Source organism: Gemmatimonas sp., assembly GCF_046594945.1.
Lineage (GTDB): Bacteria > Gemmatimonadota > Gemmatimonadetes > Gemmatimonadales > Gemmatimonadaceae > Gemmatimonas.
The window spans coordinates 1-45,051 of sequence record NZ_JBKJRB010000082.1 but is presented as its reverse complement, the minus strand read 5'-3'; the positions used below and the strand labels follow the sequence as shown (position 1 = coordinate 45,051).

Here is a 45,051-nt window from a genome sequence, read left to right as displayed (position 1 = left end):
GCTAACGCCGAGCGGCTAACGCCGAGCGGCTAACGCCGAGCGGCTAACGCCGAGCGGCTAACGCCACACCCTACCTAGCCGTATGGTCCACTGAGACTACGTACACCACACATACTTTTTCGTCGGCTCGCATTCAGGACCGGCATGTTGACGGAGCACACACGCTATGACGGCCAGACGCCCTCTCATCGCATTTGCAGTTTTTGGCCTGCTGGCGGGAGCGTCCTCGCTTGCGTCTGCCCAGAGCGGTATGGCAGGCATGGACCACCGCATGCACCGAATGGGGCCTGAGATCGTGATCCCCAAGGGAGCGCGGTACACCAAGGCCGACGTCGAATTCATGCAGGGGATGATCGCCCATCACGCGCAGGCCATCGTGATGTCGAAGCTGGCCGAAGCGAACGGCGCAAATCCGCAGGTGCTCAAGCTCTCGCGGAAGATCGATCAGTCGCAGGTGCCGGAGATTCACATCATGCAGGATTGGCTTCGCCGGTATGGCCAGTTCGCGCCGGACACCGCCTCGTGGCACGACATGCGAATGGACGGCATGCTGTCGGACGAAGAAATCAAGGAGCTCAGCACGTCACAAGGCGTCGCCTTCGATCGAGCGTTCCTCGTCGGCATGATCAAGCACCACGCGGGCGCGATCAAGATGGTCGACGATCTCTTCAAGTCGCCGGGCTCCGGTCAGGAAGTGGATGCCAACGTGTTCGCCAATGACGTCGTGACGGCGCAGACCGCGGAAATCGGTATCATGCGTCGCCTGCTCGCCCAGCTCCCTCCGAAGTAATTCCGAAGTAACTCAGAAGTACCGCGCCCGCCGAGGGCGTTCCCCGTGCCTTTCCTACCACTGGAGTATGTCCTGATGCGCGTGATGCGTGGCTTGATCCTGCTATTGGCAACTGCCGTCGTACCGACTCTCGCGTCGGCGCAGACGTACCCGACCAAAACAGATCCCCGGAACAATCTCAAACCCGGGCGGCTCGACGCGGGCGTGGCGGCGAGCAACATGAAGCTCCTCTCGTTCTCACCGAAGCCAGCCCAGTTCGACACGGCCCGCGGCCTCACGTTCGTCAACTCCGACTTGGCCTTCGGTACCCATTTCGTCTACCAGGCCAACTTCGCCGGCTTCACGATCTGGGATATCACCGATCCGGCTAAACCGAGCATTACCTCCGTCGTCCAGTGCATCACGTCGCAAGGTGACCCGTCGATTTACGGAAACCTGCTCTTCATTTCCGCCGAGGGCGCGGGCAACCGCAATGATTGCGGCAGCGGCGGCGTGCAGGACCCGAAGGATCACATGGCTGGCGTGCGCATCTTCGACGTGAGCAATCCGAAGGCGCCCAAGCTCGTGAAGAACGTGCAGACGTGCAAAGGCTCGCACACGCATACCATTGTGCCCAGCCCCACCGATCCCAACATCATTTATCTCTACGTCTCGGGGCAGCAGGCGGCCCGACCGGAGACCGAACTCGCCGGATGCAAGAACGGCACGGATGCGGCCGACCCGACGAACTCGCTGTTTCAGCTCGACATCATCAAGGTGGCGCTGAATCGTCCGGAGCAGGCTCGCGTGATTCCAGGCGCGCGCATCTTCACGGGCCTCGAAGAAGGCGGGGAGTGCAAGCAGTTCTGCGCGCCCGCCGACGCCCGCCGCGCAGCGGGCGGTCGCGCGCGCCCCGCGGCCGATCCGGCCATGCCCACCGGCCCGCGCAATTGCCACGACGTGACGGCGTACCCGGCGCTCCACTTGCTGGCCGCCTCCTGCTCGACGCACTCCATCGTGGTGGACATCTCGAACCCTGAGAAGCCGGTGCGCCTCGACGCGCTGACCGACACGAACAACTTCCAAGGGCGGCATACGGCGGCGTTCAGTAACGACGGCAAGAAGCTGATCCAGACCGACGAATGGGGCGGCGGCACGGGCCCGATGTGCCAGGCGTCCAGCATGATCGAGCTGGGTGGCAACACCATTATCTCACTCGACGCGAAGAAGAAGCAGGCGCAGCACGCGTACTTCAAGCTGCCGTCGGCGCAGGCCGCCGAAGAGAACTGTGTGTCGCACAACGGCGGCATCATTCCCGTGCCAGGTCGCGATCTGTACGTGCAGGGCTGGTACCAGGGTGGCGTGAACGTCATGGACTTCACCGACCAGGACAAGGCGTTTGAAATCGCCTACTTCGATCGTGGGCCGATCGATCCGCCGAAGCCGGTGGACGTGCCCTCAGCCGCGGCGGCCGCGCAGGCGGCGGGCGTACGCGGTGGCGGTAACACCATTGGCGGGTCGTGGGGAGCGTACTACTGGAACGGCTTGATCTTCTCGTCCGAACTCGACCGCGGCATGGACATCTACGAGCTCACCCCGAGCGCACAGTTGTCGGCCAACGAGATCGCGGCGGCGAAGCTGGTAACCTTTACGGAGTACAATCCGCAGAGCCAGCCGAAGATGACGTGGCCGCCGGCCTTCGTGGTCGTGCGCTCGTACGTCGACCAGCTGGTGCGCGGCAACGGTCTCGCGCTTGATCGCACCTCGGCGATTTTCGCCGCCCTCGACGCGGCTGAGATGAAATCCGGCCCAGCGCGCGCGGCCGCACTGAAGGCGCTTGCGTTGCAGGTCGATGGTGATGTGAAGAGCGCCAAGGATGGTGCTCGCGTGCGCACGATGGCGGGCGAAATCAGACGGTTGGCGACGGCGTCGAAGTAATAGCGCGCCCGCGGGGGCGCCGCTGACCCCGCGGGGCACCGCAGCGCACGCGGACGTGGTGCGTGGGCACGTGTTCCGCAGCAGAGCGAGTATTCGGGGCGTATATAAGCGGTATCCGCTGCACGCTCGGTCTGTTTTCTCGCCTTTCGACGCGCCCGCCTCCTCCCGTGTCCAAGTCTCGCGGCAATAATCTGGTCGCCCTCGGTTCGGCGGCCGTACTGATCATCTACACCGCCGGCTTCGCCAAGACGAAGCCGGCGGCCGATCGCATGGCGGCGGACAGCGCCGAGCGCCGTCCGCGCAGTGCATCGCGGGCGGGGGCGGTCGGGGCGCGTACGGCGGCGGGTGAGTCGGGAGCGGCCACGGTATCGGCCATGACGGCGTCGTCGGTGACGGAGTTGCCGGCCGCCGTCGTGGCGCCGGCGACGAGTGGGGCCACTGAATCGGCGGCGTTGGCAACGAAAACCGCGGCCACGACTGCATCGATAACTGCAGCGACATCGGCGGCGTCGGCGGTAATGCCTGTGGTGGTGAATTCGTCCACTGTGACGCAGGCAACTGCGAGTCCGGTCGCGATCGCGGAAGCTGCGCCGCCGCCAGTCACGGCGAGTGTGTCCGTGCCCGCACCGGCGGCGGCTTCCTTAGCGCCGGTCGCGACACCGAGCGTGACGCCTCCGAGTGTAGGTGTGAAGGCGGAGCCAGCGCCGACTGCTGCCGCGCCTTCGGCGCCTGTGTCGACGCCGGCGCCCGCCGCGGCACCGTCGGCACCGCCGGTTCCCGCACCCGCCGCCAAACCCGCCGGAAAAACGTCGTACAAAGACGGTGTATATCTCGGTCGCGGCACGTCGAGACATGGCGACATTGAAGCGATGGTCGAGGTGCGCGACGGACGTATTGCGAACGCGGTGATTTCGCAGTGCCTCACGCGCTATTCCTGCTCGTGGATCGCCGTGCTTCTGCCGCAGGTGGTGGCGCGTCAATCGGCCGAAGTGGACTACGTGTCGGGCGCTACGGTAAGCTCCGACGCGTTCTACTACGCGGTTACACAGGCGCTCGCCCAGGCGAAGTGAGTCGCGCGGCGCTCAATGAACTCGGCGTGAGCGCGCCAATCTCCTCGCGCCCTCGCATGGGCACGGTCGTGACGATCGAAGTGGTGGGACACGATCGCAGTCAGCGCGCCCGACGCGCCCGCGATCTCGCCATCGAGCGTGCGTTCGCGTGGTTCGATCGCGTGGAGTCGGTCTGTTCACGCTTTGACGCCAGCAGTGAGTTACGACGACTGTGTGCCACACCGGGCGTTGATGTCGTGGTGTCGCCGATGCTGTTCGAAGCGGTGCGGTTCGCGATCGCGGTGGCTGAGGAAACGCACGGGGCGTTCGACCCCACCGTCGGCGCGCGCATGGAAGCCCGCGGGTTCAATCGGGACTACCGAGACGGCAGCGTCGTGACAACGGCAGTGAACGCCGAGTTGCCGGTGTCGTTCCGGCATGTGCTGTTGAACGAATCGGCCCGAACGATTCGCGTGGAGCGTCCGTTGTTGCTCGACTTGGGCGCTGTGGCCAAGGGGCTTGCGATCGACATGGCGGCGCAGGAGCTGCGGCCGCTCGTGAATTTCGCGATCGACGCGGGCGGTGACTTGTATCTGGCCGGGCACAATGCCGATAGCGCGCCGTGGACGGTGGGCATTCGCGATCCGCGCGACGCGCAGGCGTTGCTCACGCGCGTGTCGCTCAGTGACGCTGCACTCTGTACGTCGGGAGATTATGAACGTCGCGTGTTGGAAAGCGATTCACACGGCACAACCGGCGACGATTCACGTGAACATCACGTGCTCGACCCGACCACCGGCCGCTCACCGCGCGACGTGATCAGCGTGTCGGTGATCGCGCCCACGGCAATGGTGGCCGATGCACTCGGCACCGCCGCCTTCGTGCTCGGGTGCGACGAGGGTGTCGCGCTCCTCGAACATCATGGACTTCGCGCGTGCGTCGTAGACGCGCAGCTGGTCCGTCACACAACGCAGGATTGGATCGATGTCTGAGGTTGTCGCAACGATGTCGCCGATGCCGTTCACGTCGCTTACGAAGTTCTTCAAGACACCGAAGGGCCTGCTGGTGATCGCGCTCGCGTTGTTGATTCCGCTGGCGGCCACGGCCAGCGGGTTCGCCGTCGTTGCGCCGGGCGTTGCTGCCGCCGCCGTCGCCGCGATGTTGATCGATGCACCGATCCTGCGCTATCGCGACAAGGCATGGTCGTTCCCGAGCGGCGCGTTGCTCACGGGCCTGTTGGTGGCGATGGTCCTCAGCCCATTTGGCTCATGGAAGATCGCCGCCATGACCGCCGCCATCGGGGTGCTCAGCAAATACGTGGCACGCGGCCGTTCGGCCAACGTGTTCAACCCGGCCGCGCTGGCGCTCGTGATCAGCTACTTCGCCTTCGACACTGGGCAGAGCTGGTGGGGGGCGCTCCCCGAGTTGCCGATCGTGGCCCTGGCCGCGCTGTTCATCACAGGCGTTTTCATCACCGATCGCGTGAACAAGATGCCGGCGGTGCTGGCGTTTCTTGGCGTGCACTTTCTGTTGTTCACGCTCACGGCCTTCGTGGGGGATCCAGCGCGCGTGGCCGAGCTGTACCGGGAACCCGACCTGCACGCGGCGCTGTTCTTCGCGTTCTTCATGGTGACGGATCCGCCTACCTCACCGCCCAAGGCGCGCGATCAGATCGTGTTCGGCGTGATCACGGCAGTGGTGTCGTATCTGGTGTTCGAGCTGGTGGGTGCGGTGTACTTCCTGTTGGCGGGCCTGCTGGTCGCCAATGGGTGGGAAGCGTGGCGGCGACATCGGGTGCGGGCACGGCGAACTGCGAAGTAGGGGGTGGGGAGTATGGGGTCAGGAGCGCGCCCTACTCCCGACTCCCTACTGCCGACTCCCGACTCCCTACTGCCTACACAGCGGCGCCGGCCCGAGCACCGCGTCCGCCCGCATCGGCACCACCGTGAACTGCTGCACACGCGCCGGTTCGGTCGGCGCCAGCGTGATGCCCACGCTCAGTGCACCGTTGGCACACTGCATGCGCCACACGCCGCGCAGCGCGTTTTCGGCCCACAGCTGCCCCACCGCCTTGCAGTTGCCACCCACCGCGTTCGACATCTTTTCGATGGCAGCGGCGCGGCGCGGACCGGACTCGTCGAGAAACAGATTCATGGCGGCGATGCTATCGGCCAGCGGTTGCTTCCACTCCTGCACCAAACGCGTGGCCTGTTCCTGCATGGCGAGCAGCACCGGTGTCGGCTGCGGCTCGCGCGGCTTGAGGCCACCACTTCGGGCGAGAATTTCGAACGACTGGTCGATCACGCCCGTCCAGCCCGTGTACGTGAGATTGCCAAGGGCGACGATGCCGACACCGTACTCGGGGAGCCAGCGCATCTGTGAGCCGAAGCCTGGCAAGCCACCTGAGTGCGACACGATATGCGCGAACAGACAGTTCGATGCCGATCGGAGTCCGTACGCATAACCGCCAGCGTTCAGGGACAGCACACCGGCCGCGTTGCGCGCGGCCGTGGCTCCGCCAAAGCGCGCGATCTGTTGCATCTCACGCAGCGATGACCGCTTGAGCACCCGCGACTCGGCGCCATCGCGTGCCGGCCACGCGTCGAGCATGAGCGCGACCCAACGACTCAGATCTGCACTCGATGTAAGCATGCCGCCCATCGCACCGAACGAGCCGTCGGGCAGCGCGGCTTCCTCGAGCCATGCGCCGTCCTGTAACCGATAGCCGTGCGCGAGGCGGTCGGCGGGCACGTCGCGCGCTTCCATCGTGGTGGAGGTCATGCCGAGCGGGCGCAGCACGCGCTGCTGGATATAGCGCGCGTAGGGCATGCCGCTCACGTTCTGCACAATGCGGCCAAGAATCGCAAAACCGAAGTTCGAGTACTCGTACGCCGTGCCCGGTGCCGTCGAGAACGGGATCCCGGCTTTGATCATCGCCGAGAGCTGCGCATCGGTGGCGGCCAGTTGCTGATCGCCCCACGGATTGTCTTCGGGGAATCCGGCGGAGTGTGACATCAGATGCCGGATCGTGATGCGCGGCGCATCGCTCGTGGCGTAGCGCATCGCCTTGAGCTCCGGCACATACCGCTCGGCCGGATCCTCGAGCGACAGTTTCCCGGCGTCACGCAGCTGCAAAATAGCGAGCGAGGTGAAGCTCTTCGTCATCGAGGCAATACGGAACACCGAGCTGGTATCGACCGCACTCTTGCTTGGCACCTCGCGCAGTCCCAGGGCTGCGACATGGAGCAGCTTGCCGTCGACAATCACGCCGTACGCGATGCCCGGTACGCGCGAGTTCGTTGCGAAGGTGCGCATCACGCTGTCGATCTGCGGTAGCGCGGCGCGGAGCTTCGTGACGCGAGCGGGATCGGAGAAGCGCGCCGGCGGAGCGATGCTGGATTGCGCGGCGACATTCGCCACGGCGGTCGCGGAGAGCAACGCGGTGACGACAGCACGCACGACGAGGGACGGCGAAGAGCGGCGCATCAGGATTCCGGCTGCAGGTGAGTACGACTGCGGTAACGGGGAGTCTAGTGCTCCGTGCGGGGCGGGGTAATGCATCCCAGCGACAGGCCGTGCGTTGTTCCAGACGTGACCCCTTGCCATCTCCCCACCGCTGCTCGGCACACTATGGCCATGCCCGCGCTCATGCCCCGTATCTGGACTGCCGCCGAAGTACAGGCGCTACCAGACAATCCGACCAACCGGTACGAATGCGTGGACGGGGAGCTTCTAGTGAGCCCTTCGCCCCGTCTCATTCACCAATCGGCTCTCACGGCGCTCTGGAGCATACTGGAGCAGCTCGTTCGTTCCGGCGGACTAGGCGCCGCGTTCGTCGCGCCGTCGGAGTGGGTTCTGGATCGCAAGACCTTGCTGCAGCCTGACCTTTACGTGGTGCCGCTGGTCGACGGTCGTCGCCCGCGTACCGATGAGGAACGCGGCCACCCGTTGCTGTTCATCGAGATCCTGTCGCCGAGCACCGCTCGCTTCGATCGCGTCATTAAGCGCGGCCGCTACCAGCGCGCGAACATCGAGTACTGGATTGTGGACCTCGACTCGCGCCTGATCGAGCGGTGGCTGCCGGGAGACGAGCGTCCAAGCATCCACGCCGAGCGATTGGAGTGGCAACCCGCGAATGCCGATGCGCCCTTCATGATTGAGCTGGAGCCGTTCTTCACCGAGGTACTTGGCCCCGCCTGACGCGTCGGTGCGTTCAAGGGGGCCGCGTCCTTGAACGCTCCTCAGGATCCCGGCTGCAGGTTCAGGACGACTTCAAGGCTTCGAGATTCGGATTCAGCGTGATCGTGCCGGCTGGGGTTCAACTGCCCCAACGGCGTGACATACGGCGTATCCGTACGCTGATCGAAAGGTTGGTCAACTTCCGCTCTCGCTTCTGCAACGCAGCGATCTGGCGTGCGAAGATCTGTCTCGCCCGCTCCGTATACCATGCATCCATCGTGCGCTTTACCGCTGACACCGACTCCACGCGCTCAACACGTACAACGATGCCACCTGCGGTAACGCGAACGCTCGGTGCTCCCGCTTGAACGCGAAGGACATACTGCCGACCGAGATACAAGTGCGTTTCACCCGAGACATAGCGGCGCGGCGCGGGCAGCGGATGTAGTTCCCCGAATGTCCGCAGCTGCTTGGCAATCCACGAGCGCTTGGCGCCAACGCGTCGCTCGATCTCCTCGAGCGATTTGTGCTTGGGGGCCCTCTCCGCGACGCGCAGGTTCGGATGCACCGTGATCGTCAGGTCACGACGGGCTTGGACCGTCAATTCATACTGAATACGGTGCTTCCCCCATGTGAGCCCCTTACGCAACATAGTCTCGGTCACTTCGCCTCATGCCGCGCTGCCAAGCGGAGAGACTCTTCCATCAGCGCGTCAATCTCATCGATCGGCAGTGACAGGTCGTACCGCTTCTTTAGCTCGAATAGTAGATCCTCAACCTCGGTGCGCATCCGGTTCTGCACATCAGTGTTCTCAGTCCAATTGACGACCCGTAACTCATCAATCGCTTCATCGATGGAAACGGCGGCCTCCTCGCTCATCGCTTTCACGAGTTCGGGATCGGTCGAATATCGCGCGGCTCAGGTATTCGGCATCGCTCAGTCGCTGCGCACGCCACTCGGCGATCGCCTGCTCCAAGAGTTCGGAGAACCGGCGATAGAAGGCGGGGTCGTCCATGCGCTCGCGAATGGTCTTCGCGGTGCGGCTGGCAATGGTGTCAGCCTTCGACGCCGTACCATTTATCAATTGCACTTCCTTCGCGAACGCTTCCCGGTCGAAGATGTCAACGAGGCCCGTGATCCGCTCAACGTCGCCGGTGCCAACGTGCCGGTCGATCAGTCGTTGGATCTTCGGCTCATACACGCCGAAGTCGATCGACTCCGCATATCGACGTCGCACCGACTGCCGAAGGGCGAGGAAGTACTGCCGATCCCGCCTGTACTCGTCGATCTTCTCGGTGGCGGTGTTCTCGAGAAAGTGCAGGCTACCGAGCGCCACGTCTGAGGTGCGGGAGTAGGCGCTGAGGCACTCATAGAAATCCTGGCGAATGGCCTCGTCGGCGAGCAGGCGCTCGTACGCCTCCTGATCGCGCTTGTTGCCCACGGTCTTGAACACCCCGCGCAAGTCAGCGCTTCGTTGGGGGAGCTTTCGTACCTCTGCCGACACGTCGGTGATCGTACCGTTTGGGTCGCCAGGCGAAAATCCCGCCATCGATCCGTACAGATCCAGCACCTCGCTCAGTCTGTGCAGCACGCCTGCGTAGTCGACGACGTATCCAAAGTCCTTGCCGGGATACGCACGGTTCACACGGGCGATCGCCTTCTTGTGTTTCGGCGGCATGATTTTGTGCTTTATGTCGATTCGCTTTTCGTTTTCCATTCTCAGTGAGATCGATGCTTCTCGAAGCTTCGTGAGATGTGTTGGCGGACCTCGTGTCTGAACGCCTCTTGTATCGGAGCGACGCAAGCCGATTCGTTCCGCAATTGGTTGGCCCGCATGGCTTTGCGGTATTCGTCCCCGCTTCCGAGCTGGTGCCTCTCTTGGGCCGTCCGGACCTTCGTCCGCGAGTGGGCGCGGTCGAGACGCTCGGCACCGACGTCGTCAGAAAAATCAGGTAACCTTTCAATTAGCCGCTATCTAACCTTGCAATCAGCCGCGCAGCAGAGTTGCGATTAGCCGCATGCCAGACCCGGCCGCTTATCTCTGATTCGCCGAAGCTCGGCTGCTCGAAGCCCTCGCCGACTCGCCGGCCGTGCTCGTGCATGGCCCGCGACAATCGGGCAAGACCACCCTCGCCCGAACAGTGGGGAACCGGCTGGGCTACGCGTACCTCACGTGTGACGACGACACGGTCCGTGAGGCGGCGCGGTCGGACCCGGCGGGCTTCGTGGCGGATCTCCCGGCGCACGCGATTCTCGACGAAGTCCAACGGGTCCCTGAACTCTTCACCACACTCAAGTCGGCGATCGATCGCGACCGCGCGCCGGGCCGCTTCATTCTCACGAGCTCGGCAAATGTGCTGCTCCTACCCCGGCTGTCGGATTCGCTGGCCGGACGCATGGACGTCCTGCGATTGCATCCCCTCGCCCAAGCGGAGATCGAGCGGAAGGAGCCACGGTTTCTCGAGCGGCTGTTCACGGGAGAGTTCCGGGCGCCACCGAAGCAGCGGCTCGCGTTTGGCCTGCTCGACCGCGTCGTGGCTGGTGGATATCCCGCCGCACTCGCGCGATCGACCGCGCGGCGTCGGGCGACCTGGTACCTGAACTATCTACACGCGCTGGTGCAGCGTGATGTGCGCGATATGTCGCGCATCAGTTCACTCGACGTGCCGCCGCGGCTGCTGGCCGTAGCCGCCGCACACACCGCGCAGTTGCTGAACGTGGCGGGACTCTCCGCGCCGTTTCAGCTCTCACGGCCAACCATCAATGACTACATCACGCTGCTCGAGCGGGTCTTCCTGCTCGACCGATTGCCGCCGTGGCATTCCAACCGCCTGAGCCGACTCGTGAAGACGCCGAAGCTGCACGTCGGGGACACCGGACTGGCGTGCGCGCTGCTGGAGATGGACGCCGATGCGCTGCGGGCCGACCGCAGTACGCTCGGGCATCTGCTGGAAACATTCGTCTATCAAGAATTGCGACGTCAGGGAAGCTGGTCCGACGCACCGTTGACGTTCTTTCACTTCCGCGACCGGGATGGTGTCGAGGTGGACATGGTCATCGAGCGCGGTGCGCGCGAACTGGCTGGCGTCGAGGTGAAGGCGGCCGCGACCGTCACCGCCGCCGACTTCGGCGGGCTGCGGAAGCTCCAAGAGGTCACGGGAACGCGTTTTTGCTGCGGCGTCGTACTGTACGACGGAGAGACGACCGCGTCATTCGGCGACGGCATGTATGCCGTCCCGATACGCAGCCTCTGGGAAACAACGTGACCGGCTCCTTCGAACCCGTCGTCGAAGACGCCGCGAGAGCGCGCATCAGGATCCCGGCCGAAGGTTCAGGACGACTTCGAGGCCAAGGAGACGAAGCAGTTGTGCGGTGTCGATAAAAATCATGCTGGAGCCGTCGGGCGACATTGTCCAGTTGCGGACATAGCCACGGTTGTAGATCGTGCGCTCGCCGCCGAGCGTCGGTTTCCCGTCAGGCCCCGTGGAGAACGACAGCCCGACAAATGCGCCTTTGCCATTGTAGAAGTGCAGCGTGCGCCCATCGCCGCTCCACACCGGAAGTCGTCCACCGCTACCCGACACCGCCGTGCGCGAGGTTGGCGTGGGAAACGGGCTCACGAACACCTGGTCCACGCCCGAGACGTTCGCCGTATACGCGAGCCAGCGTCCGTCGGGTGATATGGCTGGCGACTCCTCACGCGCCGTCGTGTTGGCATAGGGTTGCACCGGACCACCAACGCTGCGCCGAAACACGCCGATGTCGATACTCGAGGAGCGGGGCGTAGCGGTTCCGGACACCGCGATCCAGTCGCCGTTCATCGAGATCTCTGCCACCCCAGACCAATTCGTGATCGGCGGCAACACTACGGCGCTGCCACTGCCGTCTGAAGCCCGCACCGAGAATGTTGTCGGCTCGCGCGAGAGATACACAATGCTGTCGTCGCGCGCGGTGAAGGCCGGCAGGCGCCCGTAGTCGTCTCCCGAAACCGTCTGCGCGACGCCCCGGGCGAGGTCCTGCGTAACGATCGTCCAATTCTGGAAGCCGGTCCGCAATGGCATCACGATTCGCTGTCCATCGCTTGAGAACGCGGCGCTCCCCACGACGACCGAGCCGTTGCTCGCGATGCGAATGGGCGTATTGACGCCGCTGCGCCGGATGGTGACACTGGTGTTCTGGGTCCACCCTCCTCCAAAGCCACTGGTCCGCTGGGCAAGCACCAACGTGCCGTTCGGCGCGACCGCATACTCGGCGTGTGCGAGAATGGGTGAGCGCAGCACGTTACCGTCGGCAATCTTGACCGCCGGCCCCGTGGTATCGCCTTTCACCGGGTCGAAAGGGAAGGCTAATAGCGCGCCTTCGCGGTTCACCAGCAGCCGTTTCCACGCCGGAACGTAGGTCGGCGTCGCGCCGAGCATCAGTTGCCGTGGTGTCGTGGAACCGGTCGGGAGCCAGTACACCGCGGGCACACGCCCCAGCGCGGCATAAGCGAAGAGTATACCGTGTCCGCCCTCCACGGCCGATGGGCCAATCGGCTGTCGCTCGAGGGAGTCGGCATTCAAAACGGTTGAGAGCTGCGAGGTCTGCAGGTCCGCGCCGTGAATGGTGGTGCCGACGGTCACGAGCACGCGCTCGTTCGAGAGCCACGTGGTGCCACTCACAAAGCCGGTGGGCAACTGCGCGATCTGCACCGCCGCCCCTCCGCGTAATGGCATACGAAAGAGCCGCTGGTTGGCCACGAACAGCAACTGCTGTCCGTCCGGCGAAATCGACAGTGAGGTCGCGCCTTCAGTGCCCGGGAGCACCGTCGACGAGAGCGAGCCAAGCTCGCGTATCAGCAGTCGCTGCGGCGGCGCACCCGCTGTCGAATCTATGGGAACTGTTCGAGCTTGATAAACCAGCGAACGGCCGTCCGGCGACAGCACCATCATCTGCCCGCAGCACACCGCCTGCAGTTCGAGCGAATCCGGCGCCGTGACGAGGAATCGCACTGGCTTCTCGGTAGCGCGCGATGCGATGGCGCTGCCGGCAACACTCTTCGCGCCGATCACACCGAGCAGCGCACCGGCGGCGAGTCCGCCGACCCACGGCAACGCGCGCCGGACCGCTGAGGGGCGACTCGTGCCCTTCGCCGCCAGACGCGCGCCACTCACTGAACGTATCGTACCGGTGCCGTCGCTGAGCGCCGACGCGAAACGCTCGGCACTGGGATGTCGGTCGGCCGGCAACTTCTCGAGCGCCGTGGAGACCGCATCCCATACGTGGTCGGGCACGCTCTTGCGTAGATCGGTGAGCGGCACCGGCTCACTCGCCAACACCTTGGCCACGATCGCTTGCATCGTCGGGCCGGTGAACGGCGGCTCGCCTGCCAGCATCTCGTATGTCACCACGCCGAGCGCGAATATATCCGCGCGCGCATCGACTGTTCGCTCACCCATTGCCTGCTCGGGCGCCATGTACTGCGGCGTGCCGAGCGAGAGTCCGGTTTGCGTCATCCGCTGACCGCCGGCTTCCGTGACGGCCAGCGCAATGCCGAAGTCGGCAACCATGGGCCGACCGTCGTGCAGCAGAATATTCTCCGGCTTCACATCGCGGTGCACGACGCCACGCTTGTGCGCGTAGTCGAGCGCGCTGGCCACGTCCTGTGCAATGCGAACGGCGTCGGCCACGGGCAACTGCCGTTCGCGGTCAATGCGCGCCCGGAGCGTTTCCCCTTCCACGAAGGGCATGACATAAAACACCAGTCCGTTGGCGCTTCCTGAGTCGAAGAGCGGCAGGATGTGCGGGTGCTGCAGCCCGGCCGTGAGTTCGATTTCCTTGAGAAACCGCTCGGTGCCCAGCACGGCCGACAGTTCCGGGTGCAACACCTTGATCGCTACCTGCCGATGGTGCCGCTCGTCTTGGGCCAGATACACGGTGGCCATGCCGCCGGCCCCGAGCTCGCGCTCGAGGCGGTAGCGACCGGCCAGCGCGGTTTCGAGGCGCGCGTGGACGTCGGATGAATTCACGAAGTCGGAGCTGGGGGTATCACCACCCCAAAGTACGGTTCCGTGCCGAGAATGCGCGAGTGTGCGCTACTTGCCCTGCGTCTTCTCCCAGAGCGCCGGGTACTGCTTCTTGAGCGCGTCGATCTTGGGGAGGTCGTTGTACACGATGTACGGCTGGTCGGTGTGGCTGTACAGGTAATTCTGATGATACGACTCGGCGTCGTAAAACTTCGGCAGCGACGCGACCTGCGTCACGATCGGACGTGAAAACGTCTTGGCCTGCGCGAGCTGCGCGATCACGGTCGTGGCGCTCTTCTGCTGCTCGGCGTTGGTAAAAAAGATGGCCGAACGGTACTGCGTGCCCACGTCGGGCCCCTGACGGTTGAGCTCCGTGGGGTTGTGGGCCACGGTGAAGAACACGGCCAGCAGCGTTTCGTACGATACGACGGCCGGGTCGAAGGTCACCTTTACCACTTCCGCGTGTCCGGTGCGGCCACTGCTGACTGATTCGTAGTCGGGGTTCACCACCGTACCACCGGCATAGCCAGACACCACCGTCTTCACGCCCTTCACGTGCTCGAACACCGCTTCCACGCCCCAGAAGCAGCCACCGGCGAAGACGGCGGTCTGTAACGCAGTGGCGTGTGCGTTCGGAGTAAACGACAGGGTGGCAACGAGTGCCGCCGCGATGACTGAGCGAAACATTTCACGTCTCCTGAGTGGAAAACCTGCCCGGACGCCGGCAACGGGATGCAGCACATAGCCGGAATCGGGGCGGGAAGTTCCCGCTGCGTCGAGGATTGCCGCCGCCGTCTGCCGCCGCGCGAACCACCCACGATAATGGGGGCGCCGACAAAGTCGGTGTAGAACGGTGGGGACTGTCTCGAGGCGATCCACACGGGATTCGCTTCACGGAGCTACCGTACCGAGCATGAAGCTCCCCGCGAAACTCGTCCGCCATTTCCCGGCAGTAATTCAGGAGCGGGGAGAGGCATACGTGGCCGCTGGTTCAGTGAAGATCACGAGCACCACCGGCTACCGCGTCCTGGCGCTGGCGCACGGGACGGCCACCTACGCCCTCGACCTCTCAGCGCGACCCGGACAGCTGTCGCTTGCCTGCACGTGCCCGTATGCCGCTGAGCAGGGCTGTTGCAAGCACTTGTGGGCGCTGCTGCGGGTGACAAACAGCAGCGGGAAGTTGTCCAGGCTGCTCGATATTGTGGGCGCAGCCGGCAAGTACCGTTTCGCCGTATCGGCTGCACCGGACGACGGGGACGACGACGAAGACGGGTCGTCCGACGACGATTTGTACGATTACTTCGACGATGACGAACTCGACGACGAGTTGGACGATGCGTTGATCGACCTGCTGGTTGGCGACGCGCCAGCTAGTGTCGTGCCCCGCGGCGCCGCCGGGCGCCAGCCGAAGCCGCGTTGGCCAGGGCCACCCCCGCCGGCGTGGGTAGACATCGTGCAGCAGTCGTTGTGGCAGATGCAGGCCATGAAGGCGTCTCAGCCACCCGTCGCGCGCACGGAGGTTTGGCCCGCCGACCGTCGCCTCGTGTACATCATCGATCTCGACGCCTCCGCCCATGTATCGGGTCTCAAGATCGAGCTCGGTACCGAGAAGCGCGATCGCCACGGTGTGTGGAGCACCGCCAAGCGGTTCCAATATTCGCATGGCGTTTGGCTCAATGCGCCCGACGCCGTCGACCGCCAGATCGCCGAGATGCTGCTGGGCTCTGCCGACTTGCGCGGAGTGACCGGCTTGCCGACCGGTGGTTTCTTCGTGCGTCCGCGGGCCTTCGCCACGACGCTCCGGCTGATGTGCGAAACGGGTCGTGTCCGCACGCGAAGCGCGAGAGCCGAGTTGCACGATCGCCCGCTGCACTGGGACGATGGTGCGCCGTGGCGGTTTCGTCTGCGCATCACACGGTCGTCGGATGGCGATCACCAACTGTCGGGCCTGTTCTATCGGGGGGATGACGAGCACGACGTTTCGGCGCCGCAGTGGGTGCATTCTGCCGGCGTGATGCTGACGGCGGATGCGGTCGCCGCTTTCGATCATGAGGGAGCGTTCCCGCTGGTAGCGGCGTTGCGCACTGCTGTGACGCTGCCCCTTGGTCAAGATCCGTCGGATTTCCTGGAGCAGGTGCACCGACTGCCGCACATCCCGACGCTGGAGCTTCCGCCAGGCGAGGCGCTGAGTAGTAGCGACATGGTCCCCACGCCGTGCCTGACGATCACCAGTGGCACTCCGTCGTGGCGCGCGACGCTGCCACAGCTCGCGCTCCGCTTCCGCTATGGCGCTGTCACGGTCGATGCCGCAGAGACGGTGTCCGCCGTCTTTGATCGGACGGCACGGCTGGTGTACCGCCGTCAGGAAAACGCGGAGCTACAGGCGCGCGAGCGATTGCGGGCGCTCGGTGTGCGCGCCGAGTGGAACTACACCGCCAAGGCCAATAGCCTCGTGGTCTCGACGTCGAACCTCACGCCGATGGTGCGCGCGCTGGTTACGGAAGGGTGGGAGGTAAGTGCGAACGGCATCGCCTATCGCCAAGCGGGGCAAATTCGCGCCGCCGTGCGATCGGGTGTGGATTGGTTCGACCTGTCAGGGACGGTGTCCTACGGTGACATCGACGTGTCGCTGGCCGCCGTGCTCGATGCGCAGCAGAAGCACGATGGCCTGGTACCGCTGGCCGATGGCGCGATGGGATTGGTGCCGGCCGAGGCGCTGGAGCGCATGGGCGTACTGCTTGGCGCCGGGACACGTATCGATGGTGCGATTCGCTATCGACGATCGCAATTGGCGCTGCTGGATGTGCTGTTGGATGCGCTGCCCGATGTAGATGTCGATGCTGCGCTGCACCGTGCACGTGGCGAGCTGGCGGCGTTCCGGAGTATCGCCGCCGCCGATGCGACGGATGGTTTTGTCGGTACGCTGCGGCACTATCAGCGCGAGGGGTTGGGTTGGTTCGACTTCCTCCGGCGCTTCGAGCTCGGTGGCTGCCTGGCCGATGAGATGGGCCTTGGCAAGACGGTCCAGGTATTGGCGCTGCTCGAGGCGCGTCGTGCCGAAAAGGCGGGACTCTCGTTGCTGGTGGTGCCGCGTTCGCTGGTGTTCAACTGGCTGCGTGAAGCGGCGCGTTTTGCCCCGTCGCTGCGCATGCTCGACTACAGCGGAACAACTCGTATGGCCGACGCGCTCGACGCCGGCGATGTCGACGTGGTCATCACCACCTACGGCACGTTGCGTCGTGACGTGGCCACACTCGGCGAACGCGAGTTCGACTACCTCGTGCTCGACGAAGCACAAGCGATCAAGAATGCCGGCACCGTTACCGCGAAGGCCTGTCGACTGGTGCGCGCGCGTCATCGTCTGGCGTTGAGTGGAACACCGATCGAAAACCGCATCGAGGAGCTGTGGAGTCTCTTCGAGTTCCTCAACCCCGGCATGCTCGGCGCGTCCACACGCTTCAGCGTTGCCGCCCGCGCCGCGTCGGCGGGCGTCGCCGAGCCCGGGAGCGCGAGCGTGCTGTCACGCGCGTTGCGACCGGTGATCCTGCGGCGCACCAAGGCGATGGTAGCACCGGAACTGCCGGCGCGCATCGAGCAGACGCTGGAAGTGGAGCTGGAACCCAGACAGCGTGCATTCTACGACAAGTTGCGCCGCCAGTTTCAGGCCAGTGTGCGCGATCGGGTGGAACGCGACGGGATGCAGAAGTCGCGCATGCACATTCTCGAGGCATTGCTGCGTTTGCGGCAAGCGGCGTGTCATCCGGCGTTGGCAGACAAGTCACGTGGCACGTGGCCGTCGGCCAAGCTGGACGCGCTGCTCCCCGCCTTGCAGGAAGTCGCGGCCGATGGTCAGAAAGCACTCGTGTTCTCGCAGTTCACGTCGTTTCTGACACTTGTGAAGGCACGGCTCGATGCGGCGGGCATCGTGTACGAATACCTGGATGGCCGCACCAGGGATCGTCAGGCGCGGGTCGATCGATTCCAGTCGGACGGGAGTTGCCCGGTGTTTCTCATCAGTCTCAAGGCCGGTGGACACGGGCTCAATCTCACGGCGGCCCAGTATGTGTTTCTGCTCGATCCGTGGTGGAATCCGGCGGTCGAAGCGCAGGCGATCGACCGGGCGCATCGCATCGGTCAATCGCGGCGAGTGATGGCTACGCGTCTGGTGGCGAGCGATACCATCGAGTCGAAGATCCTGCAGTTGCAGCAGTCGAAGCGACAGTTGGCCGACGCGATCCTGTCTGAAGATCCCGGGGCGCTGGGCTCGATTGGACGCGAGGAGCTGGACCTGTTGCTGAGTTGACGGCGACGACGTCCGCGACGGCAGCAGCTCGCTCTCTCCGCTCTCTGGGGAGATCCTTGGCTACGACGCCTTTGGCTTGCCCACATGCGGGCTGTCCTGATCGACTCGTCGGCATTGTTGGCGATGCTCTTCGGCGAACCCGACGCGACGCCCATGGTTAGAGCGCTCGAACGGACGACGGAGCGCTATGTGTCGGCGCCGACGTTGACGAAGGCCGGCCTGGTGGTGTTCGCGCCACTTGGAGCAAGCGGCGAACTGGCGTTTTTAGCGTAGCGCCTCCCCATTCGGGTCGCGGTCGATGAACTACGTTGTGCGGCCGTCGAGTTGAGCGCGCCGCATGCTACGCTATGTGAGCAATGTCATCCCCGCGCGCTTGTCGAACGTGACGGTCTTGTCGCAGCCGGCGGCTTCCGCGCAACGGTGAATCAGGCAATCGGCGAAGTCGGCGCGGCTCGACTCGAAATGCCTGAGTGCCTGCCACACCACCTCAGCGTTCTGCACGACCAGCTGACGGATACTCAAAATGCGCCTGACGATCTCCGCGACCTCGGCTCGAGACGCGCCATAGCTACTTTCGCTTACCCAGACGACTTCGGCGAGCACGACCAACCCGACAAAGCCGGGATTGTCTGCGGTGCAATGTGTTTCGATCAACGCGGTCGCACGAGCCGCCTGCGCTTGGTCATCCTGCGCCAGATACCGGACCAGCACGTTGGAATCGAGACCGATCACCGACTGCCGCCTCGTGCACGGATCGCGGCATTCATCTCGCTGATGCCGACCGGTTTTGCCGGTTTGCGCAGCAGCCCTTTCAGCACGCGTACGTCTTCGCTGGCCGGCTTGATGGCGAAACCACCATCCACTTCGACGAACTCCACCCGATCTCCCGACTCGAGTCCAAGTCGCCGCCGGACATCGGCCGGAATGGTGATCTGTCCTTTGGACGTGACGGTCGCAGTGCTCATGGATCCTCCATTGCCTTACACTAAAGTAAGGAGCCACCCCTTCGCAAGGTTGCGAGCGGCCAGCGAACGCCCTATCCTGCGTCGATGACGCCCGCTCCCGCCGTCGGCCGACAGCTGTCGTTTCACGCCAGTTTGGAAAACTGGGCCGAAGGCATGGACTATTGCGCCGTTCTGGTGCCGGCGGAGATCACCGACGCGTTGGCAACGAAGGGCCCGGTGTTGGTCATGGCGCAGGTGAACGACTCCGAGCCTTTTCAGGTGAGTCTGTTTCCGGTGGGGGGAGGTCAGCATTACATCCGCATCAAGGCCAAGGTTCGCCAGGAGACGAACACCAAGACCGGCGATCGGGTCCGCGTCCGATTTACCGTGCTTGATCGTGCACAGGTGACGATCCCCGACGACCTGAGGACCGCGCTGCATGCCGAGGGCATGACGGACGACTTCAAGGCGCTGCCGCCCGGCAGACAAAACTTCATCGTCCGACGGATCGACGAGGCGGTCAAGCCGGAAACGCGCGAAAAGAGAGTACAAGAGGCAGTCGACGCCGCGCACGAACGCCGTGAAAGGCGACTCGACTCGCCTGCGTAGTCAGCTCGTCGCAGTGCGGTCGGCGGCGTCCTGCCGACGCTGCGCTTCATGCCAATCCACGATCGGCGCCACCTCCCGATCCTCGAGGGCGAGACTAGACAGCGCGCGCTCGATCACCGGGGCGCCGACCTCCGGGGGTAACGCGTAACCGAACGCCAGCTCCGCGCGTCGACACAGACGCTCCTCGCGCGGCAGTTCCGCTTCCGTGCGGTACACACCCATGGCGTGCACCCGCGCATGCACGCCCTCGTGCAGAATCGACGATGCGACCGGTGCGGCACTGATGTCGCGACGCGAAAGAAACGTGAGTTCGGTGATGATCACATTCTCCCCCGGCATAAAGGCACCGCGGCAGGCGAACCGTTCCACGCGGATGCCGCGAATATCACGCCGCAGATGAGTGAGCCGCCACGGCTGATACGTGCCGATGAGCGCCAGTGCTTCGTCGAGGCGCGCCAGCACATCGGCGGTGGCAATGTCGGCGCGAGTATTGATCACCTCGACCGGCACGCCGTGCAGCGTGGTGCGTACGGACTCCGGTGCACGCGTACCATCGGTGGTAGCAACCTGTGGTTGAAACATCGCGGCGAGTCGCTCGAGAAATCCGGACATGATGACAGAGTGCGAGGGTAGTGCGATCGAGGGTCAACGCGAAACAGCAACAGCAACAGCAACAGCAAGATCACGGAGATCACGGATCAACGGATAGGGCACGGGAAAGCTGAACCGCGACAAGCCTCGAGTGGAGCATCCGGATTTCGGGTGGGTGAATTCCGTCGTCGCCCACCGAGCCGAGCCGAACTGAACCTCCACCAGCCTCGCCGCGGATGCACGCGGACCCGACGCGGATTGGGGCCGCGCGAGACGACGGAAGTGGGCGTGTGGGGGGTCTCGGGTGGGTCGGTGATCCGCGTGGCGTCCACGTCAATCCGCGACAAGGCGGTTCAGCGGCGTGGCAGCCGAGATTTACCCACACAAACCCCAAAGAACCCTCTATTTTTCGCTGTTCTTCGCGTGAACGCTGTTGCTGTTGCCGTTGTTGTTGTTGTTGTTGTTTCCGTTGCCGTTGCCGTTGCTGTTTCCGTTGCCGTTGCCGTTGCCGTTGCTCTCGCTCTTGCCATCACAGCTACGCGTCCGGCGGTTCCCGGTGATACTGCTCGATCCGCAGCACTTCCTCGCTCGAGCCGAACACAAAGCCGATCCGCTGATGCGGCCCGGTGGGAAGCACCTCCATGGCACGATTGTAGCCGGTGCTGGCCATGCCACCGGCCTGCTCGATCAGGAAGGCGATCGGGTTCGCTTCGTACAGCAGGCGCAGCCGACCGTGCCGAGTGTGATCCTTACTGTCGCGTGGATACAAGAACACCCCACCGCGCATGAGAATGCGGTGCGTTTCGGCCACCAGCGACGCAATCCAGCGCATGTTGAAGTCGAAGCCACGTGGGCCCGCTATGCCGGCCAGGCACTCGTCGACATATCGCTTTACAGCCGGCTCCCAGAAGCGGCTGTTCGACGCGTTGATCGCGAACTCGCGCGCCGACGGGCCGACCCGGAGATTGGCGTGGCTGAGCACCCATTCGCTGAGCGACGGATCGAGCGTGAAGGCATGCGTGCCGCGGCCGAGCGTGAGCACCAGCATCGTGCTCGGCCCGTACAGCGCGTAACCGGCGCAGACCTGGGCCGTGCCGGGCTGGAGAAAGTCGTTGACCTTGGCGTGGACGCCGGCGTTGGGCGCGCGCAGTACCGAGAAGATGCTGCCCACTGACATGTTGACGTCGATGTTCGACGATCCATCCAGCGGATCGAAAAGCAGCAGATACTTGCCGCGCGGATAGTGCGACGGAATGGCGTACGGCTGCTCGAGTTCCTCCGACACCATACCGGCGAGATGCCCGCCCCATTCCGTGGCGCGAAGAAAGATCTCGTTGCTGGCGAGATCGAGCGGCGTCTGCTCCTCACCGTGCACGTTGTGCGAGCCGGCGCCCCCCCTCTCCCCCTGCAACGCGCCATGCGCGACGCGCCGTGCGATCGCTTTGCAGGCGAGCGCGATGTCCGTCACCAACGAATCGAAGTCGCCGGTGGCGTCGGGTGCGCGACGGCGCTCCTCGATCAGAAACTGGGCAAGCGTGGCGCGTCCGGCAGTGGGCATGCGTTTCGGATCTCCTTTAAAGGGTGCAGCCCTTATCTTACATCGGCCACCGTGGCCTGCGCATTCGGTTAACCGGGCCCTATCGTCCCCACTCATGATCCTTACCCTGCTACTGCTCACGCTCGGCCGGCCAGCGGCTCTCGCTGACACGTCGCATTGTGCGGCCGCCGCGCGCTTCTTGCGCAACGAGCGGCACATGCTGGCCGAGGTCGAGGTCGACACCATCGACGATTGGCGCTCGAAGAAGCGAATTGCCGGATGCCGGATTACCGCCGCCGGCGGCACGGCGCTGGGTGTCAACAAGGAAGCGGTGTACTTCTACGAGTTGCTGCGCGCCGCGAAGTGGGTCCGCACGCCGGAGCCGCGAGACTCTCCGAACGAGGGGTCACTGCGCTTTCGCTGGGAGCAGGCGGACTGTTTGTTCAATATCAACGCCGAGGCACTGCTGGGAACCGACGCTGAGCAACGGGTGAACGACCAGCTGCAGCTGCCCACCGGGCAGACGCGTTATCAGATCTTCGTGATGTGCATGTCCGCCATGCCAGCGGCGCCGCGGTAGCGGGGTTGCAGACGTCGATCCGGCGACGCTCACCCGTCCGCCCGCCACTCCACCGCACCTGAGTGCGTCACCGCACCTTGGCTTGCCGGGCCTACCAATCGGACATACTTCTCCAGCACACCGCCCAGCCTCGGCGGGGGCACCACCGGCAGCGCGGCCAGGCGTGACGACAGCTCCGCGTCGCTGAGCTCAACTGATATGCGGCGCGCCTCAGGGCGCCCATCGATCGAAATGATATCTCCGTCACGCACCAGGGCGATCGGGCCTCTGTCGGCCGCTTCCGGCCCCGCATGGCCTATGCAGAGGCCGCGGGTGGCACCGCTGAAGCGGCCGTCGGTGAGCAGGGCGACGTCAGCGCCCATACCCTGCCCGTAGATCAACGCCGTGATGCCCAACATTTCGCGCATGCCCGGACCGCCGCGCGGACCCTCATTGCGGATCACGATCACATCGCCGCGCGCGTAGCGCCGGTCGCGTACCGCCGCCTGCGCCTGCTCCTCACACTCAAACACCCGCGCCGGGCCTCGATGCACGAGGGTGGTCAGTCCCGCGGTTTTGAGCAGGGCGCCATCGGGGCAGAGGTTGCCGGTGAGCATGGTCACGCCACCATCGGCCGAACGGGCGTTCTGCACCGTACGCACCACTTCGCCGTCGGGAAGCGCCGCGCTATCGAGTTCCTGTGCCAGCGTGCGGCCAGTGTAGGTCAGGCAGTGGCCGACCAGTACGCCCGCCTCGAGCAGCGCGCGCATCACCACACCGGCGCCGCCCACGTGGTACAGGTCGCGCGCCAGGAAGCGGCCGCCCGGTTGCAGGTCGGCGATCAGCGGCGTGCGTGCAAACACGGCGGCCACGTCGTCAAGGTGAAAGCGAATCCCAGCTTCGTGGGCGATCGCCGGCAGATGCAGCGCCGCGTTGGTGGAGCCGCCCGTCGCCGACACCACCGCGCACGCGTTCTCGAGCGACTCGCGGGTGACGATGTCGCGCGGCAGCGGACCGTCGCCCATCACCGCTTGCATGAGCGCGACACCGGCCCGTCGCATGAGGGGGGCGCGCTCGCTGTACACGGCGGGAATCATGCTCGAGCCGATCGGCGCGAGCCCCAGCGCCTCCGACACCATGCCCATCGTGTTCGCCGTGAACTGTCCCGCGCACGCTCCGGCCGTGGGCAGGCACGAATGCGTAATCTCCTCCAAGTCGGCCGGTGTCGCTTCGTTCGCGAGTACCTTCCCGATCATCTCGTACGTCTCGCCGATGTGGGTATCGCGCCCGCGGAAATGCCCCGGCAGCGCCGCGCCGCCATGCACGAATACGCCGGGCACGTTGCAGCGCACCATGCCCATCATGAGTCCGGGGAGATTCTTGTCGCAACCGCCAATGGCGAAGATGCCGTCCCACTGATGGCCGCGCGTCGAGGCTTCCACACTGTCGGCAATGATCTCGCGCGAGACGAGCGAAAAGCGCATCCCGCGGTGTGCGATCGACAGGCCATCGGACACCGATGCCACCGGACACTCGTGCGGCATGCCGCCGGCCGCATAGATGCCCGTCTTGGCGTGTAACGCCTGATCGCGCAGCAGCATGTTGCACGGGCTCATCTCGCCGCCCGTGTGAAACACGCCGATATGCGGGCGCGCGATTTCGTCGTCGTCCTGACCGAGCGCGTGCAAAAAGGCGCGGGTGGGTGCGCGCAGCATGCCGTCGTGGATGTTCGCCGAGCGGAAGCGCTTCGTCATGAGAGGCCGCCGAACGCGCTACCGGCGTCAGATCGCTCGAGAAAGAGGGTGATGATCCGCGACACGTCAGGATCGGCCCCGATGCTCGCGGTGCGGCTGGCTTCCCGCAGGACCTCCGACGCGCGCGTGGCCATGGGCGAGTAGGCCCCGCACTCACCGGCGAGGCGCACCACTTGGTCGATGTCCTTGCGGAACGTGCCCAGCCCACCGATGCGTGGCGAGTCGACGCCGGCCGCCATGCGTGGTCCAAATATCTGCAACGGCAGCGAGTCGGCGAACCCGCCGGCCAGTGCAGCGGGAAGCCGTGTGGCGTCGAGGCCGGACTTCTTCGCAAACGCCAGCATCTCGGCGACGACCACCACATTGCACGCCACGATCAGCTGATTACAGCTCTTCGCGAGCTGACCGGCGCCGTGGCCGCCCATGTGCGTGACGCGCTGTGACAGCGCGTCGAACACCGGTGCGGCGCGCGCGAGGTCGTCGACGGCGCCACCAGCGAACACGATGAGACGGCCGGCGCGCGCCAGCGGCAGTCCGCCCGATACCGGGGCATCGATCCATCGCGCGCCGCAGGCCCTGGCGAGTGTCTCGGCCATCTCGCGCGTCGTGTCTGGTGCAATACTCGACAAATCGATGACCAGCTGACCGGTGCGCAGCACGGCGTCGAGGCCCTGTTCGCCAAACACGACGTCGTGCACCGCGGCGGTATTGGTGAGGCACAAGCACACGATATCGCACGACGCCGCCAGTGCGCGCGGCGACTCGGAGAGCGTGGCGCCGTGCTCCACGAGCGGTCTCGCCTTTTCGAGCGTGCGATTCCATACTGTCACCGACAACCCGCACTCCAGCAGCCGCTGCACCATCGGCGTGCCGATGAGCCCCGTGCCGATGAAGCCGATACGCGGTCGCGCGGCCGCGTCGAGCGCTGACCCGTCAAGCATAGAGGTGCAGTCCGTTGTCCATGCGAATCACTTCGCCGGTCATGCCGGGGGCGCCGGCCACCAAAAAGTACGCGAGCTCGGCCACTTCGTTCACCTCGAGCAACCTCGGCAATGCTTGCGTGACGAGATACTTCGCTTCCACCGCCTTCAGCTGCTCGCCGTCGAGCACGCGGCTGGGTAGGCCACCAGTCACGTAGCCGGGCGCGATCGCGTTCACGCGAATATGCGGCGCGAGCGCACGGGCCAGCGACAGCGTGAGCGTACTCACGGCCCCCTTCGAGGCGGCATAGGCCACGCTCGAGCCGAGTCCGGCGGTGCCGGCGATACTGGAGAGGTTCACCACCGCGCCACGACCCGACTCGCGCAGCAGTTCGCGACAGGCGCGGATCATGCGAAAGGTGCCGATGAGATTCACGTCGTACGTACGGGCAAACTCGCTCTCGTGCAGCGCGTCGAGGTCGGCGTGCGGAATGAATCGGGTGGTGCCGGCGCAGTTCACCAGCGCATCGATGCGCCCGAAGCACTTGCGCATGCTGGCCGCAGCGGCGTGGCAGCTCTCGTCGCTCGTGACGTTGAGCAGCACTACCTCGGCCCGTGCCCCCAGACCCATGCAGTCGGCCGCCACCACGTCGGCGGCAGCACGGCTGTCGTCGTCGAGCGAACAGATGCCGACGTTCCAGCCGTGGCCGGCGAACGTGCGGGCGCAGGCGGCGCCGATACCGGTGGCCGCACCGGTGATGAGGCAGACGGGTCTTGCGGGGGAGGTCATAGGGGAGAGCTTACCGGTGGGGAGGGGAATCGTCCACTCACCCGGCCGGCAAAATCTTGGGGGGTCGTTCATGCGGCGTACGTTTCGTTCGGGACTGCAAGCGGGATGTGTCGGCGCCATCGCCATGGCAACCATGTCGGCCTTCACGCAGCCACCACGTCCTGCGTCATACTTGTACGTCTGGACGGGGGATGCCGACACCACCAGCTCCGATTTTCTGGCGGTGATCGACGTCCGTCGAGGATCGGCCACCTACGCGCAAGTGATCTCTACGGTGCCAGTTGGCGCGAAGGGCACCGGGCCGCACCACACCGAACATCAAGTGGAGCGCGACGGTATCCTGTTTGCCAACGGCTTCGGCGCGGGGCGCACCTTCCGTTTCGACGTGAATCAGGCGGCGTCACCCAAGTTGCTCGGCTCGTTCACCACCGTCGGCGACTACAGCTTCCCGCATTCGTTCGTACAACTGGCCGGCGGGCATCGGCTGGGCACCTTTCAGGGACACGGCCGCTCGAACACTCCACCGGGCGGTTTGGTGGAGCTTGATCGGCAAGGACGGCTGGTGCGTGCCTCGAGTGCCCGCTCGTCGGGGTTCGACACGCTCGATATGCGCCCGTACAGTCTGGCGGTGTTGCCGGCCATCGATCGCGTGGTGTCCACCAGCACCGACATGCTGGCCGATCATGGGGCGCATCTGCAGATCTGGCGGCTCTCCGATCTCGCGTTGCTGCACACGATTCCGCTGCCGAAAACCAACGGTGGCGACGGGCACCCGCACGAGGGCGCGCCAACCGGGAAGTACAACGAGCAGCACCATCTTTTCCCTGGTGAACCGCGCCCGCTGGTCGACGGGAAGACGGTGCTGCTGGCCACGTTCACCTGTGGCTTCTACCGGGTGAGTGCGATCGACTCGCCGGCGCCTCAGATTGATTTCGTGAAGGCGTTCGGAGGCTTGGACTGTGCCGTGCCGGTGCTGGTGGGCACTCGGTGGGTGCAGACGATTCCCGACGAGCATGCGGTGGTCACGCTCGACGTGAGTGACGCGATGCATCCGCGTGAACTCGCGCGCGTCACTTTCGACAGCACCTTCCGTCCGCACTGGATGGCCTATGACGCCCCGTCGGGGCGGCTGGTCGTGAACGATGGCGACAAGCAGTTGCAGTTGGTGACCATGAACGCCACCACTGGTGCGTTGGCCATCGACTCGGCGTTCCGAGATCGCGGTGCGACGCAACCCGGCGTGCGATTTGACCGTGCCACGTGGCCGCACGGTGCGACGGGACCGGCGCGCGCCCACGGCAGCGTGTTCTCCCGAGGGCGATAGTGCGTGCGAATCCGCACCTGCGGCATGGATAGGCGACGGCCAACGGCGCCGCTTGCCCGACGTGGAGCAGGGGACCGGACCGCGGGTGATCCTGCCGTTACGTCGGCGGCGTCACACTCAGAAACGCATCAGCCGGCGTCAGTAGGACGCCCGGCATGAAGCCAAGCACCAGGAGCAGGACCAGCAGCGTGACCGCGACGACACGTTCGCGGGTGAGCAGATCGGGTGCGATTGACAGGGTGCCGCGACCGAGGAACGTCTTCGCATAGCCGGTGAGGGTGGAGACGGCGAGGAACGCGCTGGCGAGAATGATCGCGACGGTGCTGAACGGACTCACCATCCAGAGCGTGTGCAGCAGCAGGTCGTCGGCCACGAAGCCGGCCATACCCGGCAAGCCTACGCCGGCGCCCCCGAACAACGCGAAAGCGGCCGCCAACACCGGAAACGCCACCACGCGTCCACCGGGGCCGCTGAATGACACGGGACCGACGCGCGATTCGAGGGCGCTGGTCATGATGCCGATGCCGCCAAGGGCGAGCCCCATCGTCACTGTGACGAGCAGTGCGGCGGCAAATCCGCCGTAACTAGCGGTGCCGAGGGCGGCGAGGACCATGCCACCGTGCATGGTGGTGGTACCGCGATAGAAGCCGCGTAGATCTTTCTGCACGAGCGTGATCAGCGCTGCCACAAGGGCCGCGATCGCACCGCCACGAATCAACCAGGGCGCCAGGAGGATCGCCGCCGCGTGATGGTCCACGAAGCGCAGATGCACGAAGACGAGCGTGATGGCCGACGCCAGCTGCTGCGTCTGCACCACCGGCGCCCGATCGCACAACTGCGCCACGCCCACGTGCATCGGCATCACGCCGGTGCGCATCGCGATGGCGAGGCAGGACAACACCAGTGCGACGGTGAGATGGCCCAGATGCACACTCACCGCCGCGGCGGCGGTGAGTCCACCCGTGGTCAGCAGCATCAGGGCGCCGGTGCGTGTGAGATGCCACGCACCGGCCGCGTGAATGAGCGCGCTGACGGCCACCGCGGCATAGGCGATCGCGCCGTGTCCCGAAAAGAAGGCAATCGCTTGCAGGCAGATCATGAGAAACAGCGGCAGCAGCTGTCGCCGGCCCTGCTGGGCGAGCACCGGCGCGGCCAGCAGCACCGTACAAAACAGCAGTGCCTCCCAGGGGGCCGAGAAAAAGGTCATGGTTCGGTGCCCGCATCGATCGAGAGCGCGCGCCGGAAGCGCTGGTCGGCGCGGTCGAGCAGACGGGCCATGGCGACAATCGGCGCGAGCATGGCGTCCACGAGATCGTCGAGTCGCAAACGATGCAACGACGCCGCATACACCCGCGACGACAGCCTCGGCGACCACTGCTCCAGCCGGCTCGGCCCGCGATGCGCATGCCCCAGCCGGTGACTGTCGTGAATCATGTTCGGAGCCTTGAGGTACTGCCCCAGTCGGAGAAACGCGTGGCAGACAAGGTGCGCGAGCGCCAGCGTGGTCCATCCCAGGCCGATCTCGGCCAGAATCAACCCGACCTGCGCCAGCGTCGCATGGGCCAGCGCACCTTTGGCATCGGTATGCACGCGAACCACCGCGGCCGCGTACACCGCCGTCGACAACCCGACGAGCACCGACATCGTGCGCGCAATAGTTGATACTTCAAGCATCGGCCAGACGCGCAGCAGCAGGAATAGCCCGGCGTGGATCGACACCGCACCGTAAAACAGCGCACTCGACGGCGTGGGGCCTTCCATCGCGCGCGGAAGCCACCCGGAGAACGGAAGCTGCGCCGACTTTCCCATCGCCGATAGCAGGAACAGCAGCGCGATCGCCGTGGACTGCATGGCGGGCAGTGTCGTCGCGCTGCCAAAGGCCGAGAATCGCGCTGAGCCAAGCGCGTCGAACGTCATCACCGTCGCGATCAGCAAGCCGGCGTCGGAGAAACGATAGGTGGCGAAGGCGCGCACCGCCGACCGCACGGGCTCGTCGCGTTCGTGGAAGAAACCAATGAAGAAAGCCGACGAAATGCCGATCAGCTCCCATCCCGCGAAGAACAGCTCCAAGGCACCCGCCAGCGCCACCAGCTGCGTACCGGTCGCAAAGAGTCCGAGCAGCGTAAAGAAGCGCGTGAAGCCCGGCTCTTTGTGCAAATAGGTGCGAGAGAAGCGCGCCACGAGAGCGGTGAGCACCGAGGCAAACAGCGCGATCGTGATCGAAATGCGATCCACCAGCAACACCGCAGGAATACGGAAGTCGCGGAGGCGCAGCCAGTCGCCGAACTCGATGTCCCCCGTGACCGGCGCGCCGATCAGGCCGAGGTAGCCCGCCAGCACCACGGCACCGGCGCCGATAGACACGAGGAGTCCGGTGTGCACCACCGCGGTCACCATTCGCTCCGACGTTGGGCGCGGCCAGAGCAGGACCCGCACACCGATGATGAACACACTGAGGAGCGGCGCCAAAATCGCGAGCGCGAGTGCGGCGCGGACGATGGACAGCGAGTCGGTCATGTCGGTTGGTGGAGACGGGGACCAACGGCCGACACGGGCAACGCACTGCGCACGAGGGCCGGCGGAAGATGCGTGCGGCTCTGCATGTGCCACTCTGGAGAGCGTTCCACGACCGGCAGCAGCATCGGTTGCGGCTCGTACGGCACGAACCCGCCGTCCTGAAAGAGCGACATGACGCCGGTGTCGGGGTGCACCGCGACCAGCTGGATCCACTGCTTCGTCACCAGCTCGGCCACCTCGGCTTGGCGTGACGCCACAGCCAGCAGTGACTCCGGCGAGGCGTCGACGATCAGCAGCAAACGCATCGGCTCGTGGATCTCGACCATCTGCCGCGGGAGTCCGGTGCGGAGATCGCTCTGATGTCCGTTCATCACGCCGATGAGCCCCGTCACGTTGTGCGGCAGCTTCGTACCACAGCCGAATGTTTCGTTGTCCACCGACGAGAAATAGTACTCGAGACTGATGCCCGCGCCCACCGGACCGACGGCCGCAAGAATACGCTCGAGCACCTTGTCGTTGTCGTCGACGCCCGGATCGTAGCTCACCAGGAAGGCGCGGCGATCGAGGTGCAGTCCGCGTGTGAGCCGTCGCCGACCCACGATGCAGATGGCGTTCGTGCAGTGCCCGTACTCGGGCCGCGGCTGCGCAAGGTGCGACGAGCGCGCTTCCACATGGAGCAGCGCGGCCTCGGGGGTGAGATCGAGCGGTGCATCATCGAACCGTCGGCTGCGTTCGAGTGCATCCTCTCGGCGCGCAATTTCGAGGGCGCCAAAGACTTCTTCGAACGACGTAACGAGCGATGGTGGCAGCGTCTCGAGATCGTAGTAGCGCACGCTGTCGCTGGCCGTGTCGTGCAACGCGCCCACGAACCAGGTGTCGGTGGGAATGGTGATACCACGACGCCGCACACCGTCACGCACATCGGGGCGATTCGCCATGTCGGCGAAGACGCGTGCATTCGCACCACCACGACGCCCGCCGCACGCGCCGCAGTCGTGTGCCGACTCGTGCGGGTTGTTCAGGCTGGTGGAGCCGTGCCCAAGGAACACCACGATTGGCGCGAAGTCCCGCACCAGTCCGAGGTTGGTGAGCACCGCGGTCACTCGGTCGATCGATTCGTCGAGCGAGAAGCCAATCGGCTTACCGCCGTCGACAATGCGCGCACTGTCGTCCACGCGGAACGCAGAAAGCCGTGTGGTCGGTACTGGCGCGAGTCGCGACACCAGTCGCTGGCCCCATTGCAGCGACGAGCGCGGCGCGGCCACGCGGGCCAATGTCTTGAGACCGGACAGCGGACCCAGCAGAAACGACAGTCCGGCGCCGCCGCTGAGCGTGCGCGACGCCACCGCCGCACGGCGCTCCCAACCCAGCCAGCGATCGCGAACACGTTGGCGCACTTCGTGCCGGCCAAGCGCGGTGTACACCGGCTGTTCGTGTACCTCGTGCGCCGGAGTGACCACCACGGGACAGTGCGCCGCCACCGCGTGGTCGTCGAGCCCCATGTAGTCGATCGCGACGCCGAAAAAGCCAGCCGTGCCGAACGTGATGTACGCCGGATGTTGCTCTTCGAGCGCCCGACGGATCGACTCTTCGCGCTCGTCGATACAGAATACAAATTGGCCGCGAGGGCGCTCGGTCGTCGGCGCATCGTTCGGCAGGGCACGACGCGCGGCAACCGCGTCGAGGATCACCGTACGGTAGGAACGCTCGTAGGCGTCCTGAAAGATCTGACGGCGCGCGAGGTCGGTGCAGGCCACGCATTCGGCCCACAGCGTCGCGAGAGCCGTGTCGCTGAGCGCGCGTACGGCGGCGGCGTCGAGATGTGCCGCGCCGGCCAGGGTGAACAGCAGCGACGCATCGAGCACTGCATCGCGCGTGGGCAGCGGCGGGGATATCCGCTGCAATGCAGCCCAAGCGGGCGGCAATTCCGCCGCCGCACAGGCGCGCTGGACGGCACGATGTTCGAGCAACAGTCGCACGGCCAAAAACTCTTCGAGCGCGACCGCCGCCCCATCGGAATGTTCTTCCGGATGTCGTTGCAGGCGCGCAAACATTCCGGTCCAACCGGGCAGGGCAAGCGCCGTGGCCAACAGAAACGGCTCGATGGCCTGACCTTCCACCCCCAAAGCGCCAAGCAGGCGGCGAATCACCGCGTCTGGTGCCTCGTTGGCCGCGAACACCGCGCGCATGTCGACGTCGACGCCGCGACAGGCACGCGGAGCGGACCCGCCATCGGCGTACCCTTGAGAAACGGCACGCAGAAAGCCCTTCTCGCGATAGGGCGCGCTGACCTGCGCCTGCCCTTGATCGAGAAACCCCGACGACAAGCGAATCAGTTCGCCGTGCACGGCGACATCGGTGTCGGAATGGCCGAGCGCCACCAGGATGTCCCGATGTCGCCGGAGCCTTCGTGTATCCGGTGGCGCAAGGCGAGGGCCACGCGCTACGCGTTCAATACACGCCGCCCAGCGCGATGGGTCGTAACTCGGCAGGGCTGTTCCTGCTTGAAGCAGATACGTGAGTGCCGCGGCGTCGTCGCTGTCGGCTTCGGTGAGGGTGAGCTGCGCCCACAGTTCGCCGCGCGACAATCCCGACAACACGGCGTCGTGGAACCGCGCACCGAGAAAACGACCGATCTCGTGGCGCACATCCGACTCGGCCACGCGTCCGACCGCGAGCGCCGACCGGAACTCGCGCAAGCTCAGATACGGTCGGGCGCCGAGTGCGGCGGCACCGGTCTGCACGCCTTCGTGAAACGGCAGATGCTGAAAGGCGTGCAGCGTATTGTGGTGAATGAACACCCCGATCGGTCCCTGATCGGGGAGAATCCCGTGTGCCGCGGCGAGCGCGCGCGAAACCGGGTCGGCCTCGTGTGCGTCGGCAGTGCCGTGATGCGCAGAGGCCGACATGATCAGTGACCGCCGCCGCCGGAGGCGGTCGTGAGATCGATGCCGCGCACGGTCACGGTAATGTTGCGATGCTGTGCGTCTTCGATAAACGTGGCGAGCACCTCCTTCACGTCGTGATCGATGTACTCGCCAGTACCATCGATGACGACCGATTCACCGTCGTCCACGTGATCGAGCGTGGACATGATGCCCGGCTTCGACACGAACGTACCGTCACGACGGAAACGCAGCTGCCAGATGCCGGCCTCGTCCTTCTCGGCGACCACCGCGCGTTTCGAGTTCTCGTACAGCACGAACGCGATGCCCATGACGATGCCGACGATGACGCCCTTGAGCAGGTCGAACGCGAGGACCGCGGCGATGGTGATTGCGAACGGCAGCAACTGCGTGACGCCAAGCTTCACCTGAGTGGTGAAGAGCGCCGGCTTGCAGAGATTCAGGCCAACTTGAATGAGCACCGCCGCCAGGCAGGCGAGCGGAATGCGATTCAGCAGCGACCCGGCAAAGAGCACCGCGCACAGGAGCAGTAGACCGTGTAGCAATGCCGAGAATCGCTCGCGTCCGCCGGCCGCCACGTTGGCGCTGCTGCGCACGATGACCGCCGTGACGGGCAAGCCGCCCAAGAAGCCGGACACGGCATTCGCGGCACCCTGCGCCAGTAGCTCGCGATCGGGCGGGCTGTGACGCTTGAGTGGATCGAGCCGATCGACGGCCTGCAGTGACAGCAGCGTTTCAATACTGGCGACCACGGCGATTGTGGCACCGGCGATCCAAACCGCCGGATTCGTGATGGCGGCCCACTCCGGACGCGGCAGCGCGTTGTAGAGCGCGCCGACGCCGCCCAACGGGACATCCACGAAGTGGCGCGCGTCGAGCGCGAAGGTCGGCGAGCCGGCGAATGCCGCCGCGAGCGCGCTGGCTACGAGTACGACCACCAGTGCGGGCGCGATCAGTTTGATTCTGGCGAGCGGCGTGTGTTTCCAGCCGTACAGGATCGCGAGCGAGATGAGCGCGATCGTCACGGCGCCAGGGTTGTGCTGCGACAACACGGTCGACAGCCCGCCATCGGAGCCCACGGCCACGGGCAACTGCTTCAGGATGATCGTAATGCCGATCGCCGCCAGCATCCCCTTGATCACCGACGATGGCACGAGGGCGGCAAAACGCCCGGCACGTATCACGCCGAGCACGAATTGCAACAGGCCGGCAATGATCACCGCGGTCAGGAACGGATTCACGCCGCCCAGATTCTGCACTTCCACCAGGACGATGGAGGTGAGTCCGGCCGCCGGGCCGGTCACCGAGAGGGGCGAGCGGCTGATCCACGGGACGACCAGCCCACCGACGATACCGGCGATCAAGCCGGACACTGGAGGAACACCACAGGCAATCGCGATACCGAGGCAAAGCGGCAACGCGACGAGGAAGACGACGAATCCAGCCACACTGTCTTCTTTGATGTGGCCGAACATGGACGGATGATGATGCATTGGCGTCGATCAGGGGCGGGGGGCGTGATGCGAACGTAGAGAGAACCTATGTATCGCTGAGGCCACTGCACAGGGACTGATCGGCAATCGGGAATATGGACCATTCCGGCGGATGCGTTTCGTCCCGTGCCCGCTCCTGTCGTACTGGGTGCTGTACTGGTCGGCGCTTCGGTGCGCACGACGGCCATGCCGTCGTGCGCACTCGTCAGGCGATCGCTGAGACGAAGCCGCCAGTCGACTTGGCAAACGCGGCCGTCGCGAGCGAGGCGTGCACAGTGAAGACTGCGTCGAGCTGTCGGCAGCCGACCACCGACGCCACGACATCGAACGAGTGTCCGACGATGCGGACGACACGATGGAGCGGCAACTCGAGTCCACTGTATACACTGATGCCATCGAGCGACAGATCGCGCATGCGCACATCGATCGCCTCCGACTGCCAGTCCACGTACATGACGGCCCAATCGGACTTGCTGACGCGCGGAATGCCACGGCGATCCATCGGCTTTCCGCGTGGACCGTTGAGGCGGACCGGCGCGAGCGGCGCCCGGCAGCGCGCGCAGCGCGTGTCTCGGCCGACTTGCACGGGCAGGCCGAGGTGACACATGGGGCACACGTGTGCGGGTGGTGTGGTACGCGGAACGGGCGATGCGTGCGCCGCGTTGGGTCGTGAGGCGGCACGAACGGCGCGACGGGCGTCATACGTGGCGCGCTTGTCCGGATCCGAAAGCACGGCGTACGCGTCGTTGAGCAGCACCGCCTGGTCCTCGCTTCCGCCAACATCTGGGTGACGCGTGGCGATCAATGCCCGATACGCCGCCTTGATCACCTCGGGGGGCGCATCCGGCTGCACGTGCAACAGCCGGTAATGATTTCGTCGATTGATGGTCATGAATATTATCGGGGACGGGCGCGCTCGTACTGCGGGGGCCAGGTAGTCATGGCGCCGAGCGCGTGGGCGGCGAGGAGCGGCCACCGAGGATTGCGTAGCAGTTCGCGAGCGAGGAACACCATGTCGGCACTGCCATCGGCGATGATCTGCTCGGCCTGTATCGCATCGGTGATGAGACCGACGGCGGCGGTGGGCATGCTCGCCTCGGCGCGGATACGCTGCGCGAACGGCACCTGATATCCCGGCCCGATCGTGATCTGTTGATGCGCGGCAAGTCCACCCGAGGAGCAGTCGAGCAGGTCTACGCCGCGGGCGTGCAGCATCGTGGCGAGCTGCACCGATTGCGCGATATCCCAGCCTCCCTCGGCCCAGTCGCTGGCCGAGATGCGCACGAGCAGCGGCAGATCTGAGGGCCACACGGTGCGCACGGCGTCGGTGACGTCGAGTGTGAGGCGAATACGGTTCTCGAACGACCCACCGTAGTGGTCGGTGCGCTGATTGGCGATCGGTGAGAGGAACGAGTGCAGGAGATAACCGTGCGCCGCGTGCAGCTCGATTACCTGAAAGCCCGCCTCCAGTGCACGACGCGCCGCTGCACGGAACGCCGTGATCACGTGCGCGATGCCATCGAGCGAGAGCGCATGCGGCGAGGGGAAGTTCGGCGCAAACGGCAGCGCGCTGGGCGCCATCACGTTGTCCCACCCACCCTCCGACACCGGCACCGTGCCGCCGGGCTGCTCCCACGGGCGACGCGTGCTGGCCTTGCGACCGGCGTGGGCCAGCTGTATGCCCATCACCGCGCCCTGTGCGCGACAGAAATCGGTAATGCGTCGCAGCATGGGAATGTGCGCGTCGTCCCAGATGCCTAAGTCCTGAGGACTGATACGCCCTTCCGGCGTCACCGCCGCCGCTTCGGTAAGCACGAGCCCCGCGCCGCCGGTAGCGAACGCGCCGAGGTGCACCAGATGCCAATCGGTCGCCAAGCCGTTGTCGCTCGAGTACTGGCACATGGGCGAGACGCCGATGCGATTGCGCAGCGTGAGCGAGCGGAGCGAGAGCGGGGCGAAGAGAGCGGACATGCGCGTCAGGTCAGGAATTCGTGAAGCAGCGAATGGAAATGGTGCACGCCGTTCTCATGGCGCGCCGAGTAGCGTCCGCGGTCGTATACGCGCGAACGGAGATTGCGTTGCACGCTCTCGCAGATCTCGATGTCCTCGTCCTGCACCTCGGCGCTGAACGCCATCAGCTTCGTCCACGCCGGATCCGTGGCGGCGCTGGCCGGCGGATTGGTGGCGTACCAGTCGAAGACCACGCGACAGCGGTCGTGACCGATCGGGATGACCACGTTCGTCTGCATCTGTCCGAGATATACGTTCAGCATGACGTTCGGAAACAGCCACACGTACACGGCTTCCGGCGAGTTGGTGGTGCTCGGGTCGTAGATACGATCGGGATTGCCGCCGTGCACCGGCCGCAGCGGCGCATGCTGAATGGAGAAGTACCGGTGCGGTTCCACGCGATAATTGTCCATGTCGAGCTCCTTGTGCAGTCCGGGATGCACCACCGGGACGTGGTATCCCTCGAGGAAATTGTCCACGTACACCTTCCAATTACAGGCGATCTCCCAGCTGCGCGACGTCACGTACTGCATCTGCTCGCACCCAAACGGCAGCACGCGCGACGGGATGTCTTCCATGACCTCCGTGAGCGGAGGCGCCTTGCCATCAAGGTTGGCGAACACCAGCGGTCCCCACGTGGTGACCTTCACCGGCACCAGATGCATCTCGGCCGGCCGGAACGACTCCACGCCTTCCATGCCTGGTGCGCGCTGCAGGGTACCGTCGAGGCCATAGGTCCAGCCGTGATAACGACACTGCAACGTGTTCCGCTTGCCGCAGCCGTGCGCGACCGGACCAGCGCGGTGCAGGCACACATTGTGAAATCCGCGCAGTGTGTCGCCGTCTCGCAGCACGACGATGCTATCGTTGCCAACCTGCGCCGTCAGGAACTGCCCATGCTCGATCACCTGCTCCACCCGCCCCACGAGCTGCCAGCTGCGCGCGAAAACCCGCTCCATCTCGAGCTCGAGATACACGGGATCGTTGTACAGGCGTGCCGGAATGGTCGCGGCACGCTCAATATTGGGATCGAAGGGGAAGACAATCGGCATATCGAAAGCTACCCGAGAGCGGACTACTTCACGCGGGGGGACACGAAATCCCATGCCCGCGCACTGCCGAAATGCATGGCCGTCACGCGCCCTTGCTTGTCGCGCACGAACCACACGGTCTCGTCACCGTTGCCGAAGGCATCCCGATAGGTTGCGGGGAGCGTGTCGATCTGCCCGACCCGCGGGCTCACGGTAAGCCGATCGCCCGCCGAGCCCACGGTGAAGGTGACGCCGATCTCCTCGTTCCGGTACCGGCCGGCGATGCCGGCAAGCTCCAGAGCGCTCGGCGTCCAGCGTGCAGCGGCCATGAAGGCGTGGACCACCGTGTCGCCGTCGGAGGTGGGCACGTGTAGCGACACCGGTAGTCCGATGGCGGTGGTGGTGAATCGCACGCGCGAGGCGCCCAGCTGGTAGCCGCCGTCACGGAGCCGGGAGAAGGCCGCGCCACCATCGCGGCGCAGTTGCCCGCGGGACGTGTCGAGCTGCATCACCGTGTTCGTGCGCGTGTCGCGATAAAGGCCGACGAATTTGACGACGGTCGCCATGTCAGCGCGGACCGTGTCGAGCGCCGCAGCGCGCGGCAGTTCCGGCACCATCGCGTCGACGATGGCATGGGTGAGCCCCGTGGCACCGGCACCGGAGACGTTGCACATCACCGCGATCGAGAGGTCGTTCTTCTCGGGGTACCGCGCGAGATACGTGCCGTAACCGGCAGTCGATCCGCTGTGTGAAAGTTCCCGGAGTCCGCGGTAGCTGTTCACGGTGAGGCCGAGGGCGTATGCGATCTCGAGGCCGCTGGTAAGCGTCATGCGACGCGTGAGCGAATCGATCACGCCGGCGCCCAGCGTCTTCTTCGTGAGATGATCGTTCCAGAGCAGCCAGTCGCCAACCGTCGTGAGCAGTCCGCCAGCGGCGATGACATTGTCGTTCGGCAGGTCGATGTGAAAACCCTCGGCCTGCCGTGAGTAGGCCTGCGCGAGGCCCGGCACGACCCGCGTGAAATCGTCGCGCCAGGTCGTGTTCGTCATGCCAAGGGGCGCGAAGATCCGTTGCGCAGTGAACTGTGCGAAGGGCATGCCACTCACGCGTTCCACCACGGTGCGCAGCAGTAGAAAGCCGGAGTTCGTGTACGAGTAGTAGTCTCCCACGGGATAGTTGAGCGACTGCTGATGCGTGACGAGGTCGAACACATCGCTTTGTGTGTGCACCCGCGTGCCGCGCGGCCACCCCTGCCACGCCACGAGGTTGCTCCACTCGCGCAGGCCACTCGTATGCGTGAGCAGATTCCGGAAAGTGATGGGGCGTCCGTACATCGGCAGTTCGGGCAACACCGTACGCGCGTCGTCGTCCAGTTTGAGCTTCCCGTCGTTCACCAGCAGCATCACGGCCGTCGCGGTGAACTGCTTGGCCACCGACCCCGATTCGAGAATCGTACCGGGCGTGATCGGACGGGCGCCCGTCAAGTCGGCCATGCCGTACCCGCGCGTGAGCAGCACGCGTCCCCCCTGTGCGATCCCGACGGCGCAACCCGGCGTGTGGGTGGAGTTCCAGGCGGCAAAGACCCTGTCGGTGATGGCGGCCAGGTCGGCACGCTGGGCTCCCGCGGTGGGGGCAGCGACAGCAATGGCCAAGGCCATCGCGAGGGGACGGCGGTGCAGGGCGGTTGGCGTCATGCAGGCGAATGTACCGCCGCCGGCGCGCCCTCGCCCGCCCGAGTTGCGCATCAGACAGTGCCGACTCAAGACTCGAAACGTGAACTCAAAACTCACCACTCACGTGCGTCTCGCGTAGTGAGTTCACGTTTCGAGTCGTGGATCAGGGTAGCGCGAACGCGACATACGTGCCGCCGCTCGGTGCGCCGTTCTTGCCACCACCACATGCGATCACCAGATACTGCTTGCCGTTGACCATGTACGTACTCGGCGTCGCGTTACCCGCGGCCGGCAGCTTCGCTTCCCAGAGCAGCTTGCCGTTGCGCTTGTCGTAGGCGCGGATCTTGTTGTCGTAGGTCGTGGCCGCAATGATGAGCAGGCCGTTCTCGGTTACGATTGCCCCTCCGTAGCTGTCGGTGCCGGTATTCCGGATGCCCTTCGCGGCGAGCTTGGGATACTCGCCGAACGGAATCGACCACTTGATGGTGCCGGCGTTCAGGTCGATCGCGTTGAGCGTACCCCAGGGCGGTTTGATGCCCGGATAGCCTTCGTGGTCGAGAAAGATGTCGAAGAACGCCGTGCGATACGGGAGCATGTACGGCGTGGTCCCCACCAGCGCGGCCGAGCCGTCTTTGCCGGTGAGCAGATAGTTCACGATGTCGTTCACGGCGCCGCCTTCGAGTGCCGTGCCGAAGGCCGGCATGCGACCGGTGCCCTCGCGGATGATCGTGGCGAGCTGCTCCTTCGAACGGCGCTTGGCAATGTCCATCAGCGTGGGGCCGGCGGCCGAGCCCTGCAGCTTGTCGCCATGGCAACCAGCGCAGTTGGCGGCATACAACGACTTGTCGCTGCGCGGCACGAGCTTGAGCAGCCAGGCCATCTCGTTCGAATTCACATACAGCAGGCCGCTGGTCGGGTCGAAGGCGGGCCCGCCCCACTCACCGCCGCCGTCCACGCCCGGATACACGATGGTGCCCCGCGTATTCGGCGCATCGAACGGATGCGTGGTCTTGTACTCGTTGAAGATCTTGAGCGCGGCAGCGTGAGCGGCCGGTGTGCGATTGGTGAGATCGTTGCGCGTGAGCTGCTGACGCGCGAACGGTGCCGGCATCGTGGGAAAGAACTGCGTCGCCGCCGGCTTATCCTCACCGAGCGCGACGCCTGGCATGCGACGCTCCTCCACGGGGAACAGCGGCGTGCCCTTCTCTCGCTCGAACAGCCAGGTGTGACCAGTTTTCGTGATCTGCGCCACGGCGTCGATTTTCCGACCGCCACGCGTGATCGTCACCAGGGCCGGCGCCGCGGGAAGGTCGCGATCCCACAAGTCGTGCTTCAGCACCTGGTAGTGCCACACGTATTTCCCCGTGCGTGCATCGAGCGCCAGCACACTGTTGGCGTACAGATTGTCGCCCAACCGGTTCGCCCCGTAGAAGTCATACGAGGCGGAGCCGGTAGCGGCGAACACCATCGCACGTTTCGTGTCGATCGTGACACCGGCCCAGGCGTTGGCGCCGCCGGCAATCTTCCACGCGTCGGGCGGCCACGTTTCGTAGCCCGGCTCGCCGGGATGCGGAATGGTATGAAAGCTCCAACGCAGCTTTCCGGTGTTGATGTCGAAGGCGCGAATGTCTCCAGGCGCGCTGGGGAGCGCTTCCGGCACAGAGCTGCCAATGATAAGCAGATCCTCGAACACCACACCGGGCGTGCTCGCGCTCACCGACAAGCCTTCCACGGGACGGCCGAGTCCTTGACGCAGGTCTACCCAGCCGCTGTCGCCGAAGGTCGTGATCGGTCGCCCGGTTTTGCGATCGAGCGCGTACAGACGATTACGATAATTGAAGATCACGCGATCGCCGGTGACCACAACCCCGCGATGCCGGATGCGCGAGAGGGGGGCGGCGCCGTTGTTCGGATCGAAGCGCCAGATCGGCGCGCCGGTGGCGGCGTTGAGGGCGATGACATGCAGTTTCGGCGTGGTGGCGTACATCACGCCGTCGATCACGATCGGGTTGGTCTGCATCTCCGAGCCGGTGAATTGGTCCTTCGTGTCGAACGTCCACGCCACGCGCAGCTGTTTCACATTGGCTGGCGAAATCTGACTCAGCGTACTGTAGTGCGTGTGATCCTCGCTGCCGCCGTACACGGGCCAGTCGGCGGAGCGCCCGGTGGTCTGGGCCTGCAGCGTGGACGCGGCAAGAAGGAGCGGGATCAGAGCACGGGACATGAGGCGCGGGGCAGAGGACATGGCGAGGGAATACGCTAGCTTACCTGTTGAACAGTAGTTCCTCAACAGGCGTTGGCGTGGAGTGCGTATGCGGCGGGTGATTGTGATCGGGGCCGGGGCGGCCGGTTCGATGGCGGCGATCTTTGCGGCGTCCGAAGGGGCGGATACGCTGCTCATCGAGCGAACGAGGGATGGCGGTCGCAAGATCCTGATCAGCGGTGGCGGTCGCTGCAACGTACTCCCGTCCCGAGTCGACGAATCACGCTTCGTGACGGATTCCTCACCGAATCTGCTCAAGAAGATCGTGCGCGCCTGGCCGCTGGCCGAACAGCGTGCCTTCTTCGAGGACACCTTGGGTATCCCGCTCGAGGAAGAGGTCGAGTCGCTGAAGCTCTTCCCCGCGTCGCACAAGGCGCGAGATGTGCGCGACGGGCTGCTGGATTACGCACGCACGGTGGGCGTGCGGATGCGTATGGAATCGCGCGTGGTCGATGTCGCCCCGGTTGGCGCGGGCTGGGAAGTCACCCTCGATGACGGCACGGTGCTCAAGGCCGACGCGGTGGTCATCGCCACCGGCGGCCTCTCAGTGCCCAACACCGGCAGCGATGGCGCTGGGCTCAACATGCTCAAGGCGCTCGGCCACACGATGCATCCCACCTACGCCGCGCTCACGCCCCTCACCACCACCGACGCGGTGTTCAACGACCTGTCGGGGATCTCGCTCACCGTGGCGCTCACGGCCAAGAGTGCGCTGAGCCACGCCACGTGGCGTGGCGGATTTCTGTTTACGCACCACGGCTACAGTGGCCCGTCGGTGTTGAATGTGTCGCACGTCGCGGTTCGGGCGCGCGCCGGACACGCACCCAAAGGGCAGCTGCCCACGGCCAAGGTGCAGGTGCAGTGGACCGCGTTGGGCGAGAAGGAATGGGAAGCCGCCCTCAAGCCACACGGCGCGCGCACGGCACAAGGGGCGCTGCGGGCCGAGATGCCCGATCGATTGGCCACGGCCCTGCTGGCCAAGGCCAACGTGGAGCCCACCCGCCCGCTCACCGAATTGCGGCGCGATGAGCGCCTGCGGCTGATCGAGATTCTCGTGCGCGGCGAGCTGCCGTGGCAGGGCGACGAGGGCTACAAGAAGGCCGAAGTAATGGGCGGCGGCGTCGCGCTGAGCGAAGTGGACCCGCGCACGATGGAGAGTCGCCGTCACAAAGGACTCTTTCTGTGCGGCGAAGTGCTCGACGCGTTCGGTCCGATCGGTGGCTACAACTTTCTCTGGGCGTGGGCCACGGGTCGGTCGGCCGGGACAGCGGCGGCAGCCAACGCGTGATGTGATTCCCGACCGAACAGCAACTGCACCGCAACAGCGGGCACACGGATGAACGACAGGATGACACCGATCACACGGATAATTAGCACCGCGTGTGATTCATGGCTTGGAGATTGATCGCTTGTGCTTATCGGTGCGATCGGTGATATCCCTTGATCTCCGTGTTCCCGCTGTTGCTGTTTTTATGACGTCGCCAGCCCCCCACCGTGGTCTTGATGCCCGTAAAAAAGTCCGCCGCGGAGAAAGCGCCAGCCAAAAAAGCGCCAGCCAAAAAAGCGCCGGCCGAGAAAGTGCCAGCCAAGAAAGCTGCTCCGAAGTCGATGCCCTACGAAAAAGGCGCCTGGGCCGCCGCGTTCTCCGCGCGGGCGCCGGGCGAGAAGCGGTTTTGGCTGATCAAGAGCGAGCCCGATGTGTTCTCGTTCGACGACCTGCTGGCGGCGCCACAGAAGACCACATGCTGGGACAGCGTGCGCAATTCGAGTGCGCGCAACTTTCTGCGCGACGGTATGAAGAAGGGCGATCTGGCGTTCTACTATCACTCCAATGCGGATCCGTCGGCGATTGTCGGAATCTGCGAAGTGGTGCGCGAGGGCTATCCCGACCCCACGGCGTTCGATCCGTCGCATGACTACTACGACGCCAATTCGAACGCGGACACGCCCACGTGGTTCATGGTCGATGTGAAAGCGATGCAGAAGCTCAGGCAGCCCGTGGCGCTCCCTGAAATCAAGAACAGCGCGGCGTTGCGTGAGATGGCACTCGTGAAGGTTGGGCGACTCTCGGTCGTGCCGGTGCAGCCTATCGAGTGGGACGCGGTGATCGCCATGAGCGAAGGCCGCGCGTAACACTTTTACCCGTTTCGGAGGCTCCTGATGTCCCGTCTGCCCCGGCGATTCGGCGTGCTGTTCGCTGCCGCCATCGCCACCACAGCTCCGCTCCCCGCCCACGGACAAGGCGCTGCTCCCCGAACCGGTGCCCGCCCGCCCGAGCGACCACTACCGCTCGATCCCGGTCGCACGTTCACCCTCGACACGCGCGAAGGGACCTGGCTCTCGCTCGACGTCAGCCCCGATGGCGCGACGATCGTATTCGACATGCTGGGCGATCTGTACTCGATACCATTGGCTGGTGGCGATGCCACGCGCCTCACGAGTGGCATGCCGTACGACGCGCAGCCGCGCTTTAGCCCCGATGGCAAGTCGGTGGTGTTCATCTCCGATCGTGACGGGGCCGACAACGTGCACGTGCTCGACCTGACCTCGAAAACCGCAAAGGCCATTACGCGTGGCAAAACCAACGTGTATCTGTCGGCCGAGTGGTCGCCTGATGGCAAGTACATCGTGGCGAGCAAGGGCGGCTTCCGTGGCGGACTTCCCACGCTGTGGATGTATCACGCCGACGGTGGTAACGGCATGTCGCTGTACACCGCACCCGCCAACGTCGCGCCGGGCACCGCAGTGCAGCAGGCCGGCGCCGCGTTCAGCCCCGATGGCAAATGGATTTGGTATACGCAGCGCACCGGCGCCTGGAACTACAACGCGCAGTTCCCGCAGTATCAGATCTATGCGTACAACCGCGAGACCGGAGAGCGTGAAGTACAGTCGTCGCGCTACGGATCGGCGGTGCGCCCCACGCTGAGTCCTGACGGCAAGTGGCTGGTGTACGGCTCGCGCTACGAGAACAAGACGGGATTGCGGGTGCGTGAACTCGCCACCGGCGAAGAGCGCTGGTTGGCATATCCCACGCAGCGCGACGAGATGGAATCGCGCGCGCCGATGGACGCGTTGCCCGGCATGAGCTTCACGCCGGACTCGAAAGAGCTGATCGCCAGCTACGCCAACAAAATCTGGCGGGTCGCGATCGATGGCAGTGGACAGACCGAGATTCCGTTTCGCGTACAGGCCACGCTCGACGCCGGCCCCGAGCTCGCGTTCAAGTATCCGATGTCCGACAGCGCGCAGTTCACGGTGCGGCAGATCCGCGATGCGGTGCCGTCGCCCGACGGCAAGCAGCTGGCGTTCGTGGCGCTCGAGAAGCTGTACGTGATGGACTATCCCGGCGGCGCGCCGCGTCGGGTGTCCACGCTCAATGCCATCGAATCGGAGCCGGCCTGGTCGCCCAACGGCACGTCGCTGGCGTGGGTCACGTGGACCAACGACGGTGGTCGTTTGTACAAGGCCGCTGTCGGCCCGCGCCCCGTGGCGCCGACGGTGCTTAGCAAAGTGCTCGGCACGTTGCGTCAGCCAGTGTGGACGCCGAGCGGCACGCGCCTCGTGCTCACGCAAACCGCCGCGCAAGGCCGTCGCGATCAAACCGGTGTGACCGCACCGACCGACATTGTGTGGTATCCCGCGACACCGGCTACGGCTGACGGCAGCACGGCCACGGTGATCGCCCGTTCCGCCGGACGCAGCAAGCCGCATTTCGCGAAGGACACGTCGCGCATTTATCTGTCGTCGAATGCCAACGGACTCGTGTCGATTCGCTGGGATGGCAGTGATGAACAGCGACATCTGCGCGTCACTGGTCGCGCCGTTGACGGCATGGTAGACGATCACGACGGCAACCCGTCGGAGCTGTTGCTGCAGCGGCTCAAGAA

At 65.1% G+C, this 45,051-nt stretch carries 37 protein-coding genes and 1 pseudogene; 15 read left to right on the top strand and 23 right to left on the bottom strand.

All coding sequences use genetic code 11. From position 1 onward, the window contains the following. The first annotated feature begins 280 nt into the window (after positions 1-280). Positions 281-790: a DUF305 domain-containing protein gene (locus tag ACLL97_RS10110; protein ID WP_411280344.1), complete on the top strand. Its 510-nt coding sequence runs from the start codon at positions 281-283 to the stop codon at positions 788-790. Positions 791-835: 45 nt separating this feature from the next. Continuing rightward, entirely contained in the window at positions 836-2,707 is a 1,872-nt protein-coding gene (locus tag ACLL97_RS10105; RefSeq protein ID WP_411280343.1) for an LVIVD repeat-containing protein, read from the top strand. A gap of 226 nt (positions 2,708-2,933) precedes the next feature. On the opposite strand, the gene ACLL97_RS10100 is transcribed toward ACLL97_RS10105, so the two are convergent. Continuing rightward, a complete protein-coding gene (locus tag ACLL97_RS10100; protein ID WP_411280347.1) occupies positions 2,934-3,524 on the bottom strand; it encodes a hypothetical protein in 591 nt (196 codons plus the stop codon). Here ACLL97_RS10100 and ACLL97_RS10095 point away from each other — a divergent pair. Genes ACLL97_RS10095 through ACLL97_RS10085 form a run of 3 tightly spaced genes read left to right on the top strand, consistent with a single transcriptional unit; the run spans position 3,439 to position 5,577 of the window. Further along, complete coding sequence (locus ACLL97_RS10095; RefSeq protein WP_411280346.1) at positions 3,439-3,777, top strand: FMN-binding protein; 339 nt, start codon at positions 3,439-3,441, stop codon at positions 3,775-3,777. The genes ACLL97_RS10100 and ACLL97_RS10095 overlap by 86 nt on opposite strands. Continuing rightward, the gene (locus tag ACLL97_RS10090; RefSeq protein ID WP_411280342.1) at positions 3,774-4,748 is read left to right on the top strand and encodes an FAD:protein FMN transferase; all 975 of its coding nucleotides are present in this window, start codon (positions 3,774-3,776) and stop codon (positions 4,746-4,748) included. The genes ACLL97_RS10095 and ACLL97_RS10090 overlap by 4 nt, the downstream gene beginning before the upstream one ends. Then, a complete protein-coding gene (locus tag ACLL97_RS10085) occupies positions 4,741-5,577 on the top strand; it encodes an RnfABCDGE type electron transport complex subunit D (RefSeq protein WP_411280341.1) in 837 nt (278 codons plus the stop codon). Before ACLL97_RS10090 ends, ACLL97_RS10085 begins: the two co-directional genes overlap by 8 nt. A 66-nt stretch (positions 5,578-5,643) precedes the next feature. Here ACLL97_RS10085 and ACLL97_RS10080 read toward each other — a convergent pair whose 3' ends face one another. Further along, positions 5,644-7,242, bottom strand: a complete 1,599-nt coding sequence (locus ACLL97_RS10080) for a serine hydrolase (protein WP_411280340.1) — start codon at positions 7,240-7,242, stop codon at positions 5,644-5,646. 69 nt (positions 7,243-7,311) lie between these two features. Between ACLL97_RS10080 and ACLL97_RS10075 the strand changes: the two genes are divergently transcribed. Next, entirely contained in the window at positions 7,312-7,956 is a 645-nt protein-coding gene (locus tag ACLL97_RS10075; RefSeq protein WP_411280339.1) for a Uma2 family endonuclease, read from the top strand. A 118-nt stretch (positions 7,957-8,074) separates the two neighbouring features. Here ACLL97_RS10075 and ACLL97_RS10070 read toward each other — a convergent pair whose 3' ends face one another. The 3 genes from ACLL97_RS10070 to ACLL97_RS10060 are packed head-to-tail and all read right to left on the bottom strand — an operon-like array spanning position 8,075 to position 9,613. Further along, positions 8,075-8,599 (bottom strand): M48 family metallopeptidase, encoded by a 525-nt coding sequence (locus tag ACLL97_RS10070; protein WP_411280338.1) that lies wholly within the window; start codon positions 8,597-8,599, stop codon positions 8,075-8,077. After that, positions 8,596-8,814, bottom strand: coding sequence for a hypothetical protein (locus ACLL97_RS10065; RefSeq protein ID WP_411280337.1), 219 nt, complete (start codon positions 8,812-8,814; stop codon positions 8,596-8,598). The genes ACLL97_RS10070 and ACLL97_RS10065 overlap by 4 nt, the downstream gene beginning before the upstream one ends. Next, entirely contained in the window at positions 8,783-9,613 is an 831-nt protein-coding gene (locus ACLL97_RS10060; protein ID WP_411280336.1) for a hypothetical protein, read from the bottom strand. The genes ACLL97_RS10065 and ACLL97_RS10060 overlap by 32 nt, the downstream gene beginning before the upstream one ends. Positions 9,614-10,025: 412 nt before the next feature. On the opposite strand from ACLL97_RS10060, the gene ACLL97_RS10055 reads away from it, so the two are divergent. Continuing rightward, the gene (locus tag ACLL97_RS10055; protein ID WP_411280335.1) at positions 10,026-11,201 is read left to right on the top strand and encodes an ATP-binding protein; all 1,176 of its coding nucleotides are present in this window, start codon (positions 10,026-10,028) and stop codon (positions 11,199-11,201) included. Positions 11,202-11,246: 45 nt separating this feature from the next. Here the strand turns inward: ACLL97_RS10055 and ACLL97_RS10050 are convergent, their stop codons facing one another. Further along, the gene (locus tag ACLL97_RS10050) at positions 11,247-13,943 is read right to left on the bottom strand and encodes a protein kinase domain-containing protein (protein ID WP_411280334.1); all 2,697 of its coding nucleotides are present in this window, start codon (positions 13,941-13,943) and stop codon (positions 11,247-11,249) included. 66 nt (positions 13,944-14,009) lie between these two features. Continuing rightward, the gene (msrA, locus tag ACLL97_RS10045) at positions 14,010-14,627 is read right to left on the bottom strand and encodes a peptide-methionine (S)-S-oxide reductase MsrA (protein ID WP_411280333.1); all 618 of its coding nucleotides are present in this window, start codon (positions 14,625-14,627) and stop codon (positions 14,010-14,012) included. Positions 14,628-14,919: 292 nt separating this feature from the next. Between msrA and ACLL97_RS10040 the strand changes: the two genes are divergently transcribed. After that, a complete protein-coding gene (locus ACLL97_RS10040) occupies positions 14,920-18,243 on the top strand; it encodes a DEAD/DEAH box helicase (RefSeq protein WP_411280332.1) in 3,324 nt (1,107 codons plus the stop codon). A gap of 84 nt (positions 18,244-18,327) precedes the next feature. Further along, a complete protein-coding gene (locus ACLL97_RS10035) occupies positions 18,328-18,516 on the top strand; it encodes a type II toxin-antitoxin system VapC family toxin (RefSeq protein WP_411280331.1) in 189 nt (62 codons plus the stop codon). Between the two features lie 72 nt (positions 18,517-18,588). Here the strand turns inward: ACLL97_RS10035 and ACLL97_RS10030 are convergent, their stop codons facing one another. Next, on the bottom strand, positions 18,589-18,975 hold the full coding sequence (locus ACLL97_RS10030) for a PIN domain-containing protein (RefSeq protein ID WP_411280330.1): 387 nt from the start codon (positions 18,973-18,975) through the stop codon (positions 18,589-18,591). Then, positions 18,972-19,208, bottom strand: coding sequence for an AbrB/MazE/SpoVT family DNA-binding domain-containing protein (locus ACLL97_RS10025; RefSeq protein ID WP_411280329.1), 237 nt, complete (start codon positions 19,206-19,208; stop codon positions 18,972-18,974). Before ACLL97_RS10025 ends, ACLL97_RS10030 begins: the two co-directional genes overlap by 4 nt. Before the next feature lie 84 nt (positions 19,209-19,292). On the opposite strand from ACLL97_RS10025, the gene ACLL97_RS10020 reads away from it, so the two are divergent. Beyond that, on the top strand, positions 19,293-19,796 hold the full coding sequence (locus tag ACLL97_RS10020; RefSeq protein ID WP_411280328.1) for a YdeI/OmpD-associated family protein: 504 nt from the start codon (positions 19,293-19,295) through the stop codon (positions 19,794-19,796). Here ACLL97_RS10020 and ACLL97_RS10015 read toward each other — a convergent pair whose 3' ends face one another. Then, positions 19,797-20,408, bottom strand: coding sequence for a hypothetical protein (locus ACLL97_RS10015; RefSeq protein WP_411280327.1), 612 nt, complete (start codon positions 20,406-20,408; stop codon positions 19,797-19,799). It abuts the gene before it with no gap. A gap of 514 nt (positions 20,409-20,922) precedes the next feature. Beyond that, positions 20,923-21,945, bottom strand: coding sequence for a class 1 fructose-bisphosphatase (locus ACLL97_RS10010; protein ID WP_411280326.1), 1,023 nt, complete (start codon positions 21,943-21,945; stop codon positions 20,923-20,925). A 94-nt stretch (positions 21,946-22,039) separates the two neighbouring features. On the opposite strand from ACLL97_RS10010, the gene ACLL97_RS10005 reads away from it, so the two are divergent. After that, positions 22,040-22,504, top strand: a complete 465-nt coding sequence (locus ACLL97_RS10005; protein WP_411280325.1) for a hypothetical protein — start codon at positions 22,040-22,042, stop codon at positions 22,502-22,504. Between the two features lie 29 nt (positions 22,505-22,533). Here ACLL97_RS10005 and ilvD read toward each other — a convergent pair whose 3' ends face one another. From ilvD to ACLL97_RS09990, 3 genes are read right to left on the bottom strand one after another with little or no spacing between them, the layout of a single operon-like run. Continuing rightward, a complete protein-coding gene (gene ilvD, locus ACLL97_RS10000; protein WP_411280324.1) occupies positions 22,534-24,237 on the bottom strand; it encodes a dihydroxy-acid dehydratase in 1,704 nt (567 codons plus the stop codon). Further along, positions 24,234-25,178 carry an NAD(P)-dependent oxidoreductase gene (locus tag ACLL97_RS09995; protein WP_411280323.1) on the bottom strand — a complete coding sequence of 315 codons (945 nt, stop codon included), beginning with the start codon at positions 25,176-25,178 and terminating at the stop codon, positions 24,234-24,236. Before ACLL97_RS09995 ends, ilvD begins: the two co-directional genes overlap by 4 nt. Continuing rightward, positions 25,171-25,947 carry an SDR family NAD(P)-dependent oxidoreductase gene (locus ACLL97_RS09990; RefSeq protein WP_411280322.1) on the bottom strand — a complete coding sequence of 259 codons (777 nt, stop codon included), beginning with the start codon at positions 25,945-25,947 and terminating at the stop codon, positions 25,171-25,173. The genes ACLL97_RS09995 and ACLL97_RS09990 overlap by 8 nt, the downstream gene beginning before the upstream one ends. Before the next feature lie 124 nt (positions 25,948-26,071). On the opposite strand from ACLL97_RS09990, the gene ACLL97_RS09985 reads away from it, so the two are divergent. Further along, the gene (locus ACLL97_RS09985; protein WP_411280321.1) at positions 26,072-27,271 is read left to right on the top strand and encodes a hypothetical protein; all 1,200 of its coding nucleotides are present in this window, start codon (positions 26,072-26,074) and stop codon (positions 27,269-27,271) included. Positions 27,272-27,368: 97 nt separating this feature from the next. Here ACLL97_RS09985 and ACLL97_RS09980 read toward each other — a convergent pair whose 3' ends face one another. The 9 genes from ACLL97_RS09980 to ACLL97_RS09940 all read right to left on the bottom strand — a co-directional run bounded on the left by ACLL97_RS09980 (position 27,369) and on the right by ACLL97_RS09940 (position 41,125). Beyond that, positions 27,369-28,478 carry a proton-conducting transporter membrane subunit gene (locus tag ACLL97_RS09980; RefSeq protein WP_411280320.1) on the bottom strand — a complete coding sequence of 370 codons (1,110 nt, stop codon included), beginning with the start codon at positions 28,476-28,478 and terminating at the stop codon, positions 27,369-27,371. Continuing rightward, positions 28,475-29,788: a proton-conducting transporter membrane subunit gene (locus tag ACLL97_RS09975; protein WP_411280319.1), complete on the bottom strand. Its 1,314-nt coding sequence runs from the start codon at positions 29,786-29,788 to the stop codon at positions 28,475-28,477. Before ACLL97_RS09975 ends, ACLL97_RS09980 begins: the two co-directional genes overlap by 4 nt. Continuing rightward, the gene (locus ACLL97_RS09970) at positions 29,785-32,697 is read right to left on the bottom strand and encodes a DUF2309 domain-containing protein (RefSeq protein ID WP_411280318.1); all 2,913 of its coding nucleotides are present in this window, start codon (positions 32,695-32,697) and stop codon (positions 29,785-29,787) included. The genes ACLL97_RS09975 and ACLL97_RS09970 overlap by 4 nt, the downstream gene beginning before the upstream one ends. A 2-nt stretch (positions 32,698-32,699) precedes the next feature. Next, positions 32,700-34,169 carry a SulP family inorganic anion transporter gene (locus ACLL97_RS09965; protein ID WP_411280317.1) on the bottom strand — a complete coding sequence of 490 codons (1,470 nt, stop codon included), beginning with the start codon at positions 34,167-34,169 and terminating at the stop codon, positions 32,700-32,702. A 223-nt stretch (positions 34,170-34,392) separates the two neighbouring features. Continuing rightward, complete coding sequence (locus tag ACLL97_RS09960; RefSeq protein WP_411280316.1) at positions 34,393-35,079, bottom strand: J domain-containing protein; 687 nt, start codon at positions 35,077-35,079, stop codon at positions 34,393-34,395. Positions 35,080-35,084: 5 nt separating this feature from the next. Further along, the gene (locus ACLL97_RS09955; RefSeq protein ID WP_411280315.1) at positions 35,085-36,158 is read right to left on the bottom strand and encodes an NADH:flavin oxidoreductase/NADH oxidase; all 1,074 of its coding nucleotides are present in this window, start codon (positions 36,156-36,158) and stop codon (positions 35,085-35,087) included. Between the two features lie 5 nt (positions 36,159-36,163). Further along, complete coding sequence (locus tag ACLL97_RS09950) at positions 36,164-37,249, bottom strand: aromatic ring-hydroxylating oxygenase subunit alpha (RefSeq protein WP_411280314.1); 1,086 nt, start codon at positions 37,247-37,249, stop codon at positions 36,164-36,166. A gap of 23 nt (positions 37,250-37,272) precedes the next feature. Then, the gene (locus ACLL97_RS09945) at positions 37,273-38,922 is read right to left on the bottom strand and encodes a serine hydrolase (protein ID WP_411280313.1); all 1,650 of its coding nucleotides are present in this window, start codon (positions 38,920-38,922) and stop codon (positions 37,273-37,275) included. Positions 38,923-39,064: 142 nt separating this feature from the next. Next, complete coding sequence (locus ACLL97_RS09940) at positions 39,065-41,125, bottom strand: PQQ-binding-like beta-propeller repeat protein (RefSeq protein WP_411280312.1); 2,061 nt, start codon at positions 41,123-41,125, stop codon at positions 39,065-39,067. Between the two features lie 88 nt (positions 41,126-41,213). Between ACLL97_RS09940 and ACLL97_RS09935 the strand changes: the two genes are divergently transcribed. The 3 genes and pseudogenes from ACLL97_RS09935 to ACLL97_RS09925 form a co-directional block, all read left to right on the top strand. Continuing rightward, the gene (locus ACLL97_RS09935) at positions 41,214-42,452 is read left to right on the top strand and encodes an NAD(P)/FAD-dependent oxidoreductase (protein ID WP_411280311.1); all 1,239 of its coding nucleotides are present in this window, start codon (positions 41,214-41,216) and stop codon (positions 42,450-42,452) included. Between the two features lie 320 nt (positions 42,453-42,772). After that, the gene (locus ACLL97_RS09930; RefSeq protein ID WP_411280345.1) at positions 42,773-43,297 is read left to right on the top strand and encodes an EVE domain-containing protein; all 525 of its coding nucleotides are present in this window, start codon (positions 42,773-42,775) and stop codon (positions 43,295-43,297) included. Between the two features lie 27 nt (positions 43,298-43,324). Beyond that, a pseudogene (locus ACLL97_RS09925) lies at positions 43,325-45,051 on the top strand (amidohydrolase); the annotation flags it as partial.

Coding starts and splice junctions, on each gene's coding strand:
- ACLL97_RS10110 (WP_411280344.1), top strand. CDS start 281: ATGGGGCCTGAGATCGTGATCCCCAAGGGAGCGCGGTACACCAAGGCC.
- ACLL97_RS10085 (WP_411280341.1), top strand. CDS start 4,741: ATGTCTGAGGTTGTCGCAACGATGTCGCCGATGCCGTTCACGTCGCTT.
- ACLL97_RS10080 (WP_411280340.1), bottom strand. CDS start 7,242: ATGCGCCGCTCTTCGCCGTCCCTCGTCGTGCGTGCTGTCGTCACCGCG.
- ACLL97_RS10075 (WP_411280339.1), top strand. CDS start 7,312: ATGCATCCCAGCGACAGGCCGTGCGTTGTTCCAGACGTGACCCCTTGC.
- ACLL97_RS10065 (WP_411280337.1), bottom strand. CDS start 8,814: ATGAGCGAGGAGGCCGCCGTTTCCATCGATGAAGCGATTGATGAGTTA.
- ACLL97_RS10060 (WP_411280336.1), bottom strand. CDS start 9,613: ATGCCGCCGAAACACAAGAAGGCGATCGCCCGTGTGAACCGTGCGTAT.
- msrA (WP_411280333.1), bottom strand. CDS start 14,627: ATGTTTCGCTCAGTCATCGCGGCGGCACTCGTTGCCACCCTGTCGTTT.
- ACLL97_RS10035 (WP_411280331.1), top strand. CDS start 18,328: ATGCGGGCTGTCCTGATCGACTCGTCGGCATTGTTGGCGATGCTCTTC.
- ACLL97_RS10025 (WP_411280329.1), bottom strand. CDS start 19,208: ATGAGCACTGCGACCGTCACGTCCAAAGGACAGATCACCATTCCGGCC.
- ACLL97_RS10020 (WP_411280328.1), top strand. CDS start 19,293: ATGACGCCCGCTCCCGCCGTCGGCCGACAGCTGTCGTTTCACGCCAGT.
- ACLL97_RS10015 (WP_411280327.1), bottom strand. CDS start 20,408: ATGTCCGGATTTCTCGAGCGACTCGCCGCGATGTTTCAACCACAGGTT.
- ACLL97_RS10010 (WP_411280326.1), bottom strand. CDS start 21,945: ATGCCCACTGCCGGACGCGCCACGCTTGCCCAGTTTCTGATCGAGGAG.
- ACLL97_RS10005 (WP_411280325.1), top strand. CDS start 22,040: ATGATCCTTACCCTGCTACTGCTCACGCTCGGCCGGCCAGCGGCTCTC.
- ilvD (WP_411280324.1), bottom strand. CDS start 24,237: ATGACGAAGCGCTTCCGCTCGGCGAACATCCACGACGGCATGCTGCGC.
- ACLL97_RS09995 (WP_411280323.1), bottom strand. CDS start 25,178: ATGCTTGACGGGTCAGCGCTCGACGCGGCCGCGCGACCGCGTATCGGC.
- ACLL97_RS09990 (WP_411280322.1), bottom strand. CDS start 25,947: ATGACCTCCCCCGCAAGACCCGTCTGCCTCATCACCGGTGCGGCCACC.
- ACLL97_RS09985 (WP_411280321.1), top strand. CDS start 26,072: ATGGCAACCATGTCGGCCTTCACGCAGCCACCACGTCCTGCGTCATAC.
- ACLL97_RS09980 (WP_411280320.1), bottom strand. CDS start 28,478: ATGACCTTTTTCTCGGCCCCCTGGGAGGCACTGCTGTTTTGTACGGTG.
- ACLL97_RS09975 (WP_411280319.1), bottom strand. CDS start 29,788: ATGACCGACTCGCTGTCCATCGTCCGCGCCGCACTCGCGCTCGCGATT.
- ACLL97_RS09970 (WP_411280318.1), bottom strand. CDS start 32,697: ATGTCGGCCTCTGCGCATCACGGCACTGCCGACGCACACGAGGCCGAC.
- ACLL97_RS09965 (WP_411280317.1), bottom strand. CDS start 34,169: ATGTTCGGCCACATCAAAGAAGACAGTGTGGCTGGATTCGTCGTCTTC.
- ACLL97_RS09960 (WP_411280316.1), bottom strand. CDS start 35,079: ATGACCATCAATCGACGAAATCATTACCGGCTGTTGCACGTGCAGCCG.
- ACLL97_RS09955 (WP_411280315.1), bottom strand. CDS start 36,158: ATGTCCGCTCTCTTCGCCCCGCTCTCGCTCCGCTCGCTCACGCTGCGC.
- ACLL97_RS09950 (WP_411280314.1), bottom strand. CDS start 37,249: ATGCCGATTGTCTTCCCCTTCGATCCCAATATTGAGCGTGCCGCGACC.
- ACLL97_RS09945 (WP_411280313.1), bottom strand. CDS start 38,922: ATGACGCCAACCGCCCTGCACCGCCGTCCCCTCGCGATGGCCTTGGCC.
- ACLL97_RS09940 (WP_411280312.1), bottom strand. CDS start 41,125: ATGTCCCGTGCTCTGATCCCGCTCCTTCTTGCCGCGTCCACGCTGCAG.
- ACLL97_RS09935 (WP_411280311.1), top strand. CDS start 41,214: ATGCGGCGGGTGATTGTGATCGGGGCCGGGGCGGCCGGTTCGATGGCG.
- ACLL97_RS09930 (WP_411280345.1), top strand. CDS start 42,773: ATGCCCTACGAAAAAGGCGCCTGGGCCGCCGCGTTCTCCGCGCGGGCG.